Source organism: Pseudomonas sp. GW821-FHT01E10 (genome assembly GCF_059422365.1).
Window position 1 is genome coordinate 170,931 of the sequence record NZ_JBWKWT010000003.1, and the last position, 56,921, is coordinate 227,851.

Annotated in this window: 54 protein-coding genes (2 of these 54 cut by a window edge); 38 read left to right on the top strand and 16 right to left on the bottom strand. The window is 59.6% G+C overall.

Going from position 1 to position 56,921, the window contains the following annotated elements; translation table 11 throughout:
• Window positions 1-798: the 3' portion of a formate-dependent phosphoribosylglycinamide formyltransferase gene (gene purT / locus AC07V0_RS07265; protein ID WP_018927078.1), read on the top strand. 384 nt of this gene lie to the left of the window's left edge; 798 of the gene's 1,182 nt are visible here — the last part of the coding sequence; its start codon lies off the left edge, out of view; the stop codon is at window positions 796-798.
• 113 nt (window positions 799-911) lie between these two features.
• Here the strand turns inward: purT and AC07V0_RS07270 are convergent, their stop codons facing one another.
• The 3 genes from AC07V0_RS07270 to AC07V0_RS07280 all read right to left on the bottom strand — a co-directional run bounded on the left by AC07V0_RS07270 (window position 912) and on the right by AC07V0_RS07280 (window position 4,538).
• Window positions 912-2,228, bottom strand: coding sequence for an MFS transporter (locus AC07V0_RS07270; RefSeq protein ID WP_086944743.1), 1,317 nt, complete (start codon window positions 2,226-2,228; stop codon window positions 912-914).
• A 252-nt stretch (window positions 2,229-2,480) separates the two neighbouring features.
• On the bottom strand, window positions 2,481-3,713 hold the full coding sequence (locus AC07V0_RS07275) for a transporter associated domain-containing protein (protein ID WP_064620151.1): 1,233 nt from the start codon (window positions 3,711-3,713) through the stop codon (window positions 2,481-2,483).
• Window positions 3,714-3,725: 12 nt separating this feature from the next.
• Entirely contained in the window at window positions 3,726-4,538 is an 813-nt protein-coding gene (locus tag AC07V0_RS07280; protein WP_018927074.1) for a cytochrome C assembly family protein, read from the bottom strand.
• Window positions 4,539-4,748: 210 nt separating this feature from the next.
• On the opposite strand from AC07V0_RS07280, the gene ffh reads away from it, so the two are divergent.
• From ffh to rplS, 5 genes are all read left to right on the top strand, one after another.
• Window positions 4,749-6,125: a signal recognition particle protein gene (gene ffh, locus AC07V0_RS07285; protein WP_007941401.1), complete on the top strand. Its 1,377-nt coding sequence runs from the start codon at window positions 4,749-4,751 to the stop codon at window positions 6,123-6,125.
• Window positions 6,126-6,375: 250 nt separating this feature from the next.
• Window positions 6,376-6,627: a 30S ribosomal protein S16 gene (gene rpsP / locus AC07V0_RS07290; protein ID WP_003198088.1), complete on the top strand. Its 252-nt coding sequence runs from the start codon at window positions 6,376-6,378 to the stop codon at window positions 6,625-6,627.
• 5 nt (window positions 6,628-6,632) lie between these two features.
• Complete coding sequence (gene rimM, locus AC07V0_RS07295) at window positions 6,633-7,169, top strand: ribosome maturation factor RimM (protein ID WP_086944744.1); 537 nt, start codon at window positions 6,633-6,635, stop codon at window positions 7,167-7,169.
• Window positions 7,151-7,924 carry a tRNA (guanosine(37)-N1)-methyltransferase TrmD gene (gene trmD / locus AC07V0_RS07300; protein ID WP_172901170.1) on the top strand — a complete coding sequence of 258 codons (774 nt, stop codon included), beginning with the start codon at window positions 7,151-7,153 and terminating at the stop codon, window positions 7,922-7,924. Before rimM ends, trmD begins: the two co-directional genes overlap by 19 nt.
• 45 nt (window positions 7,925-7,969) lie before the next feature.
• Window positions 7,970-8,320: a 50S ribosomal protein L19 gene (gene rplS, locus AC07V0_RS07305; protein WP_003175895.1), complete on the top strand. Its 351-nt coding sequence runs from the start codon at window positions 7,970-7,972 to the stop codon at window positions 8,318-8,320.
• A 398-nt stretch (window positions 8,321-8,718) separates the two neighbouring features.
• On the opposite strand, the gene suhB is transcribed toward rplS, so the two are convergent.
• Window positions 8,719-9,537, bottom strand: coding sequence for a type III secretion system regulator SuhB (suhB, locus tag AC07V0_RS07310; RefSeq protein WP_007941397.1), 819 nt, complete (start codon window positions 9,535-9,537; stop codon window positions 8,719-8,721).
• A gap of 146 nt (window positions 9,538-9,683) precedes the next feature.
• Here suhB and trmJ point away from each other — a divergent pair, with 146 nt between their 5' ends.
• The 21 genes from trmJ (at window position 9,684) to AC07V0_RS07415 (ending at window position 28,607) form a co-directional block, all read left to right on the top strand.
• The gene (trmJ, locus tag AC07V0_RS07315) at window positions 9,684-10,454 is read left to right on the top strand and encodes a tRNA (cytosine(32)/uridine(32)-2'-O)-methyltransferase TrmJ (protein WP_018927071.1); all 771 of its coding nucleotides are present in this window, start codon (window positions 9,684-9,686) and stop codon (window positions 10,452-10,454) included.
• 2 nt (window positions 10,455-10,456) lie between these two features.
• Window positions 10,457-11,233 (top strand): serine O-acetyltransferase, encoded by a 777-nt coding sequence (gene cysE / locus AC07V0_RS07320; protein WP_026286494.1) that lies wholly within the window; start codon window positions 10,457-10,459, stop codon window positions 11,231-11,233.
• A gap of 184 nt (window positions 11,234-11,417) precedes the next feature.
• A complete protein-coding gene (gene iscR / locus AC07V0_RS07325; protein ID WP_003227911.1) occupies window positions 11,418-11,909 on the top strand; it encodes a Fe-S cluster assembly transcriptional regulator IscR in 492 nt (163 codons plus the stop codon).
• 50 nt (window positions 11,910-11,959) lie between these two features.
• Entirely contained in the window at window positions 11,960-13,174 is a 1,215-nt protein-coding gene (locus AC07V0_RS07330) for an IscS subfamily cysteine desulfurase (RefSeq protein ID WP_007941393.1), read from the top strand.
• A gap of 85 nt (window positions 13,175-13,259) precedes the next feature.
• Window positions 13,260-13,646 carry a Fe-S cluster assembly scaffold IscU gene (gene iscU, locus AC07V0_RS07335; RefSeq protein WP_003443374.1) on the top strand — a complete coding sequence of 129 codons (387 nt, stop codon included), beginning with the start codon at window positions 13,260-13,262 and terminating at the stop codon, window positions 13,644-13,646.
• A gap of 34 nt (window positions 13,647-13,680) precedes the next feature.
• The gene (iscA, locus tag AC07V0_RS07340) at window positions 13,681-14,004 is read left to right on the top strand and encodes an iron-sulfur cluster assembly protein IscA (RefSeq protein WP_007941391.1); all 324 of its coding nucleotides are present in this window, start codon (window positions 13,681-13,683) and stop codon (window positions 14,002-14,004) included.
• An 8-nt stretch (window positions 14,005-14,012) separates the two neighbouring features.
• Window positions 14,013-14,534 (top strand): co-chaperone HscB, encoded by a 522-nt coding sequence (gene hscB, locus AC07V0_RS07345; protein ID WP_018927068.1) that lies wholly within the window; start codon window positions 14,013-14,015, stop codon window positions 14,532-14,534.
• A 51-nt stretch (window positions 14,535-14,585) separates the two neighbouring features.
• Complete coding sequence (gene hscA / locus AC07V0_RS07350) at window positions 14,586-16,448, top strand: Fe-S protein assembly chaperone HscA (protein ID WP_064620145.1); 1,863 nt, start codon at window positions 14,586-14,588, stop codon at window positions 16,446-16,448.
• A 3-nt stretch (window positions 16,449-16,451) separates the two neighbouring features.
• Entirely contained in the window at window positions 16,452-16,793 is a 342-nt protein-coding gene (gene fdx, locus AC07V0_RS07355) for an ISC system 2Fe-2S type ferredoxin (protein WP_018927066.1), read from the top strand.
• A 14-nt stretch (window positions 16,794-16,807) separates the two neighbouring features.
• Entirely contained in the window at window positions 16,808-17,008 is a 201-nt protein-coding gene (gene iscX, locus AC07V0_RS07360; protein WP_007941386.1) for a Fe-S cluster assembly protein IscX, read from the top strand.
• A gap of 92 nt (window positions 17,009-17,100) precedes the next feature.
• Complete coding sequence (gene ndk, locus AC07V0_RS07365; protein ID WP_018927065.1) at window positions 17,101-17,526, top strand: nucleoside-diphosphate kinase; 426 nt, start codon at window positions 17,101-17,103, stop codon at window positions 17,524-17,526.
• Between the two features lie 28 nt (window positions 17,527-17,554).
• Complete coding sequence (gene rlmN, locus AC07V0_RS07370; RefSeq protein WP_007941385.1) at window positions 17,555-18,703, top strand: dual-specificity RNA methyltransferase RlmN; 1,149 nt, start codon at window positions 17,555-17,557, stop codon at window positions 18,701-18,703.
• 12 nt (window positions 18,704-18,715) lie between these two features.
• On the top strand, window positions 18,716-19,474 hold the full coding sequence (gene pilW, locus AC07V0_RS07375) for a type IV pilus biogenesis/stability protein PilW (protein WP_086944745.1): 759 nt from the start codon (window positions 18,716-18,718) through the stop codon (window positions 19,472-19,474).
• Window positions 19,474-20,502 (top strand): RodZ domain-containing protein, encoded by a 1,029-nt coding sequence (locus tag AC07V0_RS07380; RefSeq protein ID WP_064620141.1) that lies wholly within the window; start codon window positions 19,474-19,476, stop codon window positions 20,500-20,502. Before pilW ends, AC07V0_RS07380 begins: the two co-directional genes overlap by 1 nt.
• 3 nt (window positions 20,503-20,505) lie before the next feature.
• Window positions 20,506-21,615 (top strand): flavodoxin-dependent (E)-4-hydroxy-3-methylbut-2-enyl-diphosphate synthase, encoded by a 1,110-nt coding sequence (gene ispG, locus AC07V0_RS07385; RefSeq protein WP_003185136.1) that lies wholly within the window; start codon window positions 20,506-20,508, stop codon window positions 21,613-21,615.
• A gap of 37 nt (window positions 21,616-21,652) precedes the next feature.
• Entirely contained in the window at window positions 21,653-22,942 is a 1,290-nt protein-coding gene (gene hisS, locus AC07V0_RS07390) for a histidine--tRNA ligase (protein ID WP_018927062.1), read from the top strand.
• Window positions 22,943-22,982: 40 nt separating this feature from the next.
• The gene (locus tag AC07V0_RS07395; protein WP_018927061.1) at window positions 22,983-23,624 is read left to right on the top strand and encodes a tetratricopeptide repeat protein; all 642 of its coding nucleotides are present in this window, start codon (window positions 22,983-22,985) and stop codon (window positions 23,622-23,624) included.
• Window positions 23,617-24,768 carry an outer membrane protein assembly factor BamB gene (bamB, locus tag AC07V0_RS07400; protein ID WP_064620135.1) on the top strand — a complete coding sequence of 384 codons (1,152 nt, stop codon included), beginning with the start codon at window positions 23,617-23,619 and terminating at the stop codon, window positions 24,766-24,768. Before AC07V0_RS07395 ends, bamB begins: the two co-directional genes overlap by 8 nt.
• Window positions 24,769-24,903: 135 nt before the next feature.
• Window positions 24,904-26,376, top strand: a complete 1,473-nt coding sequence (gene der / locus AC07V0_RS07405) for a ribosome biogenesis GTPase Der (protein WP_018927059.1) — start codon at window positions 24,904-24,906, stop codon at window positions 26,374-26,376.
• Window positions 26,377-26,679: 303 nt separating this feature from the next.
• A complete protein-coding gene (locus AC07V0_RS07410; RefSeq protein ID WP_086944746.1) occupies window positions 26,680-27,828 on the top strand; it encodes a pyridoxal phosphate-dependent aminotransferase in 1,149 nt (382 codons plus the stop codon).
• On the top strand, window positions 27,816-28,607 hold the full coding sequence (locus AC07V0_RS07415; protein WP_086944863.1) for an amidohydrolase: 792 nt from the start codon (window positions 27,816-27,818) through the stop codon (window positions 28,605-28,607). Before AC07V0_RS07410 ends, AC07V0_RS07415 begins: the two co-directional genes overlap by 13 nt.
• Window positions 28,608-28,675: 68 nt before the next feature.
• On the opposite strand, the gene leuA is transcribed toward AC07V0_RS07415, so the two are convergent.
• From leuA to AC07V0_RS07435, 4 genes are all read right to left on the bottom strand, one after another.
• A complete protein-coding gene (gene leuA, locus AC07V0_RS07420) occupies window positions 28,676-30,355 on the bottom strand; it encodes a 2-isopropylmalate synthase (RefSeq protein WP_018927056.1) in 1,680 nt (559 codons plus the stop codon).
• Window positions 30,356-30,784: 429 nt separating this feature from the next.
• Window positions 30,785-31,606: a peptidoglycan DD-metalloendopeptidase family protein gene (locus AC07V0_RS07425; RefSeq protein WP_064620122.1), complete on the bottom strand. Its 822-nt coding sequence runs from the start codon at window positions 31,604-31,606 to the stop codon at window positions 30,785-30,787.
• A 3-nt stretch (window positions 31,607-31,609) separates the two neighbouring features.
• Entirely contained in the window at window positions 31,610-32,989 is a 1,380-nt protein-coding gene (gene xseA / locus AC07V0_RS07430; RefSeq protein WP_018927054.1) for an exodeoxyribonuclease VII large subunit, read from the bottom strand.
• 97 nt (window positions 32,990-33,086) lie between these two features.
• Window positions 33,087-33,983 carry a LysR family transcriptional regulator gene (locus tag AC07V0_RS07435; protein WP_086944747.1) on the bottom strand — a complete coding sequence of 299 codons (897 nt, stop codon included), beginning with the start codon at window positions 33,981-33,983 and terminating at the stop codon, window positions 33,087-33,089.
• 100 nt (window positions 33,984-34,083) lie between these two features.
• On the opposite strand from AC07V0_RS07435, the gene AC07V0_RS07440 reads away from it, so the two are divergent.
• The 4 genes from AC07V0_RS07440 (at window position 34,084) to guaA (ending at window position 38,774) form a co-directional block, all read left to right on the top strand.
• Window positions 34,084-34,851, top strand: coding sequence for a sulfite exporter TauE/SafE family protein (locus tag AC07V0_RS07440; protein ID WP_086944748.1), 768 nt, complete (start codon window positions 34,084-34,086; stop codon window positions 34,849-34,851).
• Between the two features lie 86 nt (window positions 34,852-34,937).
• Window positions 34,938-35,486, top strand: coding sequence for a hypothetical protein (locus AC07V0_RS07445; RefSeq protein ID WP_018927051.1), 549 nt, complete (start codon window positions 34,938-34,940; stop codon window positions 35,484-35,486).
• 141 nt (window positions 35,487-35,627) lie between these two features.
• Window positions 35,628-37,097, top strand: a complete 1,470-nt coding sequence (guaB, locus tag AC07V0_RS07450; protein WP_018927050.1) for an IMP dehydrogenase — start codon at window positions 35,628-35,630, stop codon at window positions 37,095-37,097.
• A 99-nt stretch (window positions 37,098-37,196) separates the two neighbouring features.
• A complete protein-coding gene (gene guaA / locus AC07V0_RS07455; protein WP_018927049.1) occupies window positions 37,197-38,774 on the top strand; it encodes a glutamine-hydrolyzing GMP synthase in 1,578 nt (525 codons plus the stop codon).
• An 89-nt stretch (window positions 38,775-38,863) separates the two neighbouring features.
• Here guaA and AC07V0_RS07460 read toward each other — a convergent pair whose 3' ends face one another.
• Window positions 38,864-41,911, bottom strand: coding sequence for a membrane-targeted effector domain-containing toxin (locus AC07V0_RS07460; protein WP_086944749.1), 3,048 nt, complete (start codon window positions 41,909-41,911; stop codon window positions 38,864-38,866).
• Window positions 41,912-42,010: 99 nt separating this feature from the next.
• Window positions 42,011-42,715 carry a trehalose operon repressor gene (treR, locus tag AC07V0_RS07465; RefSeq protein WP_018927047.1) on the bottom strand — a complete coding sequence of 235 codons (705 nt, stop codon included), beginning with the start codon at window positions 42,713-42,715 and terminating at the stop codon, window positions 42,011-42,013.
• Between the two features lie 237 nt (window positions 42,716-42,952).
• Between treR and treP the strand changes: the two genes are divergently transcribed.
• From treP to tadA, 7 genes are all read left to right on the top strand, one after another.
• A complete protein-coding gene (treP, locus tag AC07V0_RS07470; RefSeq protein WP_064620096.1) occupies window positions 42,953-44,395 on the top strand; it encodes a PTS system trehalose-specific EIIBC component in 1,443 nt (480 codons plus the stop codon).
• A 40-nt stretch (window positions 44,396-44,435) separates the two neighbouring features.
• Window positions 44,436-46,085 carry an alpha,alpha-phosphotrehalase gene (gene treC, locus AC07V0_RS07475; protein ID WP_086944750.1) on the top strand — a complete coding sequence of 550 codons (1,650 nt, stop codon included), beginning with the start codon at window positions 44,436-44,438 and terminating at the stop codon, window positions 46,083-46,085.
• Window positions 46,086-46,178: 93 nt separating this feature from the next.
• Window positions 46,179-47,402: a maltoporin gene (locus AC07V0_RS07480; RefSeq protein ID WP_086944751.1), complete on the top strand. Its 1,224-nt coding sequence runs from the start codon at window positions 46,179-46,181 to the stop codon at window positions 47,400-47,402.
• A gap of 62 nt (window positions 47,403-47,464) precedes the next feature.
• Window positions 47,465-49,993, top strand: coding sequence for a phosphoenolpyruvate--protein phosphotransferase (gene ptsP / locus AC07V0_RS07485; protein WP_086944752.1), 2,529 nt, complete (start codon window positions 47,465-47,467; stop codon window positions 49,991-49,993).
• Between the two features lie 2 nt (window positions 49,994-49,995).
• Entirely contained in the window at window positions 49,996-50,283 is a 288-nt protein-coding gene (locus tag AC07V0_RS07490) for a PTS sugar transporter subunit IIB (RefSeq protein ID WP_086944753.1), read from the top strand.
• Between the two features lie 102 nt (window positions 50,284-50,385).
• A complete protein-coding gene (locus AC07V0_RS07495) occupies window positions 50,386-51,762 on the top strand; it encodes a multicopper oxidase family protein (protein ID WP_086944754.1) in 1,377 nt (458 codons plus the stop codon).
• Window positions 51,762-52,259 carry a tRNA adenosine(34) deaminase TadA gene (gene tadA, locus AC07V0_RS07500; protein WP_018927040.1) on the top strand — a complete coding sequence of 166 codons (498 nt, stop codon included), beginning with the start codon at window positions 51,762-51,764 and terminating at the stop codon, window positions 52,257-52,259. Before AC07V0_RS07495 ends, tadA begins: the two co-directional genes overlap by 1 nt.
• 35 nt (window positions 52,260-52,294) lie before the next feature.
• Here the strand turns inward: tadA and cmoB are convergent, their stop codons facing one another.
• The 6 genes from cmoB to plsB all read right to left on the bottom strand — a co-directional run.
• Entirely contained in the window at window positions 52,295-53,251 is a 957-nt protein-coding gene (cmoB, locus tag AC07V0_RS07505) for a tRNA 5-methoxyuridine(34)/uridine 5-oxyacetic acid(34) synthase CmoB (RefSeq protein ID WP_007940467.1), read from the bottom strand.
• Entirely contained in the window at window positions 53,248-54,027 is a 780-nt protein-coding gene (gene cmoA / locus AC07V0_RS07510) for a carboxy-S-adenosyl-L-methionine synthase CmoA (RefSeq protein WP_018927038.1), read from the bottom strand. The genes cmoB and cmoA overlap by 4 nt, the downstream gene beginning before the upstream one ends.
• 215 nt (window positions 54,028-54,242) lie before the next feature.
• Window positions 54,243-54,878 (bottom strand): lysoplasmalogenase, encoded by a 636-nt coding sequence (locus AC07V0_RS07515; protein WP_086944756.1) that lies wholly within the window; start codon window positions 54,876-54,878, stop codon window positions 54,243-54,245.
• Window positions 54,879-54,880: 2 nt separating this feature from the next.
• Window positions 54,881-55,273: a protease inhibitor I42 family protein gene (locus AC07V0_RS07520; RefSeq protein ID WP_495019542.1), complete on the bottom strand. Its 393-nt coding sequence runs from the start codon at window positions 55,271-55,273 to the stop codon at window positions 54,881-54,883.
• 199 nt (window positions 55,274-55,472) lie between these two features.
• Window positions 55,473-56,162 carry a DUF4197 domain-containing protein gene (locus AC07V0_RS07525; protein WP_007940472.1) on the bottom strand — a complete coding sequence of 230 codons (690 nt, stop codon included), beginning with the start codon at window positions 56,160-56,162 and terminating at the stop codon, window positions 55,473-55,475.
• 45 nt (window positions 56,163-56,207) lie between these two features.
• Window positions 56,208-56,921, bottom strand: the 3' portion of a protein-coding gene (gene plsB / locus AC07V0_RS07530) for a glycerol-3-phosphate 1-O-acyltransferase PlsB (RefSeq protein WP_064621350.1). The gene runs 1,791 nt beyond the window's last position; 714 of the gene's 2,505 nt are visible here — the last part of the coding sequence; the start codon falls outside the window, past its right edge — the gene reads right to left on this strand; its stop codon occupies window positions 56,208-56,210.

Consider the following 56,921-nt stretch of genomic DNA (forward strand, 5'->3'; position numbering starts at 1 on the left):
ACATCGCCGTACCACTTCGCCGACACCTTCGAGGACTACCGTAAGGCAGTCGAAGACCTGGGCTTCCCGTGCGTGGTCAAACCGGTCATGAGTTCCTCGGGCAAGGGCCAGAGCCTGCTGCGCAGCGTCGATGACGTGCAGAAAGCCTGGGATTACGCTCAAGAAGGCGGCCGCGCCGGTAAAGGTCGCGTGATCATCGAAGGCTTCATCGACTTCGACTACGAAATCACTCTGCTGACTGTGCGTCACGTCGGCGGCACTACGTTCTGTGCGCCTGTCGGTCACCGTCAGGAGAAGGGCGACTACCAGGAATCCTGGCAGCCACAAGCCATGAGCCCGGTTGCTTTGGCCGAATCCGAGCGCGTCGCCAAAGCGGTCACCGAAGCCTTGGGCGGTCGTGGCCTGTTTGGCGTCGAGTTGTTCATCAAGGGTGATCAGGTGTGGTTCAGCGAAGTCTCGCCGCGCCCGCATGACACCGGTCTGGTGACCCTGATTTCCCAGGACCTGTCGCAGTTCGCACTGCACGCACGGGCGATCCTGGGCCTGCCGATTCCACTGATCCGTCAGTTCGGCCCATCGGCGTCGGCGGTGATTCTGGTGGAAGGGCAGTCGACTCAGACCGCTTTCGCCAACCTGGGTGCAGCGTTGAGCGAGCCGGATACTGCGTTGCGTCTGTTCGGCAAGCCTGAAGTCAATGGCCAGCGGCGGATGGGGGTTGCGTTGGCTCGCGACGAGTCTATCGAAGCTGCTCGTGCAAAAGCGACCCGTGCTGCTCAGGCTGTTGTAGTCGAGCTGTAAACCGAGGCGCGGCATTCGCGGGCAAGCCTCGCTCCTACAGGGATCACGTCAAGACGCAAGTGCGTTCGACAAATGACCCGTAGGAGCGAGGCTTGCCCGCGAAGCTTTTGGCTTCAGGCAACCCGATTCAAATCGTTATTGCGTGTCTCCTTCAGGCACAGCACTGCGATCAAGCTCAGTACTGCCGCCCCCGACACATACCCGCCGACATAACTCAAGCCACCCATCGCCACCAGTTTCTGCGCAAAGAACGGTGCCGCCGAGGCACCGACAATACCGCCCAGGTTGTAAGCCGCCGATGCGCCGGTATGGCGCACGTGGGTCGGAAACAGCTCCGGCAGCAGCGCGCCCATCGGCGCAAACGTCACGCCCATCAGAAACAGTTCTATGCACAGGAACAACGCCACGCCCCAGGTCGAGCCATGGGTCAGCAGCGGTTCCATCAAGAATCCGGACAGAATCGCCAGCACGCCGCCGATGATCAGCACCGGCTTACGCCCGAAACGGTCGCTGGCCCAGGCCGACAGCGGTGTTGCGGCCGCCATGAACAGCACCGCGAAACACAGCAGGGCGAGAAAGGTTTCCCGGGTGTAGCCAAGCGTCGACACACCGTAACTCAGCGAAAACACTGTCGAGATGTAAAACAGTGCATAGCACACCACCATCGACCCGGCGCCCAGCAGCATCGGTGCCCAGTATTGGCTGAACAGCTCGACCAGCGGAATCTTCACCCGCTCCTGGCGAGCCACGGCGTTGGCGAACACCGGGGTTTCGTGGAGCTTGAGGCGTACGTACAAGCCGACCATCACCAGCGCGGCACTGAGCAGGAACGGAATCCGCCAGCCCCACGAACGGAATTGCTCGTCGTTCAGGCTCATGGCCAGGGTCAGGAACAGGCCGTTGGCCGCCAGAAATCCGATCGATGGGCCGAGTTGCGGAAACATGCCGAACCAGGCGCGCTTGCCTTTGGGTGCGTTCTCCGTGGCCAGCAATGCGGCGCCGCCCCATTCGCCGCCCAGTCCCAGGCCTTGGCCGAAGCGCAGCACGCAAAGCAGGATCGGCGCCCAGGCGCCAATACTGTCGTAACCCGGCAGTACGCCGATCAGCGTGGTGCACACGCCCATCAGCAGCAAGGACGCAACCAGTGTCGATTTGCGTCCGATGCGGTCACCAAAATGGCCGAACAACGCCGAACCCAGCGGCCGCGCAAGGAAAGCGATGCCGAAGGTGAGGAATGCCGACAGCATCTGCGCGGTGCCGGAGGTTTGTGGAAAGAACACCGGGCCGATCACCAATGCTGCGGCGGTGGCATAGACGTAGAAGTCGTAGAACTCGATGGCCGTGCCGATGAAACTCGCGGTAGCCACGCGGGTGGCGGAGTTCGTCGGTTGGGCAGGCGCGGTGTCGCTGAACGTTGTGCTGGTCGTCATGTCGTTATCCCTGACAGTCATGTGCCCCAGTGGAGCGAATTATTATGGTCGAATACCCAGGGATGTGGGTTGAGGATCGGTCGCTGTTCAAGGTAGGAACAGTCGCCGCAGTGGTACGGATGGTGTCGAAGATCTGGCCGGAACCTGCTGCATGCGGGGTAAGCATGTGGTTCGGTGGGAGGCTTGGGTAAGCCGGCTCGATTATAGGAAGGTGGCTAACTATCGAACAAGAGGGGCGGTTGTTTTAACCCGTTAACGGATAAACGCAGGCGCTGAGCTGGTATGCCAGATCAGCACGCGCGTGACGCGATTTTCTTCAGTCTCCAGAATCTCCAGTCGGTATCGTCCGATCTTCAGGCACACCGCACTGTCCGGAATCGTCTCCAACGCCTCGGTCACCAAGCCGTTTAGGGTTTTCGGACCATCGCTGGGCAAATGCCAGCCGAGGCTCTTGTTCAGCTCGCGGATGGACGCTGCGCCATCAATCACCAGTCGGCCATCGGCCTGCGGGTGAATGTGCGGGTTATCCAGGCTGTGCTGGCTTTCGAACTCTCCGACGATTTCTTCGAGAATATCTTCCAGGGTCACGATACCCAGTACTTCCCCGTACTCGTCGACCACCATGCCCAAGCGCCGCTGCTGCTTGTGGAAATTCAGCAATTGCAGTTGCAACGGTGTGCTTTCCGGCACGAAGTACGGTTCGTGACTGGCCGCCAGCAGCGCTTCCACAGTCAGGCTTGAATCCGGCAACAAATGACGGATCTGCCGGGTGTTGAGCACCGCTTCGACCTGGTTGATGTCGCTGTGGAATACCGGCAGGCGGGTGCGCCTGTTGTGGCGCAGTTGCTCGATGATTTCTTCGAGGGGGTCGTCCAGGTTGATCCCGTCGACGTCGCTGCGTGGCACCAGAATATCGTTGACCGTGATGTTATCCAGTGCGTGGATGCCTGACAGTGGGCGATAAGCCGCATGTTCGTGATCGTCGTGCCGATCTGCCGGTGTCTCGTCTTCGCTTTGCTGCACCACGTTGATTTTGCGGGCGAATGGCCGCATCAGCAGTTGGCTGATGCCATTGAGTAGCCATGCGGCGGGATAGACGATTTTCAGCGGTATGCCGAGCAGTGTGTTGCCCAAGGCCAGGACGGCATCCGGATAGCGTGCGGCGAGGGCGCGTGGCAGGTAGTCGGCGAACACCAGCAACATTGCGCCGGCACCGAGGCAGGCAATCCAGGGGCCGTTTTGCGCCCAGGTGAAAATCGCCAGCAAGGTGCTGATGACCACCACCAGCGCGCGGCATAAGGTGTTGCAGAGGATCAGGCTGTTGAGCGGGAAGCTCAGCTTGGCCACGGGTTTGTCGCTGGAGCGCGAGGCCGTGCGCTGGGCCAGTAATTGCTGTTGCGCAACTTCGATGGCGGTAAACAGCCCCGACCATAAAATCAGCAGGGCCAGCACCGCGAGCATCGGTCCTATGGGCAAGTCGTCCATTAATGCCGCCCGTCAGATGTGCAGAATGTATTCGCGGACCAGCTTGCTGCCGAAATACGCCAGCATCAGCAGGCAGAAACCGGCAAGGGTCCAGCGGATGGCTTTGTGTCCGCGCCAGCCGAGACGGTTGCGCCCCCAGAGCAGCACGCTGAACACGATCCAGGCCAGGCACGCCAGCAGGGTTTTATGCACCAGGTGCTGGGCGAACAGGTTCTCGACGAACAGCCAGCCGGAAATCAGCGACAACGACAGCAGGCTCCAGCCGGCCCAGAGGAAACCGAACAGCAGGCTTTCCATGGTTTGCAGCGGCGGGAAGTTCTTGATCAGCCCGGACGGATGCTTGTGCTTGAGCTGATGGTCCTGAACCAGCAGCAGCAAGGCCTGGAACACCGCGATGGTGAACATGCCATAAGCGAGGATCGACAAGAGAATGTGGGCGAGAATGCCTGGCTCTTCGTCGATGACCTGCACCGTGCCGGCGGGGGCGAACTGTGCCAGCAACACTGTTGCGGCGCCCAGCGGGAACAGCAATACAAGCAGGTTTTCCACTGGAATCCGTGAGCAGGCCAGCAGGGTCAGGGCGATGACCGCTGCGGCAATCAGGCTGGCGGCGCTGAAAAAGTCCAGGGCCAGGCCGACCGGAGTCAGCAGATAGCTGATCAGGCTGGCGCTGTGGGCCAGCACGGCCAGTACGCCGAGCGTGACCAGCAGGCGTTTGTTCGCCTTGGCACCGGTGGCCAGGCGAGTGCCTTGATAGAAGGTCGCAGCGGCATATAAGCAGGCGGCGGCGAGGGTGGTAAGCAAGCTGGGTGACAAGGGGAGCATAAATCCTGTTAGGCAGGCCCGAAAGGCGTTGAGTTTGGCATAGAACCCATACGGCACGAAAGACCATACAAGCTGACGGCGAGGTGTCCGCCAGACGCAGTCTTCGCTATAATCCGCGACCTGCCCACGCCGCAGGCTCGCCGAGCACATGTTGATTCCGGTCTGGGCCGCCATTATCCCGGTCTACACAGGGCCTGAAAGGATCGCGCAATGTTTGAAAACTTAACCGACCGTCTCTCACAGACGCTGCGCCATGTCACCGGCAAGGCCAAGCTGACCGAAGACAACATCAAAGACACCCTGCGTGAAGTGCGCATGGCGTTGCTCGAAGCCGACGTCGCCTTGCCGGTGGTCAAAGACTTCGTCAATTCGGTCAAGGAACGCGCTGTCGGCACCGAGGTGTCGCGCAGCCTGACGCCGGGCCAGGCCTTCGTGAAGATCGTCCAGGCCGAACTCGAAAGCTTGATGGGCGCAGCCAACGAAGATTTGAACCTGAGCGCCGTTCCACCGGCCGTGGTTCTGATGGCCGGTTTGCAGGGTGCGGGTAAAACCACCACCGCCGGCAAACTGGCGCGCTTCCTTAAGGAGCGCAAGAAGAAGTCGGTCATGGTCGTGTCCGCGGACGTTTACCGTCCTGCGGCGATCAAGCAGCTGGAAACCCTGGCCAACGATATCGGCGTGACGTTCTTCCCGTCCGACCTGAGCCAGAAGCCGGTTGACATTGCGCAAGCGGCTATTAAAGAAGCCAAGCTGAAATTCATCGACGTGGTCATCGTCGACACCGCTGGTCGTTTGCACATCGACGAAGAGATGATGGGCGAGATCAAGGCGCTGCACGCCGCGATCAATCCGGTCGAAACCCTGTTCGTGGTCGATGCCATGACCGGCCAGGACGCCGCCAACACGGCCAAGGCCTTCGGTGATGCATTGCCGCTGACCGGTGTGATCCTGACCAAGGTCGACGGTGATGCCCGTGGCGGTGCCGCACTGTCGGTACGTGCCATTACCGGCAAGCCGATCAAGTTCATCGGTATGGGCGAGAAGAGCGAAGCGCTCGAGCCGTTCCACCCTGAGCGTATCGCATCGCGCATCCTCGGCATGGGCGACGTGCTCAGCCTGATCGAACAGGCCGAAGCGACCCTCGACAAGGACAAGGCCGACAAGCTGGCCAAGAAGCTGAAGAAGGGCAAGGGCTTCGACCTCGAAGACTTCCGCGATCAGCTGCAACAGATGAAGAACATGGGCGGTCTCGGCGGCCTCATGGACAAACTGCCGAATATCGGTGGTGTGAACCTGGCGCAGATGGGCAATGCCCAGGGTGCGGCAGAGAAGCAATTCAAGCAGATGGAAGCCATCATCAATTCCATGACCCCGGCCGAGCGCCGCGACCCTGAGCTGATCAGTGGTTCGCGCAAGCGCCGGATCGCCATGGGTTCCGGCACCCAGGTGCAGGACATCGGTCGCTTGATCAAGCAGCACAAGCAGATGCAGAAGATGATGAAGAAATTCTCCGCGAAAGGCGGAATGGCCAAAATGATGCGCGGCATGGGCGGTATGTTGCCCGGCGGCGGCATGCCCAAGATGTAAAGAATTCGCGCAGGAGCTTGCTCCTGCGCCGACCCACACGGACGTGGGATCTCCAGCAAACCCGCACTTGGCGGGAGCTGACTGGCCATCTTCAACGATGGCTCTATAGCAAATCTGGATGGCACGCCGATAGGCGCCGGAAAAAGACATTTGCAAAAGTCCGGATATTCCTTAGAATATGCGGCCTTTCGGGCACCTATGCCCGCTGTGCATTTAGATTTGCAGCACCGACTACAGGAACGATGTTCACATGCTAACAATCCGTCTTGCCCTTGGCGGCTCCAAAAAGCGCCCGTTTTACCACTTGACCGTAACCGACAGCCGCAACCCGCGTGACGGTTCGCACAAGGAACAGGTTGGTTTCTTCAACCCTGTTGCTCGTGGTCAAGAAGTTCGTCTGTCCGTGAACCAAGAGCGCGTAGCCTACTGGCTGAGCGTTGGTGCACAGCCTTCTGAGCGCGTTGCTCAGTTGTTGAAGGAATCTGCTAAGGCTGCGGCCTGAGCAATATGAACGCGACGCCAGCTGTTGCTGATGATTTGATCGTTATCGGCAAGATTTATTCTGTTCACGGCGTTCGCGGCGAAGTGAAGGTGTATTCCTTTACTGATCCGATTAAAAACCTGTTGGACTACAAAACCTGGACGCTCAGGCGCGAAGGCAGCGTAAAACAGGTCGAGCTGGTCAGCGGACGCGGGAACGACAAGTTCCTGGTCGCAAAGCTCAAGGGTCTTGATGATCGTGAAGAAGCTCGTCTTCTGGCTGGTTATGAGATCTGCGTGCCGCGCAACCTGTTCCCTGAATTGACCGATGGCGAGTACTACTGGTACCAGCTGGAAGGTCTGAAGGTCATCGATACTCACGGGCAATTGTTCGGGAAAATCGATCATCTTCTGGAAACCGGCGCCAATGATGTAATGGTGGTCAAGCCTTGCGCTGGCAGCCTGGATGATCGCGAACGCCTGTTGCCGTATACCGAGCAATGCGTGTTGGCCGTCGATCTGGCAGCGGGCGAGATGAAGGTGGAATGGGATGCGGACTTCTAAACGTGGCTAACCTGCGCGTAGAAGTGATCAGTTTGTTTCCCGAGATGTTCTCCGCCATCAGCGAGTACGGCATCACCAGTCGGGCGGTGAAACAGGGGCTGTTGCAGCTTACCTGTTGGAATCCGCGAGACTACACGACGGATCGACATCACACTGTGGATGATCGCCCATTTGGCGGTGGTCCGGGCATGGTGATGAAGATCAAGCCCCTGGAAGATGCTCTGGTTCAGGCCAAGGCAGCAGCCGGGGAGGCGGCGAAGGTAATTTACCTGTCCCCCCAAGGCCGTCAACTGACACAGTCGGCGGTACGCGAGTTGGCGAATCTGGATGCATTGATCCTGATTGCCGGCCGCTATGAAGGCATTGACGAGCGTTTTATTGATGCTCATGTCGATGAAGAGTGGTCGATTGGCGACTATGTCCTGTCTGGCGGCGAGCTGCCGGCGATGGTCCTGATCGATGCGGTTACACGACTGCTGCCTGGAGCTTTAGGGCATGCGGACTCCGCTGAGGAAGATTCCTTTACGGATGGTTTGCTGGATTGCCCGCACTACACCCGACCGGAGGTGTATGCGGATCAGCGTGTTCCCGACGTATTGCTAAGTGGCAATCACGCGCACATCCGGCGTTGGCGTTTACAGCAGTCCCTTGGTCGGACCTATGAACGACGCGCCGATCTTCTGGAAAGCCGCTCGCTTTCTGGAGAAGAGAAGAAGCTGCTCGAGGAATACATCCGCGAGCGGGACGATAGTTAACAACGTATCGATGGTAGATCCGACGATTTACCTTAGGAGCACAGCATGACTAACAAAATCATCCTTGCACTCGAAGCAGAGCAGATGACTAAAGAGATCCCTACCTTTGCCCCGGGCGACACCATTGTCGTTCAGGTGAAAGTGAAGGAAGGCGATCGTTCGCGTCTGCAAGCGTTCGAAGGCGTAGTTATCGCCAAGCGTAACCGCGGCGTAAACAGTGCTTTCACCGTTCGTAAAATCTCCAACGGTGTTGGTGTAGAGCGTACTTTCCAGACCTACAGCCCGCAAATCGACAGCATGGCTGTCAAGCGTCGCGGTGATGTACGTAAGGCCAAGCTGTACTACCTGCGTGACCTGTCCGGTAAAGCAGCTCGCATCAAGGAAAAACTGGCTTAAGTCCAGCTTCCGATGCCGAAAGGCCGGCCTGCTCAGGTTGGCTTTTCAAGAAAATGCCTCGTATCGAAAGATGCGGGGCATTTTTCGTTATGGCTGCATATATAAAAAACTGCGGCGCTCTTTCTGTAGCTGCTGCCGAAGGCTGCGTCTGGCTGTAGCAGCTGTCGAGCTCCAGCGAGGCTGCGTCCGGCTGCGAAGCAGTCGTGAATCCGGCTAATGCGGTCTGTCTGGCGTGCCGTAATCTCTGATTATGCGACTGCTGCGTCCGAGCGCAGGCTTCGCCAGCTGCTACGGATTGCGTTACGGCTTAACTTGGTCGTATTAGTCGCACAAAAGAAAACGCCCCGAACCAGTCGGGGCGTTTGCTTTAAGTGTTGCGGCTTTTTGGGCTTGGGCGCTTAGCGCTTCAGCGAAGCTGGCAGGTGTGGCTGGATCGCTGTCAGTACTGCCTTGAAGCACTTGGTGTTGCCGGCGACGACGTGACCTTTCTCCAGGAAGTCGTGACCGCCGGTGAAGTCGCTCACCAAGCCACCGGCTTCCTGGATTAACAGGGCGCCTGCAGCCATATCCCACTCGGACAGGCCTGACTCCCAGAAGGCGTCGAAACGGCCGGCAGCCACGTAGGCCAGGTCGAGGCTTGCCGAGCCGGCGCGGCGGATGCCGGCGGTCTGGCCAACCAGGGCGCGGAACATGCCCAGGTAGTTGTCGAGGTTGTCCATCTGGTCGTCACGGAACGGGAAGCCGGTACCCAGCAGGGCGCCGTCCAGGCTGGTACGGCCGCTAACGCGCAGGCGACGACCGTTCAGTTGAGCGCCGCGACCACGGCTGGCGGTGAATTCTTCCTGGCGAACCGGGTCCAGAACAACAGCGTGTTCCAGGCGGCCGCGGTATTTGCAGGCGATGCTGACAGCGAAGTGAGGAATGCCGCGCAGGAAGTTGGTGGTGCCGTCCAGTGGGTCGATGATCCACAGGTATTCTTCGCCTTCGATGCCGGTGCCGGCGTGCAGGCCGGTTTCTTCACCCATGATCGAGTGATTCGGGTAGGCCTTGCGCAGTGCGTCGATGATTTTCTGTTCGGCGGCGCGATCCACCTCGGATACATAATCCTTGGCGTCTTTTTCGTCGACCTTGATGGTATCCAGGCGCTCGATGGAGCGGAAGATCAATTCACTGGCGCTGCGGGCGGCGCGCAGCGCGATATTCAGCATGGGCTGCATGGATGTGTCACCTAAGGTTGTTAAAGAAAGCCGGGCATTCTATCAGAAAGTTTCTACAGGAGAAGGTCGACGTTCGCTTTCATGGCTTAACGGTAGGAGGAGCTGTAAGATTCGGCTCCCCCATTCAATGTTCGAGAGCGCCTCCCTTGCTGCAAAACATTCGTGTCGTCCTGGTCAATACCAGTCATCCCGGAAATATCGGCGGTGCTGCGCGTGCCATGAAGAACATGGGCCTGTCGCGACTGGTGCTGGTCGAGCCGCGGTTGTTCCCGCACCACGAGGCCGATGCGCGTGCGTCCGGCGCCGGGGACATCCTTGAAAACGCGCAAGTCGTCGCCACCTTGGAAGATGCCTTGGTCGGCTGCAATCTGGTGCTGGGTACCAGTGCTCGTGATCGTCGCATTCCCTGGCCGTTGCTCGATCCCCGTGAGTGCGGTGCAAGGGTGGTCGAGGAGGCGGGGCAGGGTGCCGAGATCGCATTGGTGTTCGGTCGTGAAGATTCCGGCCTGACCAACGAAGAGCTGCAGCGATGTCATTATCACGTGCACATTCCATCAGACCCCGAGTTCAGTTCGCTGAACCTCGGGGCGGCGGTGCAGGTGTTGAGCTATGAAGTGCGCATGTCCTGGCTGGCGGCCCAAGGTCAGCCGAGCAAGGTCGAGAAGGAGGAAGTGGCGTCCACCAAGAGTGGTGAGCTGGCGACCATGGATGAGCTGGAGCGATTCTATGAGCACCTGGAGCAAACCCTGGTGGCCATCGAATTCCTCGATCCGGAAAAGCCACGGCACTTGATGGCGCGCCTGCGCCGGTTGTACGGACGCAGCTCGGTCAGCCGAGCGGAAATGAATATATTGCGTGGCATCCTCACGGAAACCCAGAAGGCGGCCCGTGGCGAGCTTCTAAAGCGGAAGGATTAATGATGTTCGAGCGTTTGCGTGAAGATATCCAAAGTGTTTTTCATCGTGACCCGGCGGCGCGTAATGCTTTTGAGGTCCTGACCTGCTATCCGGGCATGCATGCCATCTGGATCCATCGCCTGTCATCGCTCCTGTGGCGCACAGAGCTGAAATGGCTGGCGCGGCTGGTGTCGAACTTCGGTCGCTGGTTGACCGGGATCGAGATTCATCCGGGGGCCAAGGTCGGTCGTCGCTTCTTTATCGACCATGGCATGGGCATCGTTATTGGTGAGACTGCCGAGATCGGCAACGATGTCACCCTTTATCAGGGCGTGACCCTTGGTGGCACCAGCTGGAACAAGGGCAAGCGTCACCCGACCCTGGAAGACGGCGTGGTGGTTGGCGCGGGCGCCAAGGTGCTCGGCCCATTCACTGTCGGTGCCGGGGCCAAGGTGGGTTCCAATGCCGTGGTCACCAAGGCAGTTCCGCCGGGTGCGACGGTGGTGGGGATTCCGGGGCGGATTATCGTCAAGTCCGACGATGAGCAGGATGCCAAGCGCAAGGCCATGGCCGAGAAGATCGGCTTCGATGCCTACGGTGTCGGCGAAGACATGCCGGACCCGGTGGCCCGGGCGATTGGTCAGTTGCTCGATCACTTGCAGGCGGTCGATGGGCGTCTGGAGGGTATGTGTGGAGCGCTGAAGGATCTGGGCAGTAATTACTGTGCCAAGGATCTGCCTGAACTGCGTGAAGAAGACTTTGCCTGTGTGAAGGGCAAGGACGAAAGCAGGGCCAGCTGATTCACGGCAGGGTCGCATTCAGGCATTTGCACCGCGCTGGTTGGTGTGCCATTGCACCGCAGACCCTGCTATGATGCGCGCGCTCTTTTGCGGGTAAACCTGAGTAATACGCTAGGTCTTATAGTTGACTTAAATACTCGGGAATTGCATACTCGCCCCATTCCGAACTCCGTGGTAATTGTCCATGCGACTGACTACAAAAGGCCGATACGCCGTGACCGCCATGCTTGACCTGGCGTTACACGCGCAGCACGGGCCGGTGTCCCTGGCCGATATCTCCGAGCGCCAAGGCATCTCCCTGTCCTACCTCGAGCAGCTTTTCGCCAAATTGCGCCGTAGCAATCTGGTGTCCAGTGTTCGCGGTCCGGGCGGTGGCTACCAATTGTCCCGCGACATGCAGGGCATCCAGGTCGCCCAGGTAATCGATGCGGTCAACGAATCGGTCGATGCAACCAAGTGCCAGGGCCAGGGCGATTGCCATTCCGGCGACACCTGTCTGACTCACCATTTGTGGTGCGATCTTAGCCTGCAGATTCACGAATTTCTGAGCGGTATCAGCTTGGCTGACCTTGTAACTCGCCGTGAGGTGCAAGAAGTAGCCCAGCGTCAGGACCAGCGTCGTTGCAACAGCAAGGCGCCACGCCTGGACAAGATTGAAGCGTCCGCCGTCGAATGACAGCCAAAGAGCTAGCGGCACGCCAGCCAGCCTGATTTAGGAGATAGTCCATGAAATTGCCGATTTACCTTGATTACTCTGCGACCACCCCGGTTGATCCGCGTGTCGCGCAAAAGATGAGTGAATGCCTGCTGGTCGACGGAAACTTCGGTAACCCGGCGTCCCGTTCCCACGTGTTCGGCTGGAAAGCCGAAGAGTCCGTCGAGAACGCTCGTCGTCAGGTCGCTGATCTGGTTAACGCCGACCCGCGTGAAATCGTCTGGACCTCCGGTGCCACCGAGTCCGACAACCTGGCAATCAAGGGGGCGGCGCATTTCTACTCCACCAAAGGCAAACACCTGATCACCACCAAGATTGAGCACAAGGCTGTCCTCGACACCATGCGCCAACTGGAGCGTGAAGGTTTCGAAGTGACCTACCTCGATCCTCGTGAAGATGGCCTGGTCACTCCGGAAATGGTCGAAGCTGCCCTGCGTGACGACACCATTCTGGTATCGGTCATGCACGTGAACAACGAAATCGGCACCATCAACGACATCGCTGCCATCGGTGAGCTGACCCGCTCCCGGGGTATTCTGTTCCACGTCGATGCTGCTCAGTCCACCGGCAAGGTCGAGATCGACCTGTCGAAACTGAAAGTTGACCTGATGTCGTTCTCTGCCCACAAAACCTACGGCCCTAAAGGCATCGGCGCGCTGTACGTCAGCCGCAAGCCGCGTGTGCGCATCGAAGCGACCATGCACGGCGGCGGTCACGAGCGTGGCATGCGTTCCGGCACCCTGGCGACTCACCAGATCGTCGGCATGGGCGAAGCGTTCCGTGTGGCCAAGGAAGACATGGCTGCCGAGAATGCACGCATCAAAGCGCTGAGCGACCGTTTCTTCAAACAGGTTGAAGGCCTGGAAGAGTTGTACGTCAACGGCAGCATGACCGCCCGCGTACCGCACAACCTGAACCTGAGCTTCAACTACGTCGAAGGCGAGTCGCTGATCATGGCGCTCAAGGATCTGGCGGTTTCGTCGGGTTCGGCCTGCACCTCGGCATCGCTTGAGCCTTCGTACGTGCTGCGCGCCCTGGGCCGCAACGACGAACTGGCACACAGCTCGATTCGCTTCACCTTCGGCCGTTTCACCACCGAAGAAGAAATCGACTACGCCGCGCAGAAAGTCTGCGAGGCCGTCACCAAGCTGCGCACTCTGTCGCCGCTGTGGGACATGTACAAAGACGGCGTCGACATTTCGAAAATCGAGTGGGCGGCACACTGATATTCAAGTCGCCGCAACCGGGCCCTGCGAATCCACGATTGGCAGGGCTTCAAGAGCGACTCCTGATGAGTGAGGATTAAGAATCATGGCTTACAGCGAAAAGGTCATCGACCACTACGAGAACCCGCGCAACGTCGGCAAGATGGATGCAGAAGATCCTGATGTCGGCACCGGCATGGTCGGCGCTCCGGCGTGCGGTGACGTGATGCGTCTGCAGATCAAGGTCAACGAACAAGGCATCATCGAAGACGCCAAGTTCAAGACTTACGGTTGCGGTTCGGCAATCGCCTCCAGCTCCCTGGCGACCGAGTGGATGAAAGGCAAGACTCTGGATGAAGCAGAGACCATCAAGAACACTCAACTGGCCGAAGAACTGGCCCTGCCGCCAGTGAAAATTCACTGCTCTGTACTCGCTGAAGACGCTATCAAGGCGGCCGTTCGCGACTACAAGCAGAAGAAAGGCTTGATCTGACTTTCAAGATTTGGCGACGAGTAAGGAGTCACCGATGGCTATCAGCATGACAGAAGCGGCTGCTCAACACGTGCGACGCTCCCTCAACGGGCGCGGCAAGGGTGATGGGATTCGTCTGGGTGTTCGCACCACGGGCTGTTCCGGCCTTGCCTATGTGCTGGAGTTTGTCGACGAGGTGGGCGCGGACGATCAGGTGTTCGAAAGTCACGGCGAGAAAGTGATCATCGACCCGAAAAGCCTGGCCTACCTGGACGGCACCGAGCTTGATTTCGTCAAGGAAGGGTTGAACGAAGGCTTCAAGTTCAACAACCCCAACGTACGCGGTGAGTGTGGCTGCGGCGAAAGCTTCAATATCTGAGGCTGCTCGTGGGTACTCCTTGTCATTTCGCTTTATTTGAGCTGCAACCGAGTTTCAATCTGGACCTCGATCAGCTGGCTACGCGCTACCGTGAGTTGGCGCGCGGCGTTCATCCGGACCGCTTTGCCGACGCTTCCGAGCGTGAGCAGCGGCTGGCGCTCGAGCAATCCGCGAGCCTCAACGAGGCCTACCAGACGCTCAAAAGCCCCCCCAAGCGCGCGCGATACTTGCTCGCATTGAGTGGTGGCGAGTTGCCGCTGGAGGTCACGGTGCATGATCCGGAGTTTCTTCTGCAGCAGATGGAGTTGCGTGAAGAGCTCGAGGATCTGCAGGACAGCGCCGACATGGCGGGTATTGCCACGTTCAAGCGCCGCCTCAAGGCAGCTCAGGATGAACTGAACCAAAGCTTCGCAGCTTGCTGGAATGATGCGGCGCAACGCGAACGGGCCGAACGCCTGATGCGGCGCATGCAGTTCCTCGACAAGCTCACCTACGAAGTGCGCCAGTTAGAAGAGCGCCTCGACGATTAACCCAGTGCCGCTCCGGTCGCACGCCTGATATACAGATAAGTCCTGATCACGATGGCCCTACTGCAGATCGCCGAACCCGGCCAAAGTCCTCAACCGCACCAGCGTCGTCTGGCTGTGGGGATCGACTTGGGCACTACCAATTCGCTGGTCGCTGCATTGCGCAGTGGTCTTTCCGAGCCTCTGGCCGATGCGCAAGGGCGGGTTATCCTGCCGTCTGCCGTGCGCTATCACGCCGATCGCGTCGAGGTCGGCGAATCGGCCAAACTGGCTGCCGCTACCGATCCTCTGAACACTGTGCTGTCGGTCAAGCGCTTGATGGGACGTGGTTTGTCCGACGTCAAGCAATTGGGCGATCAGCTGCCATACCGTTTTGTCGACGGCGAGTCGCACATGCCGTTCATCGACACGGTGCAAGGCCCGAAAAGCCCGGTCGAAGTCTCCGCCGATATCCTCAAGGTGCTGCGTCAGCGTGCCGAAGCGACCTTGGGTGGCGAACTGGTCGGCGCAGTGATCACCGTTCCGGCCTATTTCGATGATGCTCAGCGTCAAGCCACCAAGGATGCGGCCAAGCTGGCCGGCCTGAACGTGCTGCGCTTGCTCAATGAACCGACCGCTGCTGCGGTGGCTTACGGTCTGGATCAACAGGCTGAAGGCCTGGTTGCCATTTATGACCTGGGCGGTGGCACCTTCGATATTTCGATTCTGCGTCTGACCGGCGGTGTGTTTGAAGTGCTGGCTACCGGTGGCGACAGCGCGTTGGGTGGCGATGACTTCGATCACGCCATTGCTGGCTGGATCATCGAGAGTGCCGGTCTGTCGGCCGACCTCGATCCGGGCGAGCAGCGCAATCTGCTGCAAACCGCGTGTGCGGCCAAAGAAGCCCTGACTAGTGCCTCGTCCGTCGAAGTCGCATATGGCGACTGGAAGGCGGGGCTGACCCGTGAAGCGTTCAATGCGCTGATCGAGCCGATGGTTGCCCGCAGCCTGAAAGCCTGTCGTCGCGCGGTGCGTGATTCCGGCATTGAGCTGGAAGACGTTCATGCGGTGGTCATGGTCGGCGGCTCGACTCGCGTACCGCGCGTTCGCGAAGCCGTTGCGCAAGCCTTCGGTCGCGAACCGCTGACCGAAATCGACCCGGACCAAGTCGTGGCCATCGGTGCCGCGATCCAGGCCGATACCCTGGCTGGCAATAAGCGTGACGGCGGCGAACTGCTGTTGCTCGACGTGATTCCGTTGTCCCTGGGGCTGGAAACCATGGGCGGCCTGATGGAGAAGGTGATTCCGCGCAACACCACCATCCCTGTCGCCCGGGCCCAGGACTTCACCACTTATAAAGACGGCCAGTCGGCCATGGCGATCCACGTATTGCAGGGCGAGCGTGAGTTGATCAGCGACTGCCGCTCCCTGGCACGCTTCGAATTGCGCGGTATTCCAGCGATGGTTGCTGGTGCGGCGAAGATTCGCGTGACCTTCCAGGTCGACGCCGACGGTCTGCTCAGTGTCTCGGCCCGCGAATTGGGTTCGGGTGTCGAAGCCAGCATTCAGGTCAAACCGTCCTACGGCCTGACCGACGGCGAAATCGCCAAAATGCTCAAGGATTCGTTCCAGCACGCCAATGACGACAAGGTCGCCCGCGTATTGCGTGAGCAGCAGGTCGATGCCCAGCGCCTGATCGAAGCAGTGCAGGGCGCTCTGGATGTCGACGGCGAACGCTTGCTCGACGCCGAAGAGCGCATGGTCATCGAATTGCAGATGCAGGAACTGACCGAATTGATGAAAGGCACCGATGGTTACGCCATTGAGCAGCAGACCAAACGTCTGTCGCAAGTGACCGATGCCTTTGCTGCCCGCCGCCTGGACTCGACGGTGAAAGCCGCTCTGGCGGGGCGCAATCTGAATGAAATCGAGGAATAATTGATGCCGCAGGTCATTTTTCTGCCACACGAGAAGTTCTGTCCGGAAGGCATGGTTGTGGAGGCTGAGCCTGGCATATCCATTCTCGAGCTGGCCCATGAACACCATATCGAGATGGAAAGCGCTTGCGGCGGCGTCTGCGCGTGCACCACTTGTCACTGCATCATTCGTGAGGGTTTCGACTCGCTGGAAGAGGCTGATGAGCTGGAGGAAGACTATCTTGATAAGGCTTGGGGGCTGGAAGCTCAGTCGCGTCTGGCCTGTCAGGCAAAAGTCGGGACTGAAGACCTGACCGTCGAAATTCCGAAATACTCGCTCAACCATGCCGCCGAAGCGCCGCACTGATTCAAGGAACTTTCATGAGCCTGAAATGGGTTGATGTGCTGGAAATCGCGATCCAGCTGGCTGAGTCAAAGCCGGATGTGGACCCGCGTTACGTGAACTTCGTCGATCTGCACCAGTGGGTGCTGGCATTGCCGGAGTTCAGTGATGATCCGACACGCGGTGGCGAGAAGGTGCTTGAAGCCATTCAGGCCGCCTGGATCGAAGAAGCAGACTGAGTCTGCACCGTACGCAGTTAGGCAATACCAAAGAACCCGCGTATAATTCGCGGGTTTAATTTTTCGCAAATTACCGTTTCTGGAGTTACACCATGGCTGTTCAACGTACTTTCTCCATCATCAAGCCTGACGCTGTTGCTAAAAATGTTATCGGCGAGATCACCACTCGTTTCGAAAAAGCAGGCCTGCGCGTTGTAGCTTCGAAACTGAAGCAACTGTCCAAAGCCGAAGCTGAAGGCTTCTACGCTGAGCACAGCGCTCGTGGTTTCTTCAACGACCTGGTTGCTTTCATGATTTCCGGTCCGGTTGTCGTTCAGGTTCTGGAAGGCGAAAACGCTATCGCTCTGAACCGTGAGCTGATGGGCGCTACCAACCCTAAAGAAGCTGCTCCTGGCACCATCCGCGCTGACTTCGCTGATTCCATCGACGCCAACGCCGTACACGGTTCGGACTCCGAAGCCGCTGCTGCTCGCGAAATCTCGTACTTCTTCGCAGCTACTGAAGTAACCACTCGCTAAGCATTGGCTTAAGAGTGAAGGTGAATCCATGACTACATCGACTGTAAAAACCAACCTGCTGGGTCTGACTCAACAGGAAATGGAAAAATTCTTCGACTCAATCGGGGAGAAGCGTTTCCGTGCCGGTCAGGTAATGAAATGGATTCACCACTTTGGCGTCGATGATTTCGACGCCATGACGAACGTCAGCAAGGCCTTGCGCGAAAAGCTCAAGGCTGTTGCTGAAATTCGTGGTCCGGAAGTGGTCAGCGAGGACATCTCCAGCGACGGTACCCGTAAGTGGGTGGTGCGCGTGGCGTCCGGCAGCTGCGTCGAGACCGTTTACATTCCCCAGGGCAAACGCGGCACCTTGTGCGTTTCGTCCCAGGCAGGCTGTGCCCTGGACTGCAGTTTCTGCTCCACCGGCAAGCAAGGTTTCAATAGCAACCTCACCGCCGCCGAAGTCATCGGCCAGGTGTGGATTGCCAACAAATCCTTTGGCAGCGTCCCGGCAACCGTCGACCGTGCCATCACCAACGTGGTGATGATGGGCATGGGTGAGCCGCTGCTGAACTTCGACAACGTCGTGGCCGCCATGCATCTGATGATGGATGACCTGGGCTATGGCATCTCCAAGCGCCGCGTAACCCTGTCGACTTCGGGTGTGGTGCCGATGATCGATGAGCTGTCCAAGCACATCGATGTTTCCCTGGCGTTGTCCCTGCACGCACCAAATGACGCATTGCGTAACCAATTGGTGCCGATCAACAAGAAGTATCCGCTTAAGATGCTGCTGGAATCGTGTCAGCGCTACATGTCGTCCCTGGGCGAAAAGCGCGTACTGACCATCGAGTACACCTTGCTCAAGGACATCAATGACAAGGTCGAACACGCGGTCGAAATGATCGAGTTGCTCAAGAATGTTCCGTGCAAGATCAACCTGATTCCGTTCAACCCGTTCCCGCACTCCGGTTACGAGCGTCCGAGCAACAATGCGATTCGCCGTTTCCAGGATCAGCTTCACCATGCAGGCTTCAACGTCACCGTGCGTACCACTCGCGGTGAAGACATCGATGCCGCGTGTGGCCAATTGGTAGGGCAGGTGCTGGATCGCACCCGTCGCAGCGAACGTTATATCGCCGTGCGTGAGTTGAGCGCCGACAACGATATGCCACAAAACGCTGCGAACAATAATTAAGAGAGGATCTCTATGTCCCTGCGCTTCGCGCTGCTTGTGCTGTTGGCCAGCCTGTGTGCTGGTTGTGTCCTGTCGGGCGATTTCAACCCGATGAAGACCAGCAAGGGCCGTGATGAAGCGCGTGCCGCCTACGTGCAGCTGGGCCTGGGGTACTTGCAGCAGGGCATGACCGAGCGCGCCAAGGTCCCGCTGAAGAAGGCGTTGGAACTGGATGACTCGGATGCTGACGCCAACGCGGCCTTGGGGCTGGTGTTCCAGGCCGAGATGGAGCCGGAACTGGCCGATCAGCATTTTCGCAAGGCGCTGGCTTCCCGTCCCGCCGATGCGCGAATCCTGAACAACTACGGCAGTTTTCTGTTCGAAGAAAAACGTTACAAAGAGGCGTACGAGCGCTTTGAACAGGCGGCCGCCGATACTCTGTATCCTGAGCGTTCGCGGGTTTTCGAGAACCTCGGCATGACCGCTTCAAAGCTGGGCCAGCGTGACCTGGCTCGCCAGCAACTGGAAAAAGCCCTGCGTTTGAACCGCCAACAGCCACGTGCCTTGCTGGAAATGGCTGAGTTGTCATTCGAAGACAGGCATTATGTGCCCGCGCGTGACTATTACGATCGTTTTAGCCTGCTCACCGAGCAAAATGCACGTAGTCTATTGCTCGGCGTTCGGCTGGCAAAAGTGTTTGAAGATCGCGACAAGGCCGCCAGTTATGGCCTGCAATTAAAACGACTCTATCCCGGTACGCCGGAATATCAGCAATACCTGTCGGAGCAATGATGAAAGCGGCGCATCCCGAAGTTGTAGCAGCGAATCGCGTTAACCCCGGTGAGACTTTGCGCCAGGCCCGCGAAAGCAATGGCTGGTCGCTGGCCGAAGTGGCCCTCAAGCTCAACCTCACCGTCAATTCCCTGAGTAATCTGGAAGCCGGCGCTTTTGACAAGCTGCCTGGCCACACCTTTGCTCGTGGCTATATTCGCGCGTACGCCAAATTGCTGGGCATGGACCAGGCTGTTCTGGTTCAGCAGTTCGACCAATCCACCGGCACCGACTCCCAGGGCAGCAACGTCCACAGCCTGGGGCGTATCGAAGAGCCGGTTCGGGTTTCCCACACCATTTTGCGAATTGTCAGCCTGCTGTTGCTGATCGCGGTGATTGGTGGTGGTTTTGTCTGGTGGCAGGATCAAACCTCATCGCGCACCAAGGACCTGGTCAGCCTGGCTCCGGAACACGTTGAAGTCGAAGGCGCCGATGGCACCACCCAGATCCATCCGCTGGACGAGCCGGAAGACCAGGCGGTTGCGCAAGGTGAGTCTGAAGGTGAAACGCCTCTGGCGTTGCCGCAGGCGGAGGAGCCTGCCAACGCCGAAGCAAGCGCGCCGGCGCCAACACCCGCTCCAGCAGCCCCGGTAGCAACACCTGCGGCTCCGGCCCACAATACTGCTCCGGTTGTCGCGACACCGGCAGCGCCAGTTGTTGCCGCTGTACCGGCAGCGGTTGCGACGGCTCCGATTGCGCCGGCCGTTGCAGCTGCTGCGCCAGCAGCTCCAGCAGCTCCGGTTGCGGGCCAGGGCCAGGTTCAACTGCAATTCAGCGCCGATTGCTGGACTCAAGTGACCGACGGCACGGGTAAAGTGTTGTTGAGTGGTCTCAAGCGTAAAGGCGAAAGTGTTTCCGTCAGCGGCAAGCCGCCCTTTGCCGTGCGTCTGGGCTTTGCCCGTGGCGCGCAGGTCAGCTACAACGGGCAGGTGGTTGATGTCGCTCCGTTCACCAGTGGCGAGACTGCTCGCCTGAAGTTAGGTCAATAAGTCATGCACGGCGAATCTCCAATCAAGCGTCGCGAATCCCGGAAAATCTGGGTCGGTAACGTGCCTGTTGGCGGCGATGCGCCCATCGCTGTGCAGAGCATGACCAACAGCGACACCAATGACGTGGCCGCCACCGTGGCCCAGATCAATCGTCTGGAAGCCGCCGGCGTCGATATCGTTCGGGTTTCGGTGCCGGACATGGACGCCGCCGAAGCCTTCGGCAAGATCAAGCAACTGGTCAAGGTGCCGTTGGTGGCTGACATCCACTTCGACTACAGGATCGCTCTGCGCGTAGCCGAACTGGGCGTCGATTGCCTGCGCATCAACCCAGGCAACATCGGTCGTGAAGACCGCGTACGTGCGGTGGTCGATGCCGCCCGTGATCGCGGGATTCCAATCCGTATCGGCGTGAACGCCGGTTCCCTGGAAAAAGACCTGCAAAAGAAATATGGCGAGCCTACTCCGGCTGCGCTGGTCGAGTCCGCCCTGCGTCACGTCGAACACCTCGAACGCCTGAATTTCCAGGACTTCAAGGTCAGCGTAAAAGCTTCCGACGTGTTCATGGCCGTTGAAGCCTACCGCTTGCTGGCCAAGGAAATCGTCCAGCCGTTGCACCTGGGCATCACCGAAGCCGGTGGTTTGCGTTCAGGCACAGTGAAATCCGCCGTGGGCCTCGGTATGCTGCTCGCCGAAGGGATTGGCGATACTATTCGCATCTCGTTGGCGGCCGACCCGGTCGAGGAAGTGAAAGTCGGCTACGACATTCTCAAATCCCTGCACCTGCGTTCCCGTGGCATCAACTTCATCGCCTGCCCGAGCTGCTCGCGGCAGAACTTCGATGTGGTCAAAACCATGAACGAGCTGGAAGGGCGCCTCGAAGACTTGCTGGTGCCGCTGGATGTCGCGGTAATCGGTTGCGTGGTCAACGGGCCGGGCGAAGCCAAGGAAGCCCATATCGGCTTGACCGGCGGCACGCCAAACCTGATTTACATCGACGGCAAGCCGTCGCAGAAACTGACGAATGACAATCTGGTGGATGAGCTTGAACGCTTGATCCGCCAGAAAGCGGCCGAAAAGGTCGAAGCCGACGCGGCTGTAATCGCTCGCGGCTGAGCCTGACTGAAGAGCCGAACGAATTTAAGGATTTAAAGTGAGCAAGTCTCTGCAAGCCATTCGTGGCATGAACGACATCCTGCCCGAACAGACTCCCCTGTGGCGTCATTTCGAGGGCACCGTTTCGCGTTTGCTGGATAACTACGGTTACAAGCAGATCCGCATGCCGATCGTCGAGTTCACCGAGCTGTTCAAGCGCTCCATCGGTGAAGTGACCGACATCGTCGAAAAAGAGATGTACACCTTCGAAGACCGCAACGGCGATTCCCTGACCCTGCGCCCTGAAGGCACAGCGGCCTGCGTGCGTGCGGTGCTCGAACACGGCATTACCGGCGGCGGCCAGGTGCAGAAACTCTGGTACATCGGCCCGATGTTCCGCCACGAACGTCCGCAGAAAGGCCGTTATCGCCAGTTCCACCAGATTGGTTGTGAAGTCTTCAACCTCGACGGTCCGGACATCGACGCCGAGCTGATCGTGCTGACCTGGCGCCTGTGGGGCGAGCTGGGTATCCGCGATGCGGTCAAGCTCGAACTCAACAGCCTGGGCACTGCCGAATCCCGTGGTCGTTATCGCGAAGCACTGGTCGAGTACCTGACCGCTCGCCTGGATCAACTGGACGAAGACAGCCAGCGCCGTCTGAAGACCAACCCGCTGCGGGTCCTGGATACCAAGAACGCCGACACTCAAGCGGTGCTGGCCGACGCGCCGAAAATGGCCGACTACCTCGACGAAGAATCCCGCGTGCACTTCGAGGGCCTCAAGGCTCGCCTGGACGCCGCCGGCATTCCTTATGTGATCAACCCGAAGCTGGTTCGCGGGCTGGATTACTACAGCAAGACCGTATTCGAATGGGTCACCGACCAATTGGGCGCCCAGGGCACGGTATGTGCCGGTGGTCGTTACGACGGTCTGGTGGAGCAGATGGGCGGCAAGCCGACCCCGGGCGTAGGTTTCGCCATGGGCATCGAGCGTCTGGTGCTGCTGCTTGAAACCCTGGAGCAGATCCCCGAAGAGATCTCCCGTCAGGTTGACGTCTACCTCTGCGCCTTCGGTGAAGCCGCCGAGCTGGCCGGTCTGACCCTGAGCGAGCGTGTTCGTGATCAACTGCCCAACCTGCGCCTGCAAATCAATGCCGGGGGCGGCAGCTTCAAAAGCCAGTTCAAGAAAGCCGACAAGAGCGGTGCGCTGTACGCATTGATCCTCGGTGACGACGAAATGGCCCAGCAAGTGGTAGGTTTCAAACCCCTGCGTGGCCAGGGCGAACAACAAAGCATTGCCTGGGATGCGCTTGCTGCACACCTGGCCACCTGCGTCGTGCAGGGTTGAAGCTGTCAAACAGCCGATTTAGCGATTAAGGAGTATTGGGGTGTCGAGTACCGAAGACGAACATGTGGCGGAGTTGAAGGAGTGGTGGACACGCAACGGCAAGCCCCTGGTTACTGGCGGCCTGTTGGCGCTGGTCATCGTGTTCGGCTGGCAGGCCTTTCAGAAGTATCAGAGCAATCAGTCGCAAGGCGCCTCGATTCTCTACCAGCAGTTGCTGGAAACCACGCTGACGCCTGACGGCAAGCCTGATGCTGCACGTGTTTCGGATCTGGCCGGCAAGCTCAACAGCGAGTTCGGCGGCACTGCCTACGCGCAATACGGCAGCCTGTTCGTGGCGAAAGTCGCGGTCGACAGCGGCAAGCTGGACGACGCTGCCAGCGAGCTGAAAGCCATTGTCGACAAGCCGGCCAACCCGGCTCTGGGTGAAATCGCCCGTCAGCGCCTGGCGCAGGTGCTGGCCGCGCAGAACAAGGTCGATGAAGCCCTGAAACTGCTCGAAGGCGATGCCGACAAGGCCTTCCTGGCCACTCGCGAAGAACTCAAGGGCGACCTGCTGGTGCAACTGGGTCGTACCGACGAAGCGAACGCTGCGTATCAAAAAGCCAAGGCGGCACTGTCGGATGAAGCGGCGGTCGGTGGCCTACAAATCAAGCTGGACGACCTGGCCAAAGGGGATGCGTGACGTGATCCGTTGGAAACATGCAGCATTGCTGGCTCTGGCCATTCTGGCCGCGGGTTGCAGCAGCAACAGCAAAAAAGAGTTGCCACCGGCCGAGCTGACCGACTTCAAGGAAGAAGTGGTTCTGCACAAGCAGTGGAGTCGTTCGATCGGTAACGGTCAGGGCGAAACCTACAACATGCTGGTTCCGGCGATCGATGGCGATACGATCTATGCCGCCGACGTCACCGGTGTGGTGATGGCGATGGATCGCAGCAATGGCGACGTCAAGTGGAAGAAAGATCTCAAACTGCCTGTCTCCGGCGCCGTTGGCGTGGGTTACGGTCTGGTCATGATCGGCACGCTCAAGGGTGAAATCGTTGCCCTGGATGCCAGCAGCGGTGAAGAGAAATGGCGCGCTCGCGTGACCAGCGAAGTTCTCGCACCACCGGCCACCAACGGTGACGTTGTTGTGGTTCAGACCCAGGATGACCGTCTGATCGGTCTGGATGCCTCTACCGGCAACCAGCGCTGGTTGTATGACAGCACGCCAGCGGTCCTGACCCTGCGCGGCACCAGCGCACCGATCGTCACCAACCGCCTCGCGGTGGCTGGCTTGTCGACCGGTAAAGTGGTTGCTCTTGATGTGTCCAACGGCGTGCCGGTTTGGGAACAGCGTGTAGCGATTCCACAAGGTCGTTCGGAGCTGGAGCGTGTGGTCGATATCGACGGTGGCTTGCTGCTGTCCGGCGGTACGCTGTATGTCGCCAGCTACCAGGGTCGCGTCGCGGCACTGGATCTGGAAAGCGGTCGTCAGCTCTGGCAGCGTGATGCTTCCAGCTATGCCGGCGTCGCCCAGGGTTTTGGCAGCGTCTATGTGAGCCTGTCTTCGGGCACTGTTGAAGGCGTCGACGAGCGTTCCACCACTGCATTGTGGAGCAACGATTCGCTGGCCCGCCGCCAACTGTCGGCTCCGGAAGTGTTCTCCAGCTACGTTGCAGTCGGTGACCTGGAAGGTTACCTGCACCTGCTGAGTCAGGTGGACGGTCGTTTCGTCGGCCGCGAGCGCATCGACAGCGACGGCCTGCGTGCCCGTCCGCTGGTGGTGGGTGACACGATTTATGTGTATGGCAACAGCGGCAAACTGGAAGCCCTGACCATCAAGTAAAGACTATGCTTGGGGTTTAACCCCCAAGCGGCCTTGTTCTGCAAGGCTCGCAGCGCTTTCAAGCGCTGCCCCGAGCACCAGCCGCTGCCTCGCAGCGGCTTTTGTATTTTCTGAAATAACGAAGTGGAGAGCCGCATGGTTCCCGTAATCGCCCTGGTGGGCCGACCGAACGTCGGCAAGTCCACCTTGTTCAACCGCCTGACCAGGACTCGCGACGCCATCGTCGGCGACTTGTCCGGTCTGACCCGTGATCGCCAATACGGTGAGGCCAAGTGGCAAGGGCGTTCCTACATTCTGGTCGACACTGGCGGTATCTCCGGTGACGAGCACGGTATGGACGAAAAAATGGCCGAGCAGTCGCTGCTGGCCATTGAAGAAGCGGATGTCGTTCTGTTCCTGGTAGATGCCAAGGCCGGTTTTACCGCCGCCGACCAGATGATCGCCGAGCACTTGCGCAAGCGTAACAAGCGTTCCTACGTGGTCGCCAACAAGGTCGACAACATCGACCCTGAAATGGCCCGCGCCGAATTCGCCCCGTTGGGCATGGGCCACGCGATCCCGATCGCCGGTGCCCATGGTCGTGGCATCACCCAGATGCTGGAAATCGCCCTGAGCGACTTCCCGAAAGACGAAGAAGAACCGCAAGAAGGCGAAGAGGAAGAGATCGTTGCCGAAGGTGAGGAAGCCAAGCGCATTCCTGGCCCAAGCGAAAAAGACGGTATCAAGATCGCCATCATCGGCCGTCCGAACGTCGGCAAGTCGACCCTGGTCAACCGCATGCTCGGTGAAGACCGGGTGATCGTGTATGACCAACCTGGTACCACCCGCGACAGTATTTACATCCCGTTTGAGCGTAACGACGAGAAGTACACGCTGATCGACACCGCGGGTGTGCGCAAGCGCGGCAAGATTCACGAAGAAGTCGAAAAGTTCTCCGTGGTCAAAACCCTGCAGGCGATCAAAGACGCCAACGTGGTGATCTTCGTGATGGACGCCCGCGAAGGCGTGGTGGACCACGACCTCAACCTGCTGGGTTTTGCCCTTGAAGCCGGTCGTGCGTTGGTGATCGCGATCAACAAGTGGGACGGGATGACGCCGAGCGAGCGCGACTTCGTGAAGGTCGAACTGCAACGTCGACTGTTCTTCGTCGACTTCGCCGACATCCACTTCATCTCGGCCCTGCACGGCACTGGCGTAGGTAATCTCTACGCGTCGGTACAGAACTCGTTCAAGTCCGCGGTCACCCGCTGGCCGACCAACCGCCTGACCCAGATTCTGGAAGATGCGGTCGGCGAGCACGCGCCACCGATGGTCAACAACCGCCGGATCAAGCTGCGTTATGCCCACTTGGGTGGTGCGAACCCGCCGATCATCGTGATCCACGGTAACCAGATCGAGAAGGTGCCGAAGTCTTACGTCCGTTACCTGGAAAACACTTACCGTCGTGTGCTCAAGCTGGTCGGTACGCCGATCCGCATCGAGTTCAAGGGCGGCGAGAACCCGTACGAAGGCAACAAGAACTCGCTCACCGACCGTCAGGTCAACAAGAAGCGTCGTTTGATGTCGCACCATAAGAAGGCTGACAAGAAGCGCCGCGACAAGCGCTGATTCAAGGCCTCACTCTTTTTGTGAGGGCTTGTTGTGGCGAGGGAGCTTGCTCCCGCTGGACTGCGAAGCGGCCCCAGTATCTGCAACCGAGATCGTTCAGTTGGAACGCATCGGTTGATTTGCGACTGCTGCGCAGCCGAGCGGGACGGTGCGGCGTTCCGACAAGCTCCCTCGCCACAAGTTATGCGGTGTACATTAGAAGAAGGGTGCCGGTTGGCGCCCTTTTTTTGTGGGCGTCGTTTGGGCTATCCTCGGGCTCTCCCGTGCCGCCGTTAGAGCCGGGTGTAGCCCAGGGAATCACCGATGATCACCAGTAAGCTGCCGAATGTCGGCATCACTATCTTCACGCAGATGTCTCAGCTCGCGACGCAAACCGGGGCGATCAACCTGTCCCAGGGTTTTCCCGATTTCGACGGCCCGCAGGCCCTGCGCGATGCGGTCGGTCGGCATATCGCCAGTGGCCACAACCAGTATTCGCCGATGACCGGCTTACCGGCGTTGCGTCAGCAGATCGCGGCGAAGATCGCTCGCAGTTACGGCGCGCATGTTGATGCCGACAGTGAAGTGACGGTCACCCCCGGCGCGACCCAGGCGATCTTCTGCGCGATTCAGGCGGTGATCCACAGCGGCGATGAAGTGATCGTGTTCGATCCGTGCTACGACAGCTACGAGCCCTCGGTCGAGCTGGCCGGTGGTCGCTGTGTGCATGTGCAACTCGGCCTGAAGGACTTCGCCATCGACTTCCAGAAGCTCGCCGAAGCCCTGAGCCCGCGCACGCGGATGATCATCCTCAATACCCCGCACAACCCAAGCGGTGCGCTGATCAGCCGTGCCGAGCTGGATCAGCTGGCGGCGTTGATCCGCGACCGCGACATCTATGTGATCAGCGACGAAGTCTATGAACACCTGGTGTTCGACGGTGTGTCTCACGCCAGCGTATTGGCCCATGAAGAGCTGTATCAGCGCGCTTTCGTGGTCAGTTCGTTCGGCAAGACGTACCACGTCACTGGTTGGAAAACCGGTTATGTCGTGGCGCCGCCGGCCCTTAGCGCGGAGCTGCGCAAGGTGCACCAGTACGTCAGTTTCTGCGGCGTGACGCCGTTGCAGTACGCGTTGGCCGATTACATGGCCGAGCACCCGGAACACGTCGAAGAGCTGCCGGGCTTCTATCAGGCCAAGCGCGATCTGTTCTGCGATCTGCTGACGCCGTCGCGCTTCAGTTTTACCCGCGTGGCCGGTACTTATTTCCAGTTGGTCGATTACTCGCAGATTCGCCCGGACCTCAATGACTTAGAGATGGCGCTGTGGATGACCCGCGAGCATGGCGTCGCGAGCATTCCGATCTCGGTGTTCTACCAGACTCCACCTGAAGGCCAGCGCCTGGTGCGTCTGTGCTTTGCCAAGCGCGAGGAGACCCTGCGTGAAGCAGCGGCAAAACTATGCCTGATCTGAGTACTCTGCCCAATCTGAATCTTGCGCTGATCCAGACCACCCTGGCCTGGCACGATCGTCAGGCCAATCTGGAGCATTTCGAGCCGTTGCTGGAACAGGCTCGCGGTGCGGACCTGATCATCCTGCCGGAGATGTTCACCACCGGTTTCTCCATGGAATCGGAAACCCTCGCCGAGCCGGAAAATGGCCCCACCAGTAAATGGATGCGGGCTCAGGCAGCGAAGCTGGGCGCGGTGGTGACCGGCAGCATCATCGTCCAGGCGGCTGACGGTAGCCATCGCAATCGTCTGTTGTGGGCACGGCCGGACGGGGAGGTGTGGCACTACGACAAGCGTCACCTGTTCCGCATGGCCGGGGAGAACAATCACTACACCCCGGGCGAGCGTCAGGTGCAGTTCGAATTGAAGGGTTGGCGAGTGCGGCCGCTGATTTGCTACGACCTGCGCTTCCCGGTCTGGAGTCGCGATCCGCAAGACACTGACTTGCTGCTGTACACCGCCAACTGGCCGGGCGCACGGCGTCAGCACTGGAACCGATTGCTGCCGGCACGGGCGATCGAAAACCTCTGCTATGTGGCGGCGGTGAACCGTATCGGTACCGATGGCAAAGGCTTCGCGTATACCGGTGACAGTCAGGTCCTGGATTTTCAGGGCGAGACGTTGCTCGGTGCAGGCGATGCCGATGGCGTATTCAAGGTCGTGCTCGACGCGGCAGAACTGGCGGCATATCGCACACGGTTCCCGGCGAATCTGGATGCGGATACCTTCGAGTTCACCTGACCGATCGTTGAGCAACAAAAAAGGCCCCGAGGTTTTCACCCCGGGGCCTTTTGCATTTGCAGCGAAGCTTACGCCGCTTTCGCTTCCGGCTGGCTCAGGGAGCGGTTCAGTGCGCTGAACAGGGCCTTGAAGCTGGCAGTGGTGATGTTTTCGTCGATGCCGACGCCATGCACCGCACGCTCACCATTCACCCGCAATTCAATGTAGGCCGCGGCCTTGGCATTGGTGCCCGCGCCGATGGCGTGTTCGTTGTAGTCCATGATTTCCACCGGGATCGGCAGGCCGGCCACCAGTGCTTCCAGGGCACCGTTGCCCTTGCCGCGCCAGTGCAGGTTGGTTTCGCCCTGACCTTTGCTGGAAACTTCGACTTCCACGGCGCTGTGTCCGTTTTCTTCCTGCAGGCGATGGCTGACCAGCGCGTACGGGGTGTTGGCCTGCAAGTACTCGCTGTGCAGCAGCGCGTGGATCTGCTGGGCGGTCATCTCCAGGCCCAGGCGATCGGTTTCACGCTGCACGACCTGGCTGAACTCGATTTGCATACGGCGCGGCAAGCTGATGCCGTATTCCTGTTCCAGCAGGTAAGCGATACCGCCCTTGCCCGACTGGCTGTTGACGCGAATCACCGCCTCGTAGCTGCGGCCGATGTCGGCCGGGTCGATCGGCAGGTACGGCACTTCCCACAGGGCGTCCGGTTGCTGCTGGGCGAAGCCCTTGCGGATTGCATCCTGGTGCGAGCCGGAGAACGCGGTGTGAACCAGGTCGCCGACGTACGGGTGACGTGGGTGCACCGCAATCTGGTTGCACTCTTCGACGACTTTGCGCACGCCATCGATATCGGAGAAATCCAGCTCAGGGTTGACGCCCTGGGTGTAGAGGTTCAATGCCACGGTGACGAGATCGACGTTACCGGTACGCTCGCCGTTGCCGAACAGGCAGCCTTCGACACGGTCGGCGCCGGCCATCAGGCCCAGCTCGGTGGCGGCCACGCCGGTGCCACGGTCGTTGTGGGTGTGCAGGCTGATGATCACGCTGTCACGACGGTTGATGTGACGACCGAACCATTCGATCTGGTCGGCATAGATGTTCGGGGTCGCGCATTCGACGGTGGCGGGCAGGTTGAGGATCACCTTGTGCTCAGGCGTCGGGTTCCACACCTCGATCACCGCGTCGCAGACTTCCTTGGCGAATTCCAGTTCGGTGGCGCTGAAGGTTTCTGGCGAGTATTCGAAGGTCCACTCGGTGTCCGGCTGCTGGGCGGCATATTTGACGAACAGCTTGGCGGCGTTTACGGCGATGGCCTTGATCCCGTCCTTGTCCTGGTTGAAGACAATGCGGCGGAAGGAAGGGGAGGTCGCGTTGTACAGGTGAACGATGGCCTTCTTGGCACCGCGCAGGGATTCAAAGGTGCGCGCGATCAAGTCTTCACGGCCCTGGGTCAGCACCTGAATGGTGGTGTCGTCCGGGATGTGGCCGCCTTCGATCAGGGTGCGCACGAAGTCGAAGTCGGTTTGCGAAGCAGCCGGGAACGAGGCTTCGATTTCTTTCACGCCGACCTGCACCAGGGTCTTCCAGAAACGCAGCTTCTTGACCGCGTCCATTGGCTCGATCAACGACTGGTTGCCGTCACGAAGGTCCGAGCTGCACCAGATCGGCGCTGCAGTGATGGTCTTCGATGGCCAGGTGCGATCCGGCAGGTTGATGGTCGGGAACGCGCGGTATTTCGAAGACGGGTCTTTGAGCATGCTCATTGGAAAATCCTTATTGTGTGGGCCGAAAAAAGGCGGCCTGCCGGTGGATCAAATGTTCTGGTAAAGCATCAGACGAGGCACCGCGATTCAGCCTGGCAGTCGTGCACTGACGAGGCACAGGCTGCGGTGCTGGCGGAGCTGAATGAGGGTGTGAGAGGTTTTCATGCCTTCAACCCTAACCGCGGGGGGAAAGGATGGCAAGCAGTCGAAAAACTTTGAGAGGAATACTCGAAAAGCGGGTTTTTGCGAGATTTTATTGCTCGTAAGAAGCAGGATCGTTTTGTCGCTTGCGCAGTGTCTCAGCCATGCGCAATCGATAGAAGAGGGGTTGAGTGGGTTGAGAGTGTTCGGTTTGCCTGCGGGTTTCGGTGATGCTCAGGCCGTCTTCGCGGGCCTGCCCGCGAAGAGGCCATCAGTCTCAACCACTGCTTATGGCTGAAACGCACCAATGAAAATCGCCGGGTCCACCCGCGCATCGTTCAAGCTGACGTTCCAGTGCATATGCGGCCCGGTCGCGCGGCCAGTTGAGCCGACTTTCCCGACCACCTCACCACGCGCCAGTTGCTGGCCGACTTTCACGTCGATCTTCGACATGTGGCAGAACATGCTGATAAAGCCCTGGCCGTGGTCGACGAACACCGTATTGCCGTTGAAGAAGTAATTCCCGATCAGGATTACCTTGCCGGCGGCCGGGGTTTTGATCGGCGTGCCAGCGGGTACGGCAAAGTCGAGGCCCGCATGGGGATTGCGCTCTTCGCCATTGAAAAAGCGGCGCACGCCGAACTTGCTCGACAGCGGCCCATCGACTGGTTTGTCCAGCAACAGGTTGCTCGGGGTATTCGGGCTGAAGCTGCGGTAAGCCTGGATCTGCTCGGCCAACTCGCCCTCGATGCGCTTGAGATTCGCCGGGTTCGGATTGACCTGCTGCGTATTCTTCAGGGTGATGTGCTGTTCCGGGTATTTCTTGTTGCCGACGGTGAAGCTCAGGTTGCGACCACCGCTGCTCAGCGACTGGCTGCCCGGTTTGACCGTCAGCGGCACGCCGACGATGGCCAGCCAGTTGTTCTGCTCTTTGACCACCAATACGGGTTTGCCTTGATAACTGGCTTTCGGCGCCTGGGCGGAGCTGCCCAGATCAACCACTGCCACGCCGCCCGGCACCGGTTTGTTCAACAGGCGGGTGATGTAACTGTCGGCGTGGGCGTTGAAGGTCAGGCACAGCAACAGCAATGGAGCAAAAAAGCGCGGCATGGATCAATCCAGTAAAGAGAGGGTGACAGGCGTCAGGTGATTGTCTTCGACCCGCACTTGCAGTTCGCCATCGCCGAGTTTGGCTTTCAGGCGCTGGCCGGTGTGGGTTTGCGCGGCGCTGCGGATCGCGTTGCCGCGCTCGTCCAGCAGAATGCTGTAGCCACGAGCGAGGGTCGCCAACGGGCTGACCACATGCAGCGTCTGCATCTGACTTTGCAGTTGCAGGCGACGGGATTTAAGCCCTTCGCGCATGGCCCGGGGCAGGCGCTCGGCGAGGCTGTCGAGGCGCTGGCGAAGCATCGCCAGTTGTCGCCCGGGATGTTGCCCGGCGAGGCGGGTTTCCAGGCGGATCAAGCGCTCGCGACGGGTGTTGAGGCTACGTTCGAAAGCGCGGCGCAGGCGCATGTCCAGATCATCCAGGCGTTGCGCTTGCTGACGCAGGCGTTCGCCGGGATGGCGCAAGCGGCGAGAGATGCCTTCCAGACGCAGCCGATCGCGCATCAAGCGGTCACGCATGCGCATCACCAGTCGTCGGTGCAGGCTTTCGACCCGACGCACCAGATCGCTGGAGTCAGGCGCCAGCAGTTCGGCGGCGGCGGACGGCGTCGGCGCGCGAACGTCGGCGACGAAGTCACTGATCGATACGTCGGTTTCATGGCCGACGGCGCTTACGATTGGCGTCACACAGGCGTCCACGGCGCGGGCCACGGCTTCTTCGTTGAAACACCAGAGGTCTTCCAGCGAGCCGCCGCCACGGGCCAGGATCAGCGCATCGAAACCACGGGCGTCCGCCAGTTTCAGCGCGCGGACAATTTGCGCAGTGGCTTCGCGACCTTGTACGGCGGTAGGGATCAGCGTCAGTTGCACCTGCGGCGCACGGCGGCGGAACACACTGATGATGTCGCGGATCACCGCGCCGGTGGGTGAACTGATGATGCCGATGCGTTGCGGGTGCGCCGGCAGCGGCACTTTGCGCTCGGCACTGAACAGGCCTTCGGCGCTGAGTTTTTCCTTCAAAGCATCGAAGGCCAGACGCAGGGCGCCGTCACCAGCCGGCTCCACGGTGTCGAGAATCAGTTGGTAGTCACCACGGCCTTCAAACAGCGAAACCTTGCCACGAACCTTGACCGCCAGGCCGTCCTTCAGCGCCTGGCGAACCCGCGCGGCGTTCTGCCGGAACAGTGCGCAACGCACCTGGGCGCCGCTGTCCTTGAGGGTGAAATACACATGGCCGGACGCCGGGCGGGCGAGGTTGGAGATTTCGCCTTCGACCCAGATGTTGCTGAAAACGTCTTCGAGCAACACCCGCGCGCGGCCGTTGAGCTGGCTGACAGTCAGGACTTCCCGGTCCAGGCCGAGTCTTGCAAAGGGATCTTTAATCATGGGGCGCAGTTTAAAGGCATTCGGCGATCAATCTCCATGATCCGGCGAAAATCCCCTGTGGGAGCCCCCTCGCCACAGGTCGCTCCCCACAGGTTTGCTACGGCAGCCGGGTGAAGTGTTCAACGAATTGCTGAACCAGCGCGGTGGGATCTTGCCGGCAGGCGAGGGCGACGGTGCTGTGGCAATCCGGATCGGCCAAGGGGAGAAAATGGATATCCGGCGGCGCAATGTCCTGCATCGATTCCGGTAACAGCGCGATGCCGAACCCGGCCTGGATCAATTGCAGTTGCGTGGTTTTGCGTGACACCACCCGAGCCGCCCGGGGAAAGAACCCTTGGCGCATGCACAACTCGGCAGATAGATAGCTCAGACCGCCGCGCTGTGGATGAGGGATGGAAATAAACGCTTCATCCTTCAACTGTGCCAGATCGATGCCGTGCGTGGACTTATCCACAGCCAGCCGATGATTCGGCGGCACCGCCAGCAACAGACGCTCGCTGTACAGCGGAACAATCTGCACCCCTTCGCGCTGACGCAGCACCGGCAGGCGCAACAGACCCACATCGAGGCGACCTTCGGCCAATTCTTCCAGTTGTGCCTCCGAGGACAGCTTGACGATGTCCATCGACACCCCGGCATGCAGATCCAGATAAACGCTGATGCCGCGCAGCAGTCGACCACTCATGGGCACGGTGCTGGAATGGCTCAGGCGCAAGACGCCCAGTTGACCGGTGCCCACTTGAGTGGCCATTTCGCTGGCCTTGGTCAGTTCGTTCAGCAGGTTTCTGGCCCGAGGCAAAAAGGCTTCACCCGCTGCCGTCAGGCGGGGCTGGCGGGCGGTTCGTTCGAACAGCGGCGTTTGCAGGCGGGTTTCCATGTCCTTGATCTGTCGGCTCAAGGCTGACTGAGCAATAAACAGTCGTTCGGCCGCCGCGCTGAAGCTGCCGCTCTCGGCGATTTCCACGAAGTAACGCAATTGGCGGGTTGAAAGCACCAGGTATGCCTTTTTGAGATGGGTGATCGATTTTGAAGATATTAGTCGCAACGCCCGGCGCTGGCTAAAGTCATCACAGGAATAAAAGGAAGCCGTGTCGATGAATGTGCTGGAGTTGTTGAGCCAATGGCCGTGGGGTGTGGTGGATTGGTTGGTGATCGGATTGGGTGTTGCCCTGGCCTACATCGTGTTCGGCATTGCCGGTTTTGGCACCGCGCTGGTGGCGGGGCCGATTCTGATTCTGTTCATGCCACTGTCGAAAATCGTGCCGCTGTTGGTGCTGCTGGATTTCGTCGCCGCGTTCGGCAATCTGCTGCCCTCGCGCCGAGATGTAGAGCGGTCCGAATTGCTGCGACTGCTGCCGTGCATGGCGGTGGGTTGCACGTTGGGGGTGATCTTTCTGCTGAACCTGAAATCCGATGTATTGCTGCTGTTGATGGGGTTGTTTATCAGCGCCTATGCGATTTACAGCTTGTGGATTAAAACCCGTCCGAGGCAATTGTCCGCGGGTTGGGCGGTGCCGATGGGCACGGTGGGCGGGATGTTCGGGGCGCTGTTTGGCAGTGGTGGTTTTTTGTATGCGATCTATTTGAACAGTCGGTTGCCCAAGGACGAGGCCCGGGCCACCCAGAGTGCGTTGATCAGTTGCAGCACCGTGGTGCGTTTGAGCCTGTTTGCCGTCGCCGGTGTGTATGCCGAGCTACCCTTGTTGGTATTGGCGCTGTGTTTGTTGCCGGCGATGGCGCTGGGGCTGTGGATCGGTCGGCGATTGATCATGAAATTGTCCCGCGAGGCTTTCGTGCGGCTGGTGACCTGGCTGGTGCTGGCCAGCGGGATTGCCTTGATTGGGCGTTATTTGAGTACTTGACCGGATTTCGTCAGGGATTAAGCTGCCGGCCGCCCTGACAATCGGCGCACCGCAGCAACATCCATTTGACGCAGTAGGCTTGCACCATGAATTCGCAAAGCATCATTGTCCCGAAAATCTCCACACTGCCGGTACACGAACCTCGGGCCCGGGCGGTCGTGCGGTGGCTGGTGCGCAAGAACATCATAAAAGAAGAGCTGACCACCTGTGGCCGCACTGGCAATCACATGGCCCACGCCATCGCCGACGGCGCCCGCGCCGTGGTCCTGCACCCTGAAGCGCTGCCGTTCGGCGAGCCGATCAATGGGCTGGAGATCATCACCAAGCGTTGCATCTATACACCGGCCAAGGGTTTTCTCGAAGAAGCCGGCTGCGCCGAGTGCCGCAAGGAGATCGGCGAAGCGCTGTTCGAAAGCCTGGAAGACTGGATGCCGGGGCGCACCGATAACTTCACCTGCCCTGAATGCGGGCATGAAGACGACATCAACGGCTTTCTGTTTTTGCAGGAATGCGGCTTTTCCAACCTGGGGTTCATCTTCAACAATTGGCTCGAGGCCGGGTTCAAGCAGGACTTTATCGATGAGTTTGCCGATTGGCTGGATCAGCCCGTGAGTTGGGTCAAAGTCGAACTCTAAATGCCGGCGTTGGTCCCCTATGGGGGACAATGTTTCTCCGTATGTCAGTAATGCCAATAATAGACAGAGTTTTACATTGAACCCGAGGGGGTGTCTGACTATAATGGCGCGCTTCCATTTTCCCGCTCGGGAGCCCCCGCGATGCTGCGTATCAGCCAAGAAGCTCTGACATTCGACGACATTCTCCTAGTGCCCGGTTATTCCGAGGTGCTTCCTAACGAAGTCAGTCTCAAGACCCGCCTTACCCGTGGCATCGAGCTGAATATTCCACTGGTTTCCGCCGCTATGGACACCGTTACTGAAGCCCGTCTGGCAATCGCCATGGCTCAGGAAGGTGGCATCGGCATCATCCACAAGAACATGACCATCGAGCAGCAAGCTGCCGAAGTGCGCAAGGTCAAGCGTTACGAAGCCGGTGTGGTCAAGGACCCGATCACCATCGAGGCCGATGCCACGGTGCGTGAACTGTTCGAACTGACCCGCCTGCACAACATCTCCGGCGTTCCGGTACTGCACGATGGCGACCTGGTCGGCATCGTCACTTCCCGTGACGTGCGTTTCGAAAACCGCATGGACGTCAGTGTCCGTGAAGTGATGACGCCTAAAGAGCGTCTGGTCACGGTCAAGGAAGGCGCCAACAAGAACGATGTGCGTGAATTGCTGCACAAGCACCGCATCGAGCGCGTGCTGATCGTCGACGACAAATTTGCCCTCAAAGGCATGATGACCGTCAACGACATCGAAAAAGCCAAGGCTTATCCGCTGGCCAGCAAGGACGATCAAGGTCGTCTGCGCGTTGGCGCTGCAGTCGGTACCGGTAAAGACACCGGTGACCGTGTAGCTGCCCTGGTCCATGCCGGTGTTGACGTGGTGGTGGTCGACACTGCCCACGGTCACTCCAAAGGTGTGATCGACCGCGTTCGCTGGGTCAAGCAGAACTTCCCTGAAGTGCAGGTCATCGGCGGCAACATCGCCACCGGCGCTGCCGCCAAGGCCCTGGCCGAAGCCGGCGCTGACGCAGTCAAGGTCGGTATCGGCCCAGGCTCGATCTGCACCACCCGTATCGTCGCCGGTGTCGGCGTCCCGCAAATCAGTGCCATCGCCAACGTCGCCGCTGCCCTTGAAGGCACCGGTGTTCCGTTGATCGCCGACGGCGGCATCCGTTTCTCCGGTGACCTGTCCAAGGCCATCGTGGCGGGCGCCTCCTGCGTGATGATGGGCTCGATGTTCGCCGGTACTGAAGAAGCGCCAGGCGAGATCGAACTGTTCCAGGGCCGTTCGTACAAGGCTTATCGCGGCATGGGTTCGCTGGGCGCCATGTCCCAGGCTCAAGGTTCCTCCGACCGTTACTTCCAGGACTCCTCCGCGGGTGCCGAGAAGCTGGTTCCGGAAGGTATCGAAGGGCGTGTTCCTTACAAGGGCACCCTGAGCGCCATCATCCATCAACTGATGGGCGGCCTGCGTTCCTCGATGGGTTACACCGGCAGCGCCGACATCGAAGAAATGCGCACCAAGCCTGAGTTCGTGCGGATCACCGGTGCTGGCATGGCCGAGTCCCACGTCCACGACGTACAGATCACCAAAGAAGCGCCAAACTACCGCGTAGGTTGAGGCTTCAAGCAAATCGTTAAGCAACCGGGGCTGTTCTATTCAGCCCCGAGTTGTTTCTGAATCACGACTGTTTCTGAATTACTTAGACGAGACTGAATCATGGCCCTCGACATTCACGCTCACCGCATCCTGATCCTCGACTTCGGTTCCCAGTACACCCAACTGATCGCCCGCCGCGTGCGTGAAATCGGCGTTTACTGCGAACTGCATCCGTTCGACATGGACGAGGAAGCCATTCGCGAATTCGCTCCAAAAGGTGTGATCCTCGCCGGCGGCCCCGAGTCCGTGCACGAAGCCGACAGCCCTCGCTGCCCGCAAGCGGTGTTTGACCTGGGCGTGCCAGTCTTCGGTATCTGCTATGGCATGCAGACCATGGCCGAGCAACTGGGCGGCAAGGTTGAAGGTTCCGACCTGCGTGAGTTCGGTTACGCCCGTGTCGACGTGGTCGGCAAGAGCCGCCTGCTCGACGGCATCGAAGACCATATCGACGCCGATGGCCTGTTCGGCCTCGACGTATGGATGAGCCACGGTGACAAGGTCACCAAGATGCCGGAAGACTTCCACATCCTGGCCAGCACCCCGAGCTGCCCGATTGCCGGTATGTTCAACGATGACCGTGCCTACTACGGCGTGCAGTTCCACCCGGAAGTGACCCACACCAAGCAGGGCGGTCGCATCCTGTCGCGCTTCATCCTCGACATCTGTGGCTGTGAAGCCCTGTGGACGCCGTCGAAGATTGCCGAAGATGCCATCGCCCAGGTCCGTGCCCAGGTTGGCACCGACAACGTACTGCTCGGCCTGTCCGGCGGCGTGGACTCCTCGGTGGTTGCCGCGCTGCTGCACAAGGCCATTGGCGATCAGCTGACCTGCGTGTTCGTCGACAACGGCCTGCTGCGTCTGCACGAAGGCGAGCAAGTGATGGCCATGTTCGCCGAGAACATGGGCGTCAAAGTGATCCGCGCCAACGCCGAGGACCAGTTCCTCAACAACTTGGCTGGCGAGTCCGATCCAGAGAAGAAGCGCAAGATCATCGGCCGTACCTTCATCGATGTGTTCGATGCCGAATCCTGCAAGCTGGACAACATCAAGTACCTGGCCCAGGGCACCATCTACCCGGACGTGATCGAGTCGGCTGGCGCGAAAAGCGGCAAGGCGCACGTGATCAAGTCGCACCACAACGTGGGTGGCCTGCCGGAAGAAATGAACCTCAAGCTGGTTGAACCGCTGCGCGAGCTGTTCAAGGACGAAGTCCGTCGTCTGGGCCTGGAACTCGGCCTGCCGTACGACATGGTCTACCGTCACCCGTTCCCGGGTCCGGGCCTGGGCGTGCGGATCCTCGGTGAAGTGAAGAAGGAATACGCCGACCTGCTGCGTCGTGCCGACCACATCTTCATCGAAGAACTGCGCAAGGCCGACTGGTACCACAAGGTCAGCCAGGCGTTCGTAGTGTTCCAGCCGGTGAAATCGGTTGGCGTTGTCGGCGATGGCCGTCGTTACGCCTGGGTCGTTGCCCTGCGTGCCGTGGAAACCATCGACTTCATGACCGCGCGTTGGGCACACCTGCCTTACGAACTGCTGGAAACCGTCAGCGGTCGTATCATCAATGAAATCGAAGGCATCTCCCGCGTCACCTATGACGTGTCGAGCAAGCCGCCAGCGACGATTGAGTGGGAGTGATCCCGCTCTGACTGATCGTCGGTAACAACCGAAAGGCCCCGTGAATGTGAGTTCACGGGGCCTTTCGCGTTTCACGGTGCGGTGTTTCCCTACACTGGCAAGCGTCCTTCGAGTTTCATGCCCATGCCGGTGAGCGCATGGGAAAGGCTGATCAGGTTGGGGTAAGGTTTTTGATGGATGTCAGTCCAGGCGGGGCGATTGACCAGGTATTGCCCATCGGCCGTTCGTTCAACCAGAGTCTCTGTGATCAGGCCGGTTCTGCTGCGATGGACCAATGTCCAGGTTCCGTCAGATTCCTTGAAAGTGAACATTCCCTGGCGGAACAGCAGTTGAGCGATTTCGTCCGGGGTTCGTTGCAGCATGGGCATCGGTACTTGCAGGTGGATATCGGCATACAAGGTGTCGAAATCTCCATGAAAGTTAACGGGGGGCGGGCTGGCATTGCGGCCCACCTCTATGCCGTGGTCTATCTCCATATGCAGGCTGCGCTCGGGAAGTACTTCCTCGATACGCAAGCCGATACCGCCATTCATTTCACTGAGGCCGGCAATGCCTCTAAAGGTATTGGTGTTTTCCTGGCCCGTCAGCACGACCCATTTACCTGATCTGCCAAGCGCTTCATTGGCACGCATGATCGTGGTGGTGAGGTAGTTTTTAATGGATTGTTCCTGAACATCAATGAGGGACGATTCTGGATATCGGTAACTTGCCAGGCAATCGGTCGACTGGATCCGGATACCGTTCTCGCGAGCCACCTTGACGACCTCAAGAGGGGTGAACTGCCCGGCAGGATCGCTTTGTAACTGTTTCAAATACTTTTCGAGCATGCCGTCCATCTTTGCGCCTCTGCCGAAAATATTCAGGTCCATTTGATTGAAGTCATTGAGCAAGCGATGCATATAGATCGTCTTGACGCCTTGCCTGGCCAACGTCTGCATGTTCTCGATGAGGAACCGCATGCTGGCAATACGATCCTGGCTTTCTCCAATCACTAATCCCGGCGAAGCATCGAATATCTCCTGAATGAGTTCCGGGACAGTCATCGACGGCGTGATGACGGGTTGTACCGGGCGTGTCGGCAATGAGGCAAAAAAGTTTTCTTTGGAGAAGAAAGCACGAGCATCTCTCAATAGAGCTGTGCGATGTCCCGCGACGAACTCTTCATAGGGTGTCACCCCTTGTATGCGTCCGTTGGGAAGGTTGATTATTTTTATGTGCGTTTCTTTCTTACCTAGCCCCAGGAAGTTGAGCGACCGCCCATTGGAGGTGTCGTACTTCGTCGAGGGCACGCTAAATGATTCCGGTGGTCGGACATGGTCGGGAAACCGGGAAGGACCCGGAACAGCGGCGAGGTCGTCGTTGCCACCACCCTTCAAACCGGATTTGGGCGTCAACTCCCACTCGCCATCGGCGTTCAAACGCACGGGGATCGATCCTGAGGACGCGTGAGGGTTTGCCGGGTCGATGATGGCCCAGGTGCCACCGCCGTTGATGTCGGTTTCGTAACGCACGTAATAGGCTGCGTCGTTCATCATGATGGCAGTCGAGGGGTTGGAGTTGAGCGAGTAGATGCCCTGGAACTTGCCGCTGGTGGCAAGTGGCGCCTCACTTTCCAGAATCTCGTTACTTTGCCAGTGCTCCGGTACTTCAAGGTCCTGTGCCGGCACCGGTTTCAGGGGGATGAACTCTGGAAGTTGAGTGGTTGCGCGCTCTGAACCGTCGGACAACTCCTGTTCTTGCGTACCGATCGGTTCGGCAGGATTGTTGGCCTCCCGCAGGCTGGCCATTTCGGCGGCTTCGGCGGCCTCGGCCGAAGCGCCGACCTCTTCCAGAACATCGACCTCCTTGAGCAGCGGAAGGTTGAACAGAAGGTTGATTCCAGCCAGTACGGCGCCTTTTACGCCGGCCTTGCGCTCCGCCACCGTTTTGCCGTTCACGGCCTTGTCGATGTTCAAGCCCATTGAGGCGATGCTGGCGCCAATCACCGGCAGTGCAATCGGCCAGCCGAGCAGCGCCAGCGGCCCGAAGACGTGCAGACCGGCGCTCAGGTAACCCAGCCACATGCCTTTACGCAGTTGTCCGTTGGTTACCAGAGACAGATCGGCCTCTTGCGACATTGCGCTCTGCACATTACGGCTCAACCAGGAGAACGCGTCACCACTGATGGTGATGTTTTTCTGATTGATCAGATGGTGATCGTATTTGCCCCACGTGCCCACCAACTGGTTCATCAGGGGCGTAATGTTGTCGTGGATCTCCTGACGCACCGACAGCGGGAAGTGAGTCATGAACTCGGTATAGCGCGCGTCATCATTCATTTGCAGCAGGATCCACCAGTGCATGTCCGTCAACGTCGGGTGCACGTGAAACGCTTCTGTGGCCCCCGGGACATAGGTGATTTGCCGTCCGCTACCGTCATCGATACGCAGAATATCCGTGGCGACATGCCCGGCGACGTCCAGGGCGCACACCCGCAGATCTGCTGGTGCAGAGGTTTGCGCACGCAAGGTCTCCAGGGAGATCGGCCAGCATTTGTCAGCGGCGACGGCCCGGATGACGGTTTGGAACTCTTCCTCCTGCAGCGTACCGTTTTCCCGCGCCTCGATGGCTTTACTCAGATAGTTGCATTTCGCCAAGGTCCGGTAGTCATCGAAATGCGCGCTCCAGTAGGCGTTCAGCTTGTCCCGGTAACGGTCACTGAAGGTCTCGTGCCAGAAATCCTTGAGCACTGCGCTGGGGTACATCCGGACTTCGTTGGTTTCGTTGTAAATGCTGGCGGTTGCGTCGGCGGTGTAAAACCCGCCGTAACAGTCCAGCTGATCGAAATAGTCCTGATCAGTGACGTAGTACCGATGAATCACCAGCTGCGTCAGGGTCATTGACTGACTGGGTTTAGGGTAATGCTCCCAGCCCAGGAAGGTCTGGGTGCTGCTGGCCGTGACATTGCCAAAGCGATGCCACCAGACCTGATCCGGGTCCAGGCCGGTAATGCCGTGTTTTTTCAGGATTTCAGTGGCCATCACATGGGCTTCTTCGTGCAAATCGGGACAGGCAGTCACGATGACGGGTGCGATGGTCAGCAGGTGCTGTTTGTCTGCGGTATCGGGCAGCGTTTCACTTGTTTGATCGGTAGGCATGTTCTCGCTCCTTGAGAAATGGGCTGAGAGGATTGCCCATTTGCTCGAGGGAGGTGCACTACATAGTTATGTACAAACACGATTCTGGAACGTGTAGGGTCAGCGCCGTGCCACATCCGAAAAGTAGAACTTGTCGAGGGTATGCCGCGATTCGGTGTACTCGAACTGGCGGCCGTCCTGCAGGAACGTCTGGTTGCTGACCACAATCACATGGCTCTGGCCGTCGAGGTCCAGGTGTTGCTGGTCGTCCTTGCTGCGCGGCACCGCTTCGATGGTGCGCTGGGCATAGGCGATCTGCAGTTGCAGGGTTTGCTCGATGAAGGCATAGATCGAGTGCTCGGCGATTTCGCGGGACAAGCCGGGAATCACGTCGCTGACGAAATGGTTGATGTCCAGGATCACGCGTTTGCCGTCGATCCGCCGCACGCGCTTGATCCGCGTGATCACGCTGCCCTCAGCCGCCTTGATGTGTTCGAGCAGCGGGCCTTCGAGAGGAATCTGGGTGAATTCGACCACTTCGGTGCTGACGTCGTTGCCCAGTCGCGGGTAGGTTTCCTGGAAGCTGACGATGCCGCCGAGCTGAAACTCGATCGGGTTGGTGGACAGCACGAAGGTGCCTTTGCCATGGACTTTCTGGGCGAAACCGCGCTCCTGCAATTGCTCGATGGCCTTGCGCACGGTGCCGCGACTGGCTTGATAGCTGTCCATCAGTTCGGTTTCGGAAGGCAATCGGGCGCCGCGTTCCAGACGTTCGGTGGTAATGCTGGCAAGCAGATCGCTGTAGATCTGGTTGTATTTACTCATGGGGATGGCTCTGTGCCGCGTTGTGCTCAAGGTTTTGAACCTTAAGGGCAGGGTAGGGGTTTGTCCATGCGGCTTTGGGTTTCTTTGACTTAGGGGGTAGGAAATATCGCCGCCTGTCGGGTTCAGGATAAACAAAATCAAACTCGTCTGTACGAGTTGTTGCTTTAACTCGTACAGACGAGTATTTTTCGCTTCGGCGTGCTGCCAATAACAAAAAACTACAGCGGAAGAACAAGCATGAGCCATGACTATCCGAACATCGTCACCGAGCTGCTGCACAGCCTCGGTGGCAGCGACAACCTCGAGCAGGCCGCGCACTGTGTCACACGGCTGCGCCTGGCCCTCAAGGACCCGAGCCTGGTCGACAGCGCCACGCTGAACCGGATCGATCTGGTCAAGGGTTCGTTCTATACCGGCGGCCTGTTCCAGGTGGTGATCGGCCCTGGCGAAGTGGAAAAGGTCTACGCCGAGCTGCGCCGACAGACCGGTCTCGCCGTCTCGACCATCGCCGACGTCAAACAGAAAAGCGCCGACAAGATCAACGCCATGCAGCGACTGGTGCGGGTGTTTTCCGACGTATTCATGCCGATTCTCCCGGCGCTGATCATTGCCGGCCTGCTGATGGGCATCAACAACCTGATCGGCGCCAAGGGCATGTTCATCGAGGGCAAGACCCTGCTGGACGCCTATCCGACGCTGGACGGGCTCTGGAGCCTGATCAACCTGATGGCCAACACGTCCTTCGTGTTCCTCCCGGCGCTGGTGGGCTGGTCGGCGGCCAAGCGCTTTGGCGGCAGCGAAATCCTCGGCATTGTGCTCGGCCTGATGCTGGTGCACCCGGATCTGCTCAACGCCTGGAACTACGGCAAAGCGGTGGCCGGGCTTGAGGGGCAGAGCTTGCCGTACTTCGACATCCTCGGTGTGTTCCAGATCGAGAAAGTCGGTTATCAGGGCCAGATCCTGCCGATCCTGCTGGCGGCCTATGTGATGAGCGTCATCGAAAAGTGGTTGCGGGCACGGGTGCCGAACGCCATTCAACTGCTGGTGGTGCCGATCACCACCATCGTCGTCACCGGTGTGCTGGCGCTGGCGGTAATTGGTCCGGTGACCCGCCATCTGGGGATTCTCATCACTGAAGGCGTGGTCACCCTGTTCGACCTGGCGCCGATGGTTGGCGGGGCGATTTTCGGCCTGCTCTACGCACCGCTGGTGATCACTGGCATGCACCACATGTTTCTGGCGGTCGACCTGCAACTGATCTCCACCCAGGGTGGCACGTTCATCTGGCCGATGATCGTCATGTCCAACCTCGCACAAGGCAGCGCGGCATTGGGGGTGTTCTACATGACCCGCAGTGTGCGGGACAAAAGCATGGCCTCGACCTCGGCGATTTCTGCCTACTTCGGCATCACCGAGCCGGCCATGTTCGGGGTCAACCTGCGCTACAAGTTTCCGTTCTATGCGGCCCTGATCGGCTCGGCCCTGGGCTGCATCTTCCTGTCGCTGAACAAGGTCCAGGCCTCGGCGATCGGCGTTGGCGGCTTGCCCGGTTTCATCTCGATCATCCCGCAGTTCATTCCGATGTTCGTGGTCGGGATGGTGATTGCCATGGTCGTGCCGTTTGTTTTGACCTGCGGGTTGAGCATGAAGATTGTCCGGCCCGGGTATCGGGTCGCCTGATAGATCGCATTCGCAGTACCTATTCAAAAAGGAATCCGCCATGCAAGACTGGCAACGTTCGGTGATCTACCAGATCTATCCGAAGAGTTTTCACAGCCACGCCGGCAACCCCACGGGGGATTTGCTCGGCGTCGTGGCCAAGCTCGATTACCTGCACTGGCTGGGTGTCGATTGCCTGTGGATTACGCCGTTCCTGCGTTCGCCCCAGCGTGACAACGGTTACGACATCAGCGATTACTACGCCATCGACCCGAGTTACGGGACCATGGCTGACTGCGAGTTGCTGATTGCCGAAGCCGCCAAGCGCGGGATCAAGCTGATGCTCGACATCGTGGTCAACCACACCTCGATCGAACACACCTGGTTCCAGCAGGCCCGAAGCAGCCTCGATAGCCCTTACCGCGACTTCTATATCTGGCGCGACCAGCCGAACAACTGGGAATCCAAGTTCGGCGGTTCGGCTTGGGAGTACGAAGCCCAGACCGGTCAGTATTACCTGCACTTGTTCGACCACACGCAGGCCGACCTGAACTGGGACAACCCCAGGGTGCGCGCTGAAGTCTTCAAGATGATGCGGTTCTGGCGCGACAAAGGCGTGGGCGGTTTCCGTCTGGATGTGATCAACCTGATTTCCAAACCGGCGGATTTCCCTGAGGACAACACTGACGGTCGACGTTTTTACACCGATGGCCCGAACGTCCACGAGTACTTGCAGCAGATGCACCGCGAAGTGTTCGAAGGTCATGACCTGATCAACGTCGGCGAGATGTCGTCCACCAGTCTGGAACACTGCATTCGCTACTCGCGGCCGGAGTCGAAAGAGCTGTCGATGACCTTCAACTTTCATCACTTGAAGGTTGATTACCCGAACCTGCAAAAGTGGATTCGCGCCGATTTCGATTTCCTCGAACTCAAGCGCATCCTCTCCGACTGGCAGACCGGCATGCAGGCCGGCGGTGGCTGGAACGCGCTGTTCTGGTGTAACCACGACCAGCCGCGGGTGGTTTCGCGGTTTGGTGATGACGGCGAGCATCGGGTGGTGTCGGCGAAGATGCTCGGCACCGCGCTGCATTTCCTCCAGGGCACGCCGTTTGTGTATCAAGGCGAAGAGCTGGGCATGACCAATCCGGGGTTCGATCACATCGATCAGTACCGCGATGTCGAGACTCTGAACATCTTCCGGCTCAAGCGCGAGGCCGGTGCAACCGACGCCGACAACATGGCGGCGATCATGCAAAAGTCTCGGGACAACAGCCGCACGCCGATGCACTGGAGCGCCGAGCCGAACGCCGGTTTCAGCGCTGTCGAACCGTGGATCGGGGTGCCGGCCAATGCCGCGCAAATCAACGTCGCCCACCAACTCGACGACCCGGACTCGGTGCTGCATCACTACCGTCTGCTGATTGCCCTGCGCCGCAGTGAAGCGCTGATGTCCGATGGTGTGTACCGACAGTTGTTGCCTGAACACACGCAAATCTGGGCGTACGTGCGTGAAGGCAATGGTGAGCGTTTGCTGGTGCTGAATAACTTTTATGGCACACCGTGCGAAGTTGAACTGCCGTCGGAGGTGATCAGCGAAGCGATGGCACAACGTCTGGTGATCAGCAATTACCCGGACTGTCCGCCACAACATCGGCAGGTCTTTTTACGGCCCTATGAGTCGTTCGTTCTGCACCTGACCAACATTTAAAAACACTGTTTCGAACAACACGCAGAACACTGCGCGGGGGAGTTTTGCGCGCCGGTTTTGCTGCATCACACAATAAAAATAATGAGGTGGTTCTTGAAAACAACAATAAATCGCAGTCTTGTAGCGGCGGGTGTGTGCCTGGCGTTACCACTGTCAGCCCAGGCGCTGGAATTCGCCGGTTACTTGCGCAGCGGCGTCGGGACCTCGGTTAACAGCGGTAAACAGCAGTGTTTCCAGCTACCGGGAGCGCAGACCAAATACCGCTTGGGTAACGAGTGTGAGCAGTACGCTGAACTTGAATTGCGCCAGGATCTGTACACCCTGGACGATGGTTCGGTGCTCAGCGTCGACGGCATGGCATCGCTGTATAACCAGTACGACAAGGACCTGACGTTCAACGGTGACAACGGCTCGGTGCGCATGCCGCAGCTGTATGCGCAATGGTCGAACATGCCCAGCCTCAATGGTGGTTCGCTGTGGGCCGGTCGGCGTTACTACAAACGTAACGACATCCATATTTCCGACTTCTACTACTGGAACCAGAGCGCCACCGGCGGCGGTATCGAGGACGTGCTGATCGGCGATCTGAAGTACAGCTACGCCTTCTCGCGCAAGGACAACCTGTACCAGAAGGACTACATCAACCGTCACGATTTCAACGTCGCCGGCTTCAACACCAACCCCGGCGGTGAGCTGGAGTTCGGCTTGAGCTACATCGACAAACCCGACAGCCGCGACGCTCACCGTGGCTGGGCGATCACCACCCAGCATGTGCAGAAGGGCTTTCTGGGCGGCAAGAACAAACTGGCCTTTCAGTACGGCGAAGGCCCCGGCACCGGGTTGGGCTATACCGGTAACGTGAAGCTGGACGACAGCAGCAAAAGCTACCGGGTGGTGGAGTTCTTCGACTGGCAAGTGACGCCGCGCTTCGGCGGGCAGGTCGAGGCGGTTTATCAGAAGGACATTCGCCCCGACGGCGCTGACCAGAACTGGATTTCCCTCGGGATTCGCCCGGCCTATGCGATCACCGAGCAAATCAAACTGGTGACCGAGCTGGGCCACGATCAGGTCGAGGCCACAGGCGGCACGCGCAAACTGAGCAAGTTCACCATCGCTCCGACCTGGTCACCCAAGGGCCCGGAATTCTGGGCGCGCCCCGAGGTGCGTCTGTATTACACCTATGCCAGTTGGAACGAGGCGGCCAAACGGGCGGCCAATGAACTGGCGGCAGGTTCGGCGTTATCTGACACCGGTGCCTTTGGCACGGCGCGGCATGGTTCGAACGTCGGATTGCAGGTCGAGTACTGGTGGAAATAAGCGATGCTGTCGGGGCCTCGCGCTCCATCGGCACTTCAAAGAACAAAACAGCAGGTGACGTCATGGCCATACCCCAACAATTGCAACTGCTGGCACCCTTGTCCGGCGTGCTGATGCCGCTGGACCAGGTGCCCGATCAGGTGTTTTCCAGTCGCGTGATCGGTGACGGTCTGTGCATCGACCCGACCACGTCCACCTTGTGCGCACCGCTGGCTGGAGTGATCAGCAATGTGCAGGCCAGCGGGCATGCCGTCAGCATCACTGACGACAACGGCGTGCAGGTGTTGATGCACATTGGCCTCGACACTGTGAACCTGGCTGGCAAGGGCTTCACCCGGTTGGTGGAGGAAGGTCAGCGGGTTGAGGGGGGGCAGGCGCTGATCGAGTTCGATGCCGATTACATTGCCTTGAACGCCCGCAGTTTGTTGACCTTGATGCTGGTGGTCAGCGGCGAGCCGTTTACCTGGCTGGCCCCTGAAACGGGGGTGGTGCAAAACGGTCAGCCGTTGCTGAGCTTGAATCCGTCTGAAGTAGTGGCCGATGAGCCGGAGGAGGGCGAGGCACTGTTCTCAAAACCGCTGACGCTGCCCAATCTCAATGGCTTGCACGCCCGCCCTGCGGCGGTGTTTGCCCAGGCGGCGAAAGGTTTTTCGGCGAGTATTTGTCTGCATAAACAGCAGGACAGCGCGAACGCCAAATCCCTGGTGGCGATCATGGCGTTGCAGACCGCTCACGGCGACATCGTGCAAGTCAGCGCGGCGGGCGCGGATGCCGAAGTGGCGATCAAGACCCTGGTCGAGTTGTTGGCCGCCGGGTGCGGAGAAGCCGTGACGGTGATGGCAGAGGTTGAAACGGTTGCGGCTGATGCTTCATCGCTGAAGGTGCTGCACGGCGTCTGTGCATCGGCGGGGTCGGCGTTTGGTCAGGTGGTGCAGATCGCGCAGCAGACCCTTGAAGTCATTGAATCCGGTCGGGGCGCGCAAGTTGAGCGCGAGCACCTGTCCCAGGCGTTGGCGACGGCGGTCCTGGACCTGCAGCAGTTGCGTGACCAGGCCACGGGGGACGCCCAGGCAGATATCTTCAAGGCGCATCAGGAACTGCTCGAAGACCCAAGCCTGCTGGATCAGGCCCTGGCACTGATCGACGCCGGCAAAAGCGCCGGTTTCGCCTGGCGGGCGGCCACAGAGTCGACGGCTACCTTGTTCAAAAAACTGGGCAATGCCTTGCTGGCCGAACGGGCAGCGGATTTGGCCGACGTTGGTCAACGGGTGCTCAAGTTGATTCTCGGCGTAGAGGATCAAGCGATGGAGTTGCCGGAAGGGGCGATTCTGATTGCCGAGCAACTGACGCCCTCCCAGACCGCTGGCCTGGACACGCGCAAGGTGCTGGGGTTCGCGACGGTCGGCGGTGGCGCCACCAGCCACGTGGCGATTCTCGCCCGGGCCTTCGGCTTGCCGGCGATCTGCGGTTTGCCGGTTCAGGTGCTGACACTGGCCAATGGCACCCGGGTTTTGCTCGATGCCGACCAGGGCGAGTTGCAGCTGGATCCCGAGCTGGCCGCCATCGAGCAGTTGCAAGCCAATCGTCAGCGACAAAAGAAACGCCGGCAATATGAATTGGAAAATGCCGCGCTGGCTGCCTGTACCCGCGATGGTCATCACGTTGAAATCACCGCCAACATCGCTTCGCTGGCCGAAGCCGAACAGGCCATGACACTGGGTGGCGAAGGCGTCGGTCTGTTGCGTTCGGAGTTTCTGTATCTGGATCGCAACCATGCACCGAGCCATGACGAGCAAGCGTCCACCTACAGCGCTATCGCCCGAGCATTGGGGCCAGCGCGCAGTCTGGTGGTGCGGACCCTGGATGTCGGCGGCGATAAACCATTGGCCTACGTGCCGATGGACCGCGAAACCAACCCGTTCCTGGGCATGCGCGGCATTCGTTTGTGTCTGGAGCGTCCGCAGCTGTTGCGCGATCAGTTCAAGGCGATCCTGAGCAGTGCCGGGTTGGCTCGGCTGCACATCATGTTGCCGATGGTCACGCAATTGTCGGAGTTGCGGCTGGCCCGTCAGCTGCTTGAAGAGGAAGCGCTGGCAGCAGGGCTCACGGAACTGCCGAAACTGGGGATCATGATCGAAGTGCCGGCAGCGGCGCTGATGGCGGATCTGTTTGCGCCCGAGGTGGATTTCTTCTCCATTGGCACCAACGACCTGACCCAATACACCCTGGCCATGGACCGCGATCACCCGCGACTGGCCAGTCAGGCGGATAGCTTTCATCCATCGGTGCTGCGCTTGATCGCCGGTACAGTGAAAGCTGCCCATGCCCATGGCAAATGGGTCGGTGTGTGCGGTGCCTTGGCTTCGGAACATCTGGCGGTGCCGTTGTTGCTGGGGCTTGGCGTGGATGAGTTGTCGGTGAGCGTGCCGCTGATTCCGGCGATCAAGGCGGCGGTTCGCGAAGTGGACCTGCTGGACTGTCAGGCCATCGCCCAGCAAGTGCTGGGGCTGGAAAGTGCCGGGCAGGTACGCGAGGCATTGCGGCTGCACCACGAGGCCACGGTCGATACTTCACTGGTTCTGGAGAACTGAGCATGTTCGAGAAAATGCAGCGGGCGTTCTGGAAAGCGTTGACCCCGGATCTGGTGGTGGATGAGTCGAAAGCGGTAGCTCAAGCCGTTTCCGGACTGGCACCGAATGTCGTGGCCGCACTGGGCGGTGTGGATAACCTCAAGTCGCATCAGCCCGTGGCGCTGACCAGGATGCGGGTGGAGTTACGGGATGTGGCGCGGATGGATCGGCAGGCGTTGACGGCGGCTGGAGTGCCAGGCGTGATGATGCTGGACAGTGGAGTGGTGCATCTGCTCACCGGTTTGCAGTGATCGTTCCCACGCGTTGCCCTTACTGTTTCTCATCCGCAGGTGTATCGTATTCGCCTTTTGCAGGCACCGCGCCTGTGGCTGATACGTGAGGTAGTTGAGTTCATGTCCTTTACCCGTCGACAAATACTCGGTGGTCTGGCCGGTCTTGTGGTGGTTGGCGTGGGGGCCGGTGGCGCGTCGCGTTACTGGCTGGGCAAGATGGCCGACGCTGAGGCCGGCCACGACTATGAGCTGATCGCCGCCCCGCTGGACGTCGAACTGGTGACCGGGCACAAGACCGAGGCCTGGGCGTTCGGCCCCTCGGCGCCGGGCACTGAGTTGCGCGTGCGTCAGGGCGAATGGCTGCGGGTGCGTTTCATCAACCACTTGCCAGTGGCGACCACCATTCACTGGCACGGCATCCGTCTGCCGCTGGAAATGGACGGCGTGCCCTACGTGTCGCAATTGCCGGTACTGCCGGGCGAATACTTCGACTACAAGTTCCGTGTGCCCGACGCCGGCAGCTATTGGTATCACCCGCACGTGAACAGCAGCGAAGAACTCGGTCGCGGGCTGGTCGGTCCGCTGATCATCGAAGAGCGCGAGCCCACCGGTTTCAAGTACGAAAAGACCTTGAGCCTCAAGAGCTGGCATGTCGATGAAGAAGGCGCTTTCGTGCCGTTCAGCATTCCTCGTGAAGCGGCCCGTGGCGGTACGGCTGGGCGCCTGTCGACCATCAATGGCATCTCGCAAGCAGTGATCGACTTGCCTGCCGGGCAGATCACCCGCGTACGCCTGCTCAACCTCGACAACACCCTGACTTATCGCCTCAACATCCCCGGCGTCGAAGCGCAGATCTATGCGCTGGACGGCAACCCGATTGAACCGCGCCCACTGGGCAAGGAATACTGGCTCGGCCCGGGCATGCGCATTTGCCTGGCAATCAAGGCTCCGCCGGCCGGCGAAGAACTGTCCCTGCGCAACGGTCCGGTACGCCTGGGCACCTTGCGCTCAGTGGCCAATACCGACGCGCCGACCGAGTGGCCGCCGGCACTGCCCGCCAACCCGGTGGCCGAGCCAGACCTGGCCAACGCCGAGAAACTCAACTTCAATTTTGAATGGGTGGGCTCGGTGTCGGTCAACGTCGACAATGGCAAGCCGCCCAGCCTGTGGCAGATCAACGGCAAGGCCTGGGATATCACCGACAAGACCTGCGCCGACCGACCGATTGCCAAGCTCGAAAAGGGCAAAAGCTATATTTTCGAATTGAAAAACATGACTCAGTATCAGCACCCGGTCCATTTGCACGGCATGAGCTTCAAGGTTATTTCTTCGAACCGGCACAAGGTTATCCCGTACTTCACCGACACTTACCTGTTGGGCAAGAACGAGCGCGCGCAAGTGGCGCTGGTGGCGGATAACCCGGGCGTCTGGATGTTCCACTGCCATGTGATCGACCACATGGAAACCGGCCTGATGGCCGCCATCGAGGTGGCGTGATGCGTCAGATACGCCCCGCGGCAATTATCGACCGCAGCCGTGATCGTGATTTCATGCGCGAAGCCCTGGCCCTCGCCGCCGAAGGCGCGGCGCTGGGTGAAGTGCCGGTGGGTGCTGTGCTGGTGCAGGACGGTGAAATCATCGGGCGCGGTTTCAATTGCCCGATCAGCGGCAATGACCCCAGCGCCCACGCCGAGATGGTCGCGATCCGCGCCGCCGCCCAGGCCGCCAGCAACTATCGCCTGCCGGGCAGTACGCTATACGTGACGCTGGAGCCGTGCAGCATGTGCGCCGGGCTGATCGTGCATTCGCGGATTGCGCGGGTGGTGTATGGCGCGCTGGAGCCCAAGGCCGGAATTGTGCAGAGCCAGGGGCAGTTTTTTACCCAGGGCTTTTTGAATCACCGGGTGCTGTACGAAGGCGGGGTGTTGGCCGAGGAGTGCGGGGCAGTGTTGAGCGAGTTCTTCAAGGCCCGTAGGGCCAAGCCAGCGGATTAGGCGGCGACAGGTAGGCCGCCTTGCCCGCGAAGCTTTTACTTGCGGGCAACAATCACCGCACGCATCGGCGCCGGCAGCCCTTCGATCGTTTTGCTGTGATCATCCGGATCAAGGAAATCGCTCAACGACTGATACTTCATCCATTCCGTCCCGCGTTGTTCCTCGACCGTGGTCATGCTCACATCCACGCAACGCACATCGCTGAACCCGGCGCGACGCAGCCACAGCTCCAGCGCCGGCACCGACGGCAGGAACCAGACATTGCGCATCTGTGCGTAACGGTCTTCCGGCACCAATACCTGTTGTTGATCGCCTTCGATCACCAGCGTCTCCAGCACCAGTTCACCGCCCTTGACCAGGCAATCCTTCAGCGCCAGCAAATGCTCGATCGGCGAACGACGGTGGTAAAACACGCCCATGGAAAACACGGTGTCGAACCCTTCCAGGTTCGGCGGCAGGTCTTCGAAAGGGAAGGGCAGGTGCCAGGCATTGGGCTCGGACAGGTAACGCTGCACCGCCTGGAACTGGCAGAAGAACAGCCAGTTGGGGTCGACGCCGATTACGCTGTCGGCCCCGGCACCGAGCATGCGCCACATGTAATAGCCGTTGCCGCAGCCGACATCGAGGATGCGTTTGCCCTTCAGGTCCAGATGCGGAGCCACTCGGGACCATTTCCAGTCCGAGCGCCATTCGGTGTCGACATGCACGCCGAACAGGTCAAACGGCCCTTTGCGCCAAGGAGACAAACCCATCAGCGCGGTGCGCATTTGCGCGCGGGTTTCATCGTCGCAATCGGTGTCCAGCTTAAGGCCGTTCAACAAGTCGACTTCGCTCGGCTGGATCTTCGGCAATGCATCCAGTGCGCTCTGCCAGCGCTCCAGGTCGCCGTGACCTTTTTCCATTTTCTTGTCGAGTTGCACTTGCAGGGTGTTGGCCCATTCGGCCAGCGGAGTACCGGCCAGACGGCGGGCGAGGGGGGACAAATCAATCATGGCAAGGCAATCAACGAGGCAAAGTTAAGACACTGGAACCACGGCACGACTTTCGAGAAACCGGCGGCCAACAGGCGCTCGCGATGTTCTTCGAGGCTGTCGGGCTTCATGACATTTTCGATGGCGCTGCGCTTCTGGGCGATTTCCAGTTCGCTGTAGCCGTTGGCGCGTTTGAAGGCCACGTGCAGGTCAGTGAGCAGCGCGTGTTCTTCGGGGTCATTGAAGCGCAGCTTCTCCGAGAGAATCAGCGCGCCACCGGGCAACAGCGATTGGCGGATGCGCGCGAGCAGCGCGGTGCGCTGGTCCGGGGCGATGAATTGCAGGGTGAAGTTCAGCGCCACCACCGAGGCCGGCTGAAATTCCAGGGCAAGGATGTCGCCTTCGATCACTTCCACCGGCAGCAACTCCTGGAACATCGAGTCCTGGCCGTTGAGGTATTCGCGGCAACGCTCGACCATGGCCGCGGAGTTATCCACAGCGATGACGCGGCAGCCGTCGGTGCGCACGTGGCGGCGCAAGGCCTGGGTCACGGCACCCAGCGACGAGCCCAAATCGTAGAGCACGCTGTTTGGCTGAGCGAATTGCGCGGCGAGCACGCCGAGGTTTTCAACGATGGTCGGATAACCCGGCACCGAGCGCTTGATCATGTCCGGGAACACCCGCACCACATCCTCGTTAAAGGCGAAGTCAGGCACCTGGGCCAAAGGCTGGGCGAAAAGGCGATCGGATTCTTTGCTCACGGCGGTTCCAGCGGTGTAGGTGGAAAAGGCCGGCATTTTAGCCAACTTGGCGCGGGGATGCGCGGGTTTGCTGATAAACCGCCGGACTAACCTCGGTTAATGCAGAGACATGCTGTTGTGGCGAGGGAGCTTGCTCGCGCTCGGCTGCGCAGCAGTCGTCATCCGGTAAGTGGGTTTTGTCTGGGAAGTTGGTGTCGCCTGGGTTGGGGCTGCTGCGCAGCCCAACGGGGGCAAGCCCCCTCGCCACAGGGTTAGCGTTGCCGCTGGGTGAACGCCGACGCCGCAATCCCCCATTGCCCCAGCCAGTAACTCAGGATGGTCACGTAAGGCGCGGCATGAAATGGCATCACAAACCGGTTAATGCCAATCACGCTGTCAGAACACACAAACGCCACCGCGCCCGCCGCAGCCAGCAGCGCCGAGCGTTTGGGCACATCGGTGCCGAGTCGGGCCAGGGCGCGCCAGAGCATGGCGCTGATGGCCAGGCCGTAGACGATCACCGGGACCAGCAGCGGCCCCAAGCCATTGGAAATCAGAATCCCCAGCAGCACGGCACCCACGCCGAAGGCGAGGATCAGCGGCAACACAGCCAGACGCCGGCAATCGCTCAAGTAAGCCTTCAGATACGCCAGATGCGCGAGCAAAAATGCTCCAAGTCCAAACACGAACAAGTCTTGCGGCCATGCCAGCAACACATCGCCGACCAAGGAGAAAATCAAACCCAGGCTGATCCAGCGCCGATACGCGCTGGGCGGTGCATCGTGCAACCAGCCGAGCAGGGCCAGCACAGGCATCGGTTTGACCAGCAGGCAGAGCAGCGCGGCATGCACGCTCAGGCCATACATAAAGGTCACCGCGCCCATCAGCGCCAGAATCAGCCAGCCCACGATCAGTTAACCGCGATGGCGCAGTCGAAGGTTTGCACCGCCGGTACTTCCGGTGCCCACGGTTGTGAGTAAGTCAGCCGCAGGCGGCCAGTGCCGGTGGCGAAGGCCTGGAAACGCCAGGTCGAGACGCCGGCACTGCCGACGATCCCGGCGTCTTCCGGGTTGCTGTAAACCTCGGGGCTGAGCGCGCGCAACACACCACCGGCTGAATCCTGGATCGCCCAGCGGTAACCCGTGGTCGGGTTGCTCGGCAGCGTCAGGATCAGGGTTTGCCCGTTGTGCAGTTTCGCCGGGCATTCGCTTTGTTTTTCCACGGTCAGGTTCTGTTTCGGTTGCGAGGCGCAAGCACTCAGCAGAGCAAGGGCGAGGGGGACACACAGGCGAGTGGGGGACATAAGATCAGCGGCTCCGGCGTTCACGACGAACGGCGAGCATAACTGAAGATGAGACAAATTGTGACGGCCGCCCATTAGGGATGATCGGGCGCGGGAGGTGGGTAATGCCCGTCAGTCAAGTGCAGTCCATGTGGGAGCGGGCCTGTGGCGGTGCGGCATTCCGACAAGCCCCCTCGCCACAGGCCCGCTGCCAGTGGGTTTAGAGTGTGCCGAAAACTTTCTTCGCCAAACTGGTCGCCGCTGCCGCAGGGTTCTTGCGAATGGTTTCTTCCTGTTTGCCAATCATCTCGAACAACCCGTTCAACGCCTGCTCGGTGACGTAGCTTTCGATGTTGGCATTTTTCGCATCCAGCACACCCAGCGTCGCGGCTTGCCCGGCGAACGCGTTGTATTGCTGAGCCAAACCCACCTGGTCGGTGGCTTGCTTGACGATCGGCAAGAACTTGGTACGGATCTGTTCGCGGCTGGTTTTGCTCAGGTACTGAGTGGCCGAATCCTGGCCGCCGCTGAGAATCCCCTTGGCATCTTCCACGGTCATCTTCTTCACCGCATCCACCAGAATCGGCTGAGCCTGCGTTACCGCCGCTTCAGCTGCCTTGTTCATGCTGGTTTCCAGTTGATCGACCTGATCGCCCATGCCGAACTGTTTCATTTTCTTGGCGACCTTGCCCAGTTTTCCCGGCAGTTCGATTTTCACGTCCGGGTTGTTGCTGAAGCCGCCGGGTGTGCCCAGTTGTTTGACGGCCAGCTGCGCGCCTTGGGTCAGGGCGTCCTTGAGCCCGCCGGTGGCGTCTTGTTGCGACAGGTCACTGAGTGACAGTGCCAGGGCGTTGGCGCAGATCATCAAGCCTGCGCACAGGCCGGCGAAGCGAAGGGTAGGGCGGAGCATGGTGGCTTCCTTGTTCGTAAATAAGGTTGGGAACGATGTTGAAATTTAGTCGGTTTGCGCCGCCGTCGCGACTTGGTCCGCCGCATCTTCACTGCGATGCAGTGCCACCTGACGGATCGACAAGCGAATCTCCGCTGGCAGCACCCGCTTGGCGGCGCCTTCGGCCAGTTCACCCAGCAGTTCGTGGTAGCTCAGCTTGCCGGCTTCGTCGCGGCGCAGCACGTCGAGGTCCAGCATTGTCTGGATGAAATGACGGAACAGGCTCTTGTCGAAGAACTCCGGGGCGTTCAGGCCGTGGAGGATCGACAGGCGCTGGGCCATGACGGTGCACAGGTCTTCCAGTTCTTCGGCGCTGATGCTGTTCTGGCCGCTGTTGAGCAGCAGGGAAACGGTCATGTAGAAGCGCTGCAAGGTCTGGGCAATGCTTTTCGACAGCAGCGTCAGCAATACGAAATGCCGCGAACTTGGTGCCGGGCGCAGGTACACGTCCTTCTCGAAACGCAGCAGGCCTTGCTCGACGAAGGCTTCGAGCCACTGATCGATCACGCCATCGAGTTCGTCCAGTGTCCAGCGAATGAACAGCTCCGATTGCAAGTACGGGTACAGCGCACGGGTGTAGCGCAGGATCTGCTCGCGGCTCATGCGCGACGCGCTCTGGAAGAAACTCGCCAGCAGCGACGGCAACGCGAATATGTGCAACACGTTGTTGCGGTAGTAGGTCATCAGGACGGCGTTTTGTTCGTCCAGGTACAGAATCTT

What these genes read in the sequence shown, in the direction of transcription:
- AC07V0_RS07270 (WP_086944743.1), bottom strand. Translation starts at nt 2,228, where the DNA reads ATGACGACCAGCACAACGTTCAGCGACACCGCGCCTGCCCAACCGACG.
- AC07V0_RS07275 (WP_064620151.1), bottom strand. Translation starts at nt 3,713, where the DNA reads ATGGACGACTTGCCCATAGGACCGATGCTCGCGGTGCTGGCCCTGCTG.
- AC07V0_RS07280 (WP_018927074.1), bottom strand. Translation starts at nt 4,538, where the DNA reads ATGCTCCCCTTGTCACCCAGCTTGCTTACCACCCTCGCCGCCGCCTGC.
- ffh (WP_007941401.1), top strand. Translation starts at nt 4,749, where the DNA reads ATGTTTGAAAACTTAACCGACCGTCTCTCACAGACGCTGCGCCATGTC.
- rpsP (WP_003198088.1), top strand. Translation starts at nt 6,376, where the DNA reads ATGCTAACAATCCGTCTTGCCCTTGGCGGCTCCAAAAAGCGCCCGTTT.
- rimM (WP_086944744.1), top strand. Translation starts at nt 6,633, where the DNA reads ATGAACGCGACGCCAGCTGTTGCTGATGATTTGATCGTTATCGGCAAG.
- trmD (WP_172901170.1), top strand. Translation starts at nt 7,151, where the DNA reads ATGGGATGCGGACTTCTAAACGTGGCTAACCTGCGCGTAGAAGTGATC.
- rplS (WP_003175895.1), top strand. Translation starts at nt 7,970, where the DNA reads ATGACTAACAAAATCATCCTTGCACTCGAAGCAGAGCAGATGACTAAA.
- suhB (WP_007941397.1), bottom strand. Translation starts at nt 9,537, where the DNA reads ATGCAGCCCATGCTGAATATCGCGCTGCGCGCCGCCCGCAGCGCCAGT.
- cysE (WP_026286494.1), top strand. Translation starts at nt 10,457, where the DNA reads ATGTTCGAGCGTTTGCGTGAAGATATCCAAAGTGTTTTTCATCGTGAC.
- iscR (WP_003227911.1), top strand. Translation starts at nt 11,418, where the DNA reads ATGCGACTGACTACAAAAGGCCGATACGCCGTGACCGCCATGCTTGAC.
- AC07V0_RS07330 (WP_007941393.1), top strand. Translation starts at nt 11,960, where the DNA reads ATGAAATTGCCGATTTACCTTGATTACTCTGCGACCACCCCGGTTGAT.
- iscU (WP_003443374.1), top strand. Translation starts at nt 13,260, where the DNA reads ATGGCTTACAGCGAAAAGGTCATCGACCACTACGAGAACCCGCGCAAC.
- iscA (WP_007941391.1), top strand. Translation starts at nt 13,681, where the DNA reads ATGGCTATCAGCATGACAGAAGCGGCTGCTCAACACGTGCGACGCTCC.
- hscA (WP_064620145.1), top strand. Translation starts at nt 14,586, where the DNA reads ATGGCCCTACTGCAGATCGCCGAACCCGGCCAAAGTCCTCAACCGCAC.
- fdx (WP_018927066.1), top strand. Translation starts at nt 16,452, where the DNA reads ATGCCGCAGGTCATTTTTCTGCCACACGAGAAGTTCTGTCCGGAAGGC.
- iscX (WP_007941386.1), top strand. Translation starts at nt 16,808, where the DNA reads ATGAGCCTGAAATGGGTTGATGTGCTGGAAATCGCGATCCAGCTGGCT.
- ndk (WP_018927065.1), top strand. Translation starts at nt 17,101, where the DNA reads ATGGCTGTTCAACGTACTTTCTCCATCATCAAGCCTGACGCTGTTGCT.
- rlmN (WP_007941385.1), top strand. Translation starts at nt 17,555, where the DNA reads ATGACTACATCGACTGTAAAAACCAACCTGCTGGGTCTGACTCAACAG.
- pilW (WP_086944745.1), top strand. Translation starts at nt 18,716, where the DNA reads ATGTCCCTGCGCTTCGCGCTGCTTGTGCTGTTGGCCAGCCTGTGTGCT.
- AC07V0_RS07380 (WP_064620141.1), top strand. Translation starts at nt 19,474, where the DNA reads ATGAAAGCGGCGCATCCCGAAGTTGTAGCAGCGAATCGCGTTAACCCC.
- ispG (WP_003185136.1), top strand. Translation starts at nt 20,506, where the DNA reads ATGCACGGCGAATCTCCAATCAAGCGTCGCGAATCCCGGAAAATCTGG.
- bamB (WP_064620135.1), top strand. Translation starts at nt 23,617, where the DNA reads ATGCGTGACGTGATCCGTTGGAAACATGCAGCATTGCTGGCTCTGGCC.
- der (WP_018927059.1), top strand. Translation starts at nt 24,904, where the DNA reads ATGGTTCCCGTAATCGCCCTGGTGGGCCGACCGAACGTCGGCAAGTCC.
- AC07V0_RS07410 (WP_086944746.1), top strand. Translation starts at nt 26,680, where the DNA reads ATGATCACCAGTAAGCTGCCGAATGTCGGCATCACTATCTTCACGCAG.
- AC07V0_RS07415 (WP_086944863.1), top strand. Translation starts at nt 27,816, where the DNA reads ATGCCTGATCTGAGTACTCTGCCCAATCTGAATCTTGCGCTGATCCAG.
- leuA (WP_018927056.1), bottom strand. Translation starts at nt 30,355, where the DNA reads ATGAGCATGCTCAAAGACCCGTCTTCGAAATACCGCGCGTTCCCGACC.
- AC07V0_RS07425 (WP_064620122.1), bottom strand. Translation starts at nt 31,606, where the DNA reads ATGCCGCGCTTTTTTGCTCCATTGCTGTTGCTGTGCCTGACCTTCAAC.
- xseA (WP_018927054.1), bottom strand. Translation starts at nt 32,989, where the DNA reads ATGATTAAAGATCCCTTTGCAAGACTCGGCCTGGACCGGGAAGTCCTG.
- AC07V0_RS07440 (WP_086944748.1), top strand. Translation starts at nt 34,084, where the DNA reads ATGAATGTGCTGGAGTTGTTGAGCCAATGGCCGTGGGGTGTGGTGGAT.
- AC07V0_RS07445 (WP_018927051.1), top strand. Translation starts at nt 34,938, where the DNA reads ATGAATTCGCAAAGCATCATTGTCCCGAAAATCTCCACACTGCCGGTA.
- guaB (WP_018927050.1), top strand. Translation starts at nt 35,628, where the DNA reads ATGCTGCGTATCAGCCAAGAAGCTCTGACATTCGACGACATTCTCCTA.
- guaA (WP_018927049.1), top strand. Translation starts at nt 37,197, where the DNA reads ATGGCCCTCGACATTCACGCTCACCGCATCCTGATCCTCGACTTCGGT.
- AC07V0_RS07460 (WP_086944749.1), bottom strand. Translation starts at nt 41,911, where the DNA reads ATGCCTACCGATCAAACAAGTGAAACGCTGCCCGATACCGCAGACAAA.
- treR (WP_018927047.1), bottom strand. Translation starts at nt 42,715, where the DNA reads ATGAGTAAATACAACCAGATCTACAGCGATCTGCTTGCCAGCATTACC.
- treP (WP_064620096.1), top strand. Translation starts at nt 42,953, where the DNA reads ATGAGCCATGACTATCCGAACATCGTCACCGAGCTGCTGCACAGCCTC.
- treC (WP_086944750.1), top strand. Translation starts at nt 44,436, where the DNA reads ATGCAAGACTGGCAACGTTCGGTGATCTACCAGATCTATCCGAAGAGT.
- ptsP (WP_086944752.1), top strand. Translation starts at nt 47,465, where the DNA reads ATGGCCATACCCCAACAATTGCAACTGCTGGCACCCTTGTCCGGCGTG.
- AC07V0_RS07490 (WP_086944753.1), top strand. Translation starts at nt 49,996, where the DNA reads ATGTTCGAGAAAATGCAGCGGGCGTTCTGGAAAGCGTTGACCCCGGAT.
- AC07V0_RS07495 (WP_086944754.1), top strand. Translation starts at nt 50,386, where the DNA reads ATGTCCTTTACCCGTCGACAAATACTCGGTGGTCTGGCCGGTCTTGTG.
- tadA (WP_018927040.1), top strand. Translation starts at nt 51,762, where the DNA reads ATGCGTCAGATACGCCCCGCGGCAATTATCGACCGCAGCCGTGATCGT.
- cmoB (WP_007940467.1), bottom strand. Translation starts at nt 53,251, where the DNA reads ATGATTGATTTGTCCCCCCTCGCCCGCCGTCTGGCCGGTACTCCGCTG.
- cmoA (WP_018927038.1), bottom strand. Translation starts at nt 54,027, where the DNA reads ATGCCGGCCTTTTCCACCTACACCGCTGGAACCGCCGTGAGCAAAGAA.
- AC07V0_RS07520 (WP_495019542.1), bottom strand. Translation starts at nt 55,273, where the DNA reads ATGTCCCCCACTCGCCTGTGTGTCCCCCTCGCCCTTGCTCTGCTGAGT.
- AC07V0_RS07525 (WP_007940472.1), bottom strand. Translation starts at nt 56,162, where the DNA reads ATGCTCCGCCCTACCCTTCGCTTCGCCGGCCTGTGCGCAGGCTTGATG.